The following is a 57,376-nucleotide window of genomic DNA, read 5'->3' as shown; positions in this document are numbered from 1 at the left end:
CGCTGGTCGCCGCCCCCGCCCTGGCCGGCCCCCAGGAAGACGCGCGCGCGATCAACGCGGTGCGCGTGCTCGCCGAGATCCAGGAGATCCCCGAGTCGGCGATTCCCGAGAAGCTCTTCGACGAGGGCCGCGCGATCGTGGTCGTACCCGACACCATCAAGGCCGGCCTGATCATCGGCGGCCGCCGCGGCCACGGCCTGATGTCGGTGAAGAATCCGGATGGCACCTGGTCCAACCCGGTCTTCATCAAGCTCACCGGCGGCAGCATCGGCTTCCAGGCCGGCGTGCAGTCGGCCGACGTGGTGCTGGTGTTCCGCAGCGAGCGCGGCCTGGAGTCGATCGTCAACGGCAAGTTCACGCTCGGCGCCGACGCCTCCGTGGCCGCCGGGCCGCTGGGCCGCAACGCCTCCACCGCCACCGATGGCGAACTGAAGGCCGAGATCTGGTCGTGGTCGCGGGCGCGCGGGCTGTTCGCCGGCGTCGCGCTCGACGGCGCGGTGCTGTCGATCGACGACGACGCCAACGAGGCCGTCTATGGCCGCGACACCACGCCGCGGATGATCTTCGAAGGCCGCGCGCAGGGGCAGCCGTCGACCGCCGTGGTGGACTTCCGCGACACCATCGAAGAGGCCACCGCGCTGGCGCGCGCGAACCGCGGCACCGGCGCGTCGGCACCGGCCGTCGCCGCCGCGACGGGTACCGGTACGGGCGCCCCGGACGCGACGCGGTCGCCCCTGGTCGAGACCGCGCCGATCGGCACCGCCCCGGCCACGCAGGCGCCAGGCGGCTTCCAGCCGGTCGACGAATCACCGGTGACGTCCGAGCCGCTTCCCGCCGACGACCTCCCGGCGCCGCTCCCGGACCCGATCGACTGAGGCCAGGCCTCCACGCCCGCGGCTATGGCCTGGGGCGACTTGGTATCCTGAGCCCCCGAACACTTGCAGGACTCGCGGCATGGGCAGTTTCAGCATCTGGCATTGGATCATCGTCCTGGTGGTCGTGCTGCTGATCTTCGGCACCAAGCGCCTCCGCGGCGCGGGCCGCGACCTCGGCGAGGCGGTGAAGGGCTTCAAGAAGGGCATGGCCGACGAGGACAAGCCGGCCGGCCAGCTCGGCGACCAGACCCGCGAAGGCGAGCGCAAGGCCGAGCGCGACGACGACTCCGTGCAGCGCTGATCGCGGCGCGGCGGGCGTCCAGCCATGTTTGATCTCGGCTTCGGCGAGCTGCTGATGATCGCGCTCGTGGCGCTGGTGGTGCTCGGTCCCGAGCGCCTGCCGAAGGCCGCGCGCTTCGCGGGGCTGTGGGTGCGCCGCGCACGCGCGCAGTGGTATTCGGTGAAGTCCGAACTCGAGCGCGAGCTCGCCGCCGACGAACTCAAGCGCAACCTCGACGCCGCGCGCACCGCGACCACGGATTTCGAACGCGAGGTGCGCACCGCGGTCACCGACCTCGACAGCGAGGTGCGCGAGAAGGGCGAGGCCGCCCGCGCTGAATTGAAGGCACTGCGTGACGAACTGGCCACCGGCGCCGCCCCGGACGACGACGCCACCGGCGACAAGCCACCTTTGCCCGGAGACGACGATGGCCGGCGCTGAGGGCGAGGGCCACATCTTCGACCATCTGCTGGAGCTGCGCAGCCGCATCCTGCGCGGGCTGGTGGGCTTCGCCGTGGTGCTGGCGGCGATGCTGCCCTTCGCCAACAAGATGTATTCCCTGCTGTCGCAGCCGCTGGTCGACAAGCTGCCCGAGGGCGCGCACCTGATCGCGGTCGAAGTCGCCTCGCCGTTCTTCGCCCCGCTGAAGCTCGCCTTCTTCGCCGCGATGGTGGTGAGCATGCCCTGGCTGCTGTACCAGGCCTGGGCCTTCGTGGCGCCGGGCCTGTACCGGCGCGAAAAGCGCCTCGCGGTGCCGCTGCTGGCGAGTTCACTAGTGCTGTTCTACACCGGCTGCGCCTTCGCCTTTTTCGTGGTGCTGCCTTCGGTCTTCAGTTTCCTCACCATGGTCACGCCCGAAGGCGTGGCGATGATGACCGACATCAACGCCTACCTCGACTTCGTGCTGGTGATCTTCCTCGCCTTCGGCATCAGCTTCGAGCTGCCGGTCGCGCTGGTGATCCTGGTGCTGCTGGGCTGGGTGACGCCGGCGCAGTTGCGCGAGGCGCGCGGCTACGCGATCGTCGGCATCTTCATCCTGGCGGCGATCATCACGCCCCCGGACGTGATCTCGCAGCTGATGCTGGCGATCCCGATGGTCCTGCTGTACGAAGCCGGCATCCTCGCCTCGCGCATGCTGGGTCCGCGCGAGGCCGCCGCCGGCGACCGCGGCACCGACTGATGCGCCCCGCCGGCTTCTGGCGACGCAGCGCGGCCTGGTCCATCGACGCGGCGCTGGTCGCACTGCCGGTGCTGGCGCTGTCCGCGGGCCGCCTGCGGGTCGCCACGACAACCCTGCTCGACGCGTGGAGCGCGTTGGTCGACGCCGTGGCGCAGCGCATGGCGACGGCCATCATCGCCACCGATGTCGCGTCCGCGCCCCACTTCGGTGCGCTGTTCGGCATGGTCCAGGGATCAATGCGCGACCCCGCCCTGCTGGCCGCGGCCGCGGAGCTGCAGTCGGCGATCCTGGCCCTGGCCGGTCCGCCGCTGGGTGCATTCATCGCGCTGTTCCTCGCCTGGTGCGTCGGCTTCGAGCGTTCACCGCTGCGGGCCACGCCCGGCAAGCGCGCGCTCGGCCTCCGCGTGGCCACGGCGAACGGCGGCGACCCCGGTACCGGCGCGGTGCTGCTGCGCTTCGTGTCCGGTGCGCTGTCCTGGCTGAGCCTCAATGTCGGCCACATGCTGGCTGCCGTCCCGCCCGGCCATGCCGCCCTGCACGACCGGCTCAGCCGCACCCGCGTGGTGCTGGGGCCGGGTGTGACGGAGCGGATGCCGCGATGGGCCGCGGCCTGGCTGGTGCTGTTGGGCGTGTTGCTGCTGCTCGCCACCGCCTGGGGCTCGGCGGCGATGGCGTTCGCGCTGCAGAGCGCACTGGACCGCGCGCTCTGGGGCTGAGGATCACGCCTCAGGCGATGACGTGTCGATCATCCGCACCGCGATCGCCGTCGTCCCCGCACACATCGCGCCAGATCGAGTACATCACGCCACAGCTCACCACGATCATTGCCACGACCAGCAGCAGGTAGACCGGTACGCCGATCACGATGCCCAGCACCAGTCCGATGCCGTCGCCAAGCGCGGAGAACAGCAGCACCATCACGCCCAGCACCAGCACCACGACCACCATGGCGGCCATGGCGATCAGGAGCAGCAGCGCCAGTGGCAGTGCATTGCGCAGCGCACCGGCGACGCCGTCGGCCAGCGCCGCGCCCGCGGCCTTGCCGCGAAGCGCGACTTGGCCCAGTCCGATCGCCTGCGCGGCATAGACCAGCACGCCCACCACCATCGTCACCGCGAACGCGCGGCCGAAACCGGGCGGCACCGCCGCCTGCGCGGTCGGGTCCGGGGCCGTGGCCATGTTGTCGAGGTACCAGCGCCCGGCCTCGGGTGCGACCAGCGCCACCGCGCCACCGATCAGCGCGTACTGCAGCAGCGCCAGCGCCAGCAGGATCACGATCGCGCGCAGCCACGCGTCCTTGTCGGCGAAACCGTGGAAGATCTGCGTCGCCGTCGTGGGGCGACCGTGCTCCACTGCGTCGATCACGCGCAGGTAGCCCACCAGCAGGGCGCCCATCAGCACCAGCAGCGGCAGCGACACCAGCATGCTCAGCACCACCTGGGCGGACCCACCCTCGGGCGCGACCAGGCCAAGCGCGAGGCTCATCACCACCGCGACCACGAACACGACCACCGCGAGCAGCGCCGCGCCGCCGAAGATCGCCTTCGGATTGCCTGCACCGAGGTTCACCGCGTTCTTGAACCAGCGCCAGCCCGAAGCCGGGCCCATCGTGCGAGTCGTCATCCAGTCATGTCCGGGTAGTGGTGTCAGTCGGTGGCCAGGCCACGCGGCGCCATCGTAACTGATGCGCCCCGCCGCACCGTTTCAGGCGTGGCGGCGCGCGCGGCGCACGAAGCGGCGCAGCACCCGGCGCGCGTCCGGCGCGGCGCGCACCGCGGCGTGGATGGCCACGGGATCCTGGCCGTGGATCGCCAGGCGCTCCGCACGCCCCACGATGTAGCCGCGCATGTGGTCGGCGCTGAACTCCGGATGGAACTGCACGCCCCAGGCCGCGTCGCCCCAGCGGAAGGCGTGGCAGTCGTCCATGGCCGAGCTGGCCAGCGCGACGGCACCATCGGGCGAACGCAGCACGCTTTGCACATGGGTGGCCTGGGCCTGGAAGCGCTCGGGCAGCCCCGAGAACAGCGGATCCTCCGCGGCGTGCGCGGAGAGGTCGAGGGCGACGGTGCCCATCTCGAGCCCGCGCGGATTGTCGCCGACCTCGCCGCCCAGCGCGTGCGCCAGCAGCTGGTGGCCATAGCAGATGCCGAACACCGCGGCGCCCCCGTGGACGGTGTCGCGCAGCCAGTCGGCGCTGCGCTCGCTCCAGGGCTCGCGGTCGCTGACCATCGCGCCCGAGCCCGTGACGAGCACGCCCGCATAGCCGCGGTGCGACGGCAGTGCCTCGCCCGACTGCACGTCGACCACCTCGACCTCGCCGCGCGACAGTCCCGCGGCGGTGCGGATCCAGTGCGGGAAGCGCCCGTGGCGACGCATCGAAGGAATGGGACGGCCGGTCTCCACGACCAGGAAAGGGCGCGCGTTTCGACTCATGCAGGACACCGGAAAGTCACCGCCCACGCGCGGGTTGCGCGGAGGGGGCCGGTATACTAGCGCGTCCCCTTTCAACGCGCCGCTGCTCCCTGGCGGGCCGGAACACGCATGACCGCACCGACCTTCCAGCAGCTCATCCAACGGCTCAACGACTTCTGGGCCGCGCAGGGCTGCGTGCTGATCCAGCCGCTCGACCTCGAGGTCGGCGCAGGCACCTTCCATCCCGCGACCTTCCTGCGCTCGATCGGGCCGGAGCCGTGGAATGCGGCCTATGTGCAGCCCTGTCGCCGCCCGACCGATGGCCGCTACGGCGAGAACCCCAACCGCCTGCAGCGCTACTACCAGTACCAGGTGGTGATGAAGCCCTCGCCCGACAACATCGTCGAGCTGTACTTCGAGTCGCTGAAGAGCATGGGCGTCGACCCGCTGGTGCACGACCTGCGCCTGGTCGAGGACAACTGGGAGTCGCCGACGCTCGGTGCCTGGGGCCTGGGCTGGGAGGTCTGGCTCAACGGCATGGAGGTGACCCAGTTCACCTGGTTCCAGCAGGCCGGCGGCATCGAGTGCCGCCCGGTGCTGGGCGAGATCACCTACGGTCTCGAGCGGCTGTGCATGTACCTGCAAAACGTCGACGACGTCTTCGACCTGGTGTGGACCCACGGCCCCGACGGCACGCCGGTGACCTACCGCGACGTCTACCACCAGAACGAGGTCGAGCAGAGCACGTACAACTTCGAGCATGCCGACGTGGCGGAGCTGTTCCACCGCTTCGATGCCTGCGAGGCCGAGGCGATGAAGCTCGTCGAACTCGACCTGCCGCTGCCGGCCTACGAGCAGGTGATGAAGGCCAGCCACAGCTTCAACATGCTCGACGCGCGGCGCGCCATCAGCGTCACCGAGCGCCAGCGCTACATCCTGCGCGTGCGCAAGCTGTCGCAGGCGGTGGCCGAGGCCTACCGCGCACAGCGGGAGAAGCTCGGCTTCCCCGGACTCAAATCCGTCCCGCACAAGGCCGCCTGACAGGGAGTCACAGCGCATGATCGAAATCTTCTCCGCAGTATTCGCATTCGGCTGGTCCGCACCGGTGGCATTCGGGTTCTTCGCCGCGTACTGGGCGCAGCAGACGGGGCGCAATCCCTGGCTGTGGCTGCTGTTCGGCATGCTGCTGATGCCGCTGGCCGGCATCGTCCTGCTGATGCTCAACGGCGACCGCAAGCCCGCCAGTCCGGGCAACGACCTGGGCCACCTCATCGCGGTCAACAAGGACCTGCCGTGACCGATACCGCACCGCTCCTGATCGAACTCGGCACCGACGAGCTTCCCGTCGCCGCCCTGCCCGGCCTGGCACGCGCGTTCCTCGATGGCGTTCGCGACGCACTCACCAGCCGCGGCATCGGCTTCGCCGAGGGCGCACGGCCGCTCTATGGCCCGCGCCGGCTCGCCGTGCTGCTGGATGGCGTGGCCACCGTCCAGCCCGACCGCGCGTCCGAGGTCCTGGGCCCCTACGTCAACATCGCCCTGGACGCCGACGGCCAGCCGACGCGCGCGCTGCAGGGCTTCGCCCAGAAGGCGGGCGTGGATTGGAGCGCGCTGGAGCGCACCACCGACCAGAAGGGCGAGCGCTTCGTGCACCGCTCGGTGACGCCCGGCGCCGCCACCCGCGACCTGCTGCCCGCGGTGCTGGAGGACGCCATCGCGGCGATCCCGATTCCCAAGGCGATGCGCTGGGGCGCGCACGCGCACGCCTTCGCGCGACCGGTGCACTGGCTGGTCGTACTGCTGGGCGATGCGGTCGTGCCGGCCACCGCGTTCGGCATCGCGTCCGACCGCATGAGCCGCGGCCACCGCTTCATGCACGACAAGCCGGTGTGGATCGGCAATCCCCGCGACTACGTCGACGCGCTGCGCGCGGCGAAGGTGCTGGTGGATCCCGAGGAGCGCCGCGACGCCATCGTCTCCGGCGTGCAGGCCGCCGCCACGGCCGTGGGCGGTGTCGCGCGCATGGACCCCGGCAACCTCGCGGAGGTCGAGTGCCTGGTGGAATGGCCCTCGGCCGTCGCCTGTTCGTTCGAGGCCGAGTTCCTCGCCGTGCCGCAGGAAGCGCTGGTGGCGACGATGGAGGCCAACCAGAAGTTCTTCCCGGTGCTCGACGCCGAAGGCCGCCTGACCGAGCACTTCATCGGCGTGGCCAATATCGCGTCGCGCGACGAGGCCGAGGTGCGCAAGGGCTACGAGCGCGTGATCCGCCCGCGCTTCGCCGACGCCAAGTTCTTCTTCGTGGAAGACATGAAGCAGGGCCTGTCGGCGATGAACGAAGGCCTGGCCGGCGTGACCTTCCAGGCGAAGCTGGGCAGCGTGGCCGACAAGACCGCGCGCGTGGCCGGGCTGGCCGCCACGCTGGCGCCCGCCGCCGGCGTCGATGCGGCGCTGGCGCGCCAGGCGGCGCTGCTGTCCAAGGCCGACCTGCAATCGCGCATGGTCAACGAATTCCCCGAACTGCAAGGCATCGCCGGCCGCTACTACGCCGCGCAGGATCCCGCCCTGGCCGATCTCGCGCACGACGACCGCCTGGCCTTGGCGGCGGCGCTGGACGAAGCCTGGCAACCGCGCGGTGCCGGCGATGCCATCGCGCCCTCACCGCTGGGCCGGGTGCTGGCGATCGCGGAGCGCATCGACACCCTGGCGGGCGGATTCGCCGCCGGACTCAAGCCCACCGGCAACAAGGATCCCTTCGCGCTGCGTCGCGCCGCGCTGGGCCTGGCGCGCACGGTCATCGAAGGCGGGCTCGAGCTCGACCTGCCGGCGACGCTGGCCGCCGCCATCGCCGCCCTCCCGGACGCCGCGCGCCCCCCGGACGCCGCCACGCTCGCCGCCGACCTTTACGACTTCATCCTCGACCGCCTGCGCGGCTACTACGCTGACCGCGGCGTGCCGACGCAGCACTTCAGCGCCGTCGCCGCGCTGCGTCCGGCGTCGCTGGCCGATTTCGACCAGCGCATCGCGGCCATCGCCAGCTTCGCGAAACTGCCCGAAGCCGAGGCCCTGGCCGCCGCCGACAAGCGCATCCGCAACATCCTGCGCAAGGCCGAAGGCGCGGTGGCGGACACCGTCGACGCCTCCCTGCTCGACGAACCCGCCGAACAGGCGCTGTCGGCAGCGATGGAAGCGGCCTGGGCCGAAGCCGGCCCCGCGCTCGAGGGTGGCGACTATGTATCCGCACTGGCACGCCTGGCGCGCCTTCGGCCCGAGGTCGACGCCTTCTTCGACGCGGTGATGGTGAATGCCGAGGATCCGGCGCTGCGCGACAACCGCTTGGCATTGCTGCAGCGGCTGGCGCGTCGCCTGGGTGCCGTCGCGGAGCTCGGGCAGCTGTCGGCCTGAAACCTCCGCCCCCCTCGCATCGCAGAACCTTCCCCGTGGGAGCCGCTATAGCGGCTCCCACAAGGTCGGCGAGGCCCGGGCGACGTGAGCGGGGTGCACCGGAAGGATCCTGCGTTAATGGACCGTCGACACCCCATCGGTATCCTCCCCTGATGCCCTCACCCCACCGCGCCACCGTCGCCGCCGTCGTGTTCGCCATTGCCGGCAGCGCCTTCTCCGGAAACGCCCACGCCGCCAGCGTCGCCTCGGTCGAGATCCGCGGCCTGGACCAGGCGATGGAGCAGAACGTGCGCACCTCGCTGTCGCTGGTCGGGGCCATGGACGACGAGGTCTCGTGGCGCCGCCTGGCCTACATGCTGCGCGCCGCCGGTGACGAGACCCGCGAGGCGCTCGAGCCCTTCGGCTATTACTCGCCGCGGATCGTGGTCGAGCGCGTGCGCGGCGACGACCGCCGCGTGGTGCTCGATACGGCCGCCGAAGACGATGCCGCGCGCGGCGACAGCGCAGCCGCCACCGCCGAAGTGGTGCGCGAAGCCGGCAGCGCGCGCGAACGCGGCGCGGCACAGCTGCCGGTGTCGGTGGTGATCACGGTGGAACCCGGCGAACCGGTGCGCGTGCGTCGCGCCGACATCGCCATCATCGGCGACGGCCATGACGATCCCTACCTCAGCGACGAAGTGGACGACTTCATCCCGCGCCAGGGCTCGATCCTCGACCACGCCGCCTACGAGGGCAGCAAAACGCGCATCAGCCGCCGCCTGGCCGAGCGTGGCTACTTCGACGCCGACTTCAGCGCGCGCCGGGTCGCGGTGACCCGCGCCGAACAGGCCGCCGACATCGAGCTGGTGTGGACCAGCGGCGAGCGCTACGACATGGGCGCCACGCGCTTCGTGCAGGCGCCCAAAGAAGTGGTCGACAACAGCCTGCTCGAGCGCCTGGTGTACTGGGAAGAAGGCCAGTACTACCACCAGGGCCGCCTCGACCGCCTGCGCACCTCGCTCAACAGCCTCGACTACTTCAGCCGCGTCGACATCACGCCGCACCCGGAAGAGGCCGTGGACGGGCGCGTGCCTGTCGAGGTGACCCTCACACCGGCCAAGCGCGACGTCTATACCGCCGGCCTCAGCTACGGCACCGACAGCGGTCCAGGCATCCGGCTGGGCCTGGAGCGCCGCTACGTCAACCGGCGCGGCCACAAGGCGCTGTCGCAGCTCGACTACGCCCGCAACCGCAAGACACTGACCCTGCAGTACAGGATCCCCGCCTTTCGCTGGCTCGACGGCTGGTACACGGCCAGCCTGCAGGCCGCCGACGAGCAGACCGACTACATCGACACCCGCCGGGTGGAGTTCGCGGCCAGCCGCAGCGGGCAGTACAACCGCCACCTCAACCTCGTGGCCTCGATGCATGCGCTGCGCGAACGCTGGGCCTACGAGTACGAGGACGACGGCGATCCGTCGACCGCGCCGGTCTACCGCTATTCCACCTTCACCTACCCCTCGCTGCGTGCGACCTACATCGACCTCGACGACACGCTCTTTCCGCGTGGCGGCTACAGCGGCAGCCTGCTGCTGCGCGGCGGCGTCGAGGGCGCCGGCTCGGAGGCGAACTTCCTCCAGTTCCACGCCCGCGCGCACTGGTACCTGGGCATCGGCGTGAGCGACCGCATCATCCTGCGCGGCGAGTACGGCCGCACCGAGACCAGTGCCCTGGTCGACATGCCGCCCAGCCTGCGCTTCTACGCCGGCGGCGACGGCAGCATCCGCGGCTACGAGTGGCGCGAAGTGGGCCCACGCGTGCTCGATGACGACCTGGAGAGCTTCGCGCTCGGCGCGCGCCACGTGTTCACCGCCAGCGCTGAATACGAGCACTATTTCCGCGGCGGGCCCTGGGGTATCGGCGCCTTCGTCGACACCGGCAGCGCCTTCGACAGCTCGCCCGACCTGCGCACCGGCATCGGCGTCGGCCTGCGCTGGCAGACGCCGGTCGGTCCGCTGCGCCTGGACATCGCCCGCGGCCTGGACGATCCGGATTCGCCCTTCACCCTGCACCTCAACATCGGCACCAGTCTCTGACCATGGCGCACGCATCCGACATCAGCCCGGAAGAGCGCGAAGCGCGGATTGCCGAACTGCGCGCACGGCGCAGGACGCGCGTGCGCAAGCTCGCGCTGCGCAGCGCGATCGGCATCGCGGCGCTGGTGGTGCTCGTGCTGGTGGTGGCCTGGTGGCTGTTGTCCACGTTGGGCGGCCGCGACTTCCTGCTGTCACAGGTGGTCACGCGGCTGCCCGCGGGCACGACGCTGGAATGGCGCGACGCCGATGGGCCCGCGTCGGGTCCGCTGACGCTGCACGACGTCGCGTTCCAGCAGCTGGTCTGCCCCGAAGTCGACGACGAGCCGGTGCCTTACGGCCAGTGTGCGATGCCCAATGCCCTGCGCTTCAGCGCGAGGCGCATCACCCTCGACCCGGCGATCCGGCCGCTGCTGGGCCGCCTGCTGCGCCTGGACGCGGCGCAGGTGGAAGGCGCGGTGCTGGAACTGCCGCCGTCCGACGACGGCGAGCCCTTCTCGCTGCCGCGATGGCCCGAAGTGCTGCCGCAGATCGAACCACCGCTGGGCCTGCAGGCGGACGTGGTCGAGATCGACGGCTTCCGCGTGCTGCGCGGCGGCGAGACGATGATCGACATCGCCAGCGTGCGCGGCGGCTTCGATGCGCGCAGCGGCCTGCTGCGGCTGCACGACGTCGTGGTCGACAGCGACCGCGGCCTGTTCAAGGCCCATGGCGAATACGCGCCGGCCGAGGACTACCGCATGGACCTCACCGCGTCGGCGCTGCTGCCGGCGCCCGCGGGCACGACGCGGCCACGCCTGGGCCTGGTCGCGCGCGGCGACGTGGCGGCGCTGGACGTGGCGCTGTCCGGGCACGCGCCGGCGCCGCTGCGCGCGCGCCTCGGGCTGCGCGGCGCCGACGCGCCGCGATGGACATTCACGGCGACGAGTGAAGCGCTGGATCCCGCGCTGCTCGCCGGCACGGGCGAGCCCGGCACGCCGCTGGCCTTCGACCTCGACGCCAGCGGCACCGGCGGCCACGCCGAGCTGCGCGGCGACCTCGCCTACGGCGAGCTGCGCGCGACCGTGCAGCCTTCGGTGGTCAGCCTCGACGAACAGGTGCTCGCATTCGACCCGCTGGTCGTCGACGTCTTCGACGGCCGCATCACCGTGACCGGCCACGGCGACTTCAAGGACCTGCAGGCCGCCGACGTCCGCTACGCCGTGGTCGCCCGCGGCCTGACCTGGGCGCCGGCTCCGGCGGATGGCGCCGCGCCCGATCCCGCCGACACCGTCCGTGCCGACGCCGACGTCGGCATCGCCGGCACGGCCGACAACTGGGCGGTGGTCGGCGCGGCCACGCTGGCGCGCAACGGCGAGAACGCCGAGGTGGAACTCCGCGGCCGCGGCGACCAGGAGCGGCTGGAGCTGCGCACCCTGGCCGCGCGCACGCCGACCGGCTGGCTGGACGGCAGCGGCCACGTCGCCTGGGCGCCCACGCTGGGCTGGGCGCTGGATGCCGGGCTGGCCGGTTTCGACCCGGGTTACTTCGGGCCCGACTTCAAGGGCGCGATCGACGGACGGATCGTGAGCACGGGCAGCACGCGCGACGACGGCGGGCTTGAAGTCACCGTCGACGCCAGCGACCTCGGCGGCCAGCTCCGCGGGCGCCGCATCACCGGCAACGCGAGCTTCGCCATGCATGGCGCGGCGACCGGCAGCACCGCATCCGCCGGCTACGAGGGCGAGGCCGCGCTCGGCATCGGCGACAGCCGGATCGACGCACGCGGCCGCGTCGACGAACGCATCGATATCCAGGCCGCGCTGTCGCCGCTGCGGCTTGAAGACCTGCTGCCAGGCGCCGCGGGCCAGCTGGACGGCACGCTCCGGATCGACGGCGGCCGCGACAGCCCCGACCTGCGCGCCGACCTCGACGGCCGCGGACTGCGCTATGGCGACTACACCGCCGATGCCCTGCACCTGCGCGGGCAGCTGCCCTGGCGCGGCGGCGGCGGCGAACTCGACATCGACGCCAGCGGCATCCAGGCCGGCCTCGCGCTGGACACCCTGACGCTGCGCGCGCGCGGCGCCGTCGAGAACCTGCGCCTGGACGCCAGCGCCCAGGGCGAGCTCGGCCGGGCGGCCCTGTCGGGCAGCGCACAGCGCGGCAGCAACGGCCTCTGGCGCGGCGCGCTCGACACCCTCGAGGCCGCGCCGTCGGTGGGCGCCAGCTGGCGGCTGCAGTCACCCGCCGCCTTTGCCCAGGCGTCCGGCGGGCGTTGGACGCTGTCAGCGGCCTGTCTTGCCGCCGACGTCGGTGGCCACCTGTGCGCGAACGCCGACTGGCCGCGCCAGGGCCTGTCGGTCGACGGCCAAGGCTTGCCGCTGGCCCTGGTCGTGCCCTACCTGCCGGAGCAGGACAGCGGACGGCCGTGGTTCCTCGACGGCAGCATCGACGTCGACGGCCAGCTGCGTCCCGCCGGCAACGCTTGGCAGGGCCACTTCAATGTCGCCTCGGCCAGCGGTGCACTGCGCACCGGCGCGCGCTCGCGCCGCAACGTGCTGTCGTACAGCGACCTTGCGCTCGAAGCCACGTTCGACGCCAACCGCATCGACGCCACGCTGGGCCTGGGCTTCAACGGCAACGGCCGCATCGACGCAAGGCTGCGCACCGGCTGGGACGCCTATGCGCCGCTGGATGGCCAGGTCACCGCCGCCACCAGCGAGCTGACCTGGCTGGAGCTGTTCTCCCCCGACATCGTCTCGCCCACCGGCCGCCTGGATGCCGACGTCAGCCTCGCCGGCACGCGCGCCGAACCGCTGCTGGGCGGCAACGCCACGCTCAGCGACTTCGGCGCCGAAATCCCGTCGCTTGCGATCGCCATCATCGACGGCCAGGCACGCCTGGATGCGCTGCCCGATGGCAATGCGCGCATCAGCGGCAGCCTCGGCACCGGTGGCGCGGGTCGGCTCGCCATCGATGGCAGCCTGGGCTGGGCCAGCGCGGGCGCACCGCTGCAGCTGCGCATCAGCGGCACCGACGTATTGGTGTCCGACACCCGCGACCTGCGCGCGGTGGCCAGCCCCGACATCGAGGTGCGCTACGCCGCCGGGCGTCCGCTGGAAGTGAGCGGGCGCGTGCACGTGCCCAGCGCGCGGATGGACCTGGAGCGTCTCAGCGACGGCGTTTCGGCGTCGCCGGACGTGGTGGTGCTCGACCCCGTCGATCCGGACGCGGGCCCGCCCATGCTGATGGAGCTCGACCTCACCCTGGCCATGGGCGACGACGTCCACCTCAACGGCTTCGGCCTGGAAGGCGAGCTGACCGGCGAGCTGCGGGTCCGCTCGCGCGCCGGCCGCGAGATGACCGGACAGGGGATGCTCGAGGTCGGGGGCCGCTACGAGGCCTACGGCCAGGAGCTCGAAATCACGCGCGGCCGCCTGGTGTGGTCGAACACGCCGGTGTCCGATCCGGTGCTCGACATCCGCGCCGAGCGCAGGATCGGCGACATCACCGCCGGCATCGACGTCAGCGGGCGGGCATCGGCGCCGCGCGCGCAGGTGTGGACCAATCCGGCCAGCGACGAGTCCGAGGCCCTGGCCTACCTCGCCCTGGGCCGACCGCTGTCGAGCCTGAGCGGACGCCAGGCCAGCGACCTCGATGCCGCCTCGGCCGCGCTCAACGCCGGCGGCAGCCTGCTGGCCGGGCAGCTGGGCAAGCAGATCGGCCTCGACGACGCCGGCGTGATGGATTCGCGCGCGCTCGGCGGCAGCGTGTTCGGCATCGGCAAGCAGCTGTCGCCACGGCTCTACGTCGGCTTCGGCGTGTCGCTGCTGGGCACCGGCCAGGTGCTGACCTTGAAGTACCTGCTGCGCAGGGGCTTCGACGTCGAGATCGAATCAAGCACGCTGGAGAGCCGCGGCTCGGTGAACTACCGCCACGAACGCTAGCGGCTATGTGGGAGCCGCAGTGCAGGAGCGGTTATGAGTGGGAGCCGCTAGCGCGCGATGACGCGCGCGCCGCGCAGGCCCGGCACGCCGTCGACCACGTCCGTCCACACCACGTGCGCGATGCCGCCGGCCACCGCCAGCTGCGGGAAGCCGGTGCCACGGCCGCGGCCGGCGAGCGTGGCCACCTGCAGGCGCTGGTGCTCGGTGGCGAGGTCGGGCGAACGCCGCGACAGCCAGAGCGTCTGTCCATCCTGTTCCTCGCGCAGCCACAGCAGCCAGGCCTGGCCGTCGGCCAGCGCCACGGTCACGCGGCCCTGCACGGCGTCACCGGCGTCGATCGACACCGGGGCCGCAAAGCTGTCGCCGGCGTCCGCGCTGTATGCGGCACGCACTTCGGGTTCGCCGCCGGCGGCGGTGTACCAGGCGACCACGGCGGCCTCGCCTTCGGCGGCGACCGCGGGTCCGTTGACCGGGCAGGCGGTCATCAGCCAGCCATCGGCATGCACCGGCCGCGGCGTGGTCCAGGCCTCGCCATCCAGGCGGGTGGCGAGGATGTCGCGCACTTCGCCTGCCGTACGCCCGCGGTAGACCAGCAGTGGACCGCGTGCGGTGACCGCGGCGCTGGTCTGGCAGCAGTCGCAGACACTGGCGTCGATCTCGACGTCGGCGCCGCGGCGCAGGGCCCCATCGAAGCGCGCCGCGCGCAGGGTCATGGTGCCTGCCGTGTCGTGTCCGGCATGTCCCGCATCGTGCTGCGCACCGCCGGTGTTGCGGCCATCGAGCCAGGCAAGGCCGAGGCCGCCCTCCAGGGCCGGCCACATCGACACGAAGCCGTGCTCGGTCTGCGTGCCGTCGTCATGCGGACTGACCGGCGCGCTCCAGCGCCGGCCACCGTCGCGCGACATCGCCAGCTTCACGTCGTAGGCATAGGGCGCGTCGCCGTTCTTCTGCAGCCAGTGCGCCCACAGCGCGCCGTCCGGCGTGGCCAGGATGTGCGGCGTGTCGGCCCAGTTCACGAACATGCTGTTGCCGACCGCGATCGTGATCGGCGCCGTCTCCCAGCGCATGCCGGCCACGTCGTAGCTGGAGAACTGCAGCACGTGGCGGCGCCCGGCCTGCGAGTTGGTCCAGGCCAGCAGCAGCTTGCGGCCATCGGCGCCGACGAGATCGGGCAGCGCGGAGCCGGGAAGCATGGCCGGCAGCGGCCAGTCCTCGACCACGCGCTCCGCCGCGGGGTCGGTGCTGGCGGTCCCGGCGGGGACGGGCGCCGGCGCCTCGCCACCGCAGCCGGTGGCAAGGCCCAGCACGGCAAGGGCGAGGATGGCGGTGCGCATGGGCGCAGCGTACCGTAGGCCCTGCCCATGTTCACCACCGTCGCCGCCTATACCGATCCGATCGAAGCCCAGCTCGCGGCCGGCCTGCTGCAGGCCGAAGGCATCCCCGCGCGCCTGGACGACACCGGTACCGCGATCGCCAACTGGGAGTGGCGGCTCGCGATCGGCGGCATGCGCCTGCGCGTGCCCGACGCACAGGCGGTGCATGCGCGCCGCGTGCTGGCGGCGCTCGAGGCGGGTGAATACGCGCTCGATGACGATGCGCTGTACGAAGAGGGATGCGATGGCGCTGGGAGCACCGCACAGGACGCCGGTGAGCTCCAGCCGCCGGATCGCGAGAGCCTCTCCAGCCGCATCGCCTGGGCGGCGTTGATGTTGCTGGGCCTGCCGCTGCCCTGGCGACGCGCGCGAAACAAGAACTCGGTCGTGCGTCGCGCCTGACCCGCGCGCGCCGCGCTGTCAACGGGTACCGCGCATCGCGGCGCGGGGCGACAATCGACGGTCCCGCGGCTTGCGCCGCACGATGCAAGACCACTGATGCCTGACGCCACGCCCGCGCTCGCGCGCAAGATCGCCCAGACCATCGCCGACGAGATCGGCGCACGACGCAGCCAGGTGGAGTCCGCCGTCGGCCTGCTCGACGAAGGCGCGACCGTGCCCTTCATCGCGCGCTACCGCAAGGAAGTCACCGAGGGCCTGGACGACACCCAGCTGCGCAACCTCGAAGTGCGCCTGGCCTACCTGCGCGAACTCGAGGACCGGCGCGCCGCGATCCTCGCCAGCATCGAAGAGCAGGGCAAGCTGACCGATGAACTGCGCGGCGACATCGAAGCCGCCGACAGCAAGGCGCGGCTGGAAGACCTCTATCTGCCCTACAAGACCAAGCGCCGCACCCGCGCGCAGATCGCTCGTGAGGCCGGGCTGGAGCCGCTGGCCGACGCCCTGCTGGCCGATCCTTCGCACGTGCCCGAAGAATTCGCCGCGCAGTTCGTCGATGCCGACAAAGGCGTGGCCGACGCCAAGGCCGCGCTGGAAGGCGCACGCGCGATCCTGCTCGAGCGCTGGGGCGAGGACGCTGCGTTGGTCGGCGAGCTGCGCGACTGGCTGTCCGCGCAGGGCGTGATCCGCTCGAAGGTCGCCGAAGGCAAGGAAGCGGCCGGCGAGAAGTTCCGCGATTACTTCGACCACGCCGAACCGCTGGCGAAGATCCCTTCGCACCGCCTGCTGGCGCTGTTCCGTGGCCGCCGCGAAGAGTTCCTGCAGCTCGAGCTCGATCCGGGCAGCGACGCCGAGGCCGGCAACGCCTACGCCGAGGGCCGCATTGCGCTGCACGTCGGCATCCGCGCCGCCGGCCGCCCCGCCGACGCCTGGCTGCTCAACGCCTGCCGCCTGGCCTGGCGCGCCAAGCTGCAGCTGCACCTGATGCTGGATCTCTTCGCGCAGGCGCGCGAGAAGGCCGAGGCCGAGGCGATCACCGTGTTCGGCGACAACCTCGTGGACCTGATGCTGGCCGCGCCCGCGGGTCCCAAGGCCGTGCTCGGCCTCGATCCCGGCCTGCGCACCGGCGTGAAGGTCGCCGTGGTCGACGCCACCGGCAAGCTGGTCGCCACCGACACGATCTTCCCGCACGAGCCGCGCCGGCAGTGGGACCAGTCGCTGGCCGCGCTGAAGAAGCTGTGCACCGCGCATGGCGTGCAGCTGATCGCGATCGGCAACGGCACCGCGTCACGCGAGACCGATCGCCTGGCCGGCGACCTGCTCAAGCTCGTGCCGGAACTTCCGATGCAGAAGATCGTGGTCAGCGAGGCCGGCGCGTCGGTGTACTCGGCCTCCGAGCTTGCGGCGAAGGAGTTCCCCGGACTCGACGTGTCGCTGCGCGGCGCGGTGTCGATCGCGCGCCGGCTGCAGGATCCGCTGGCGGAGCTTGTGAAGATCGAGCCCAAGGCGATCGGCGTCGGCCAGTACCAGCACGACGTCGACCAGTACCGTCTCGCGCGCGCGCTCGATGCGCGCGTCGAGGACTGCGTGAACGCCGTCGGCGTGCACGTGAATACCGCATCGAGTGCACTGCTGGCGCGCGTGTCCGGGCTGTCGTCGACGGTGGCCGAGAACATCGTGATGCACCGCGACGCCAACGGCCCGTTCAAGCGCCGCAAGGATCTGCTCAAGGTGCCGCGCCTGGGCGAGAAGACCTTCGAACAGTGCGCCGGCTTCCTGCGCATCGCCGATGGCGACCAGCCGCTGGACGCGTCCGCCGTGCATCCCGAGGCCTATCCGGTGGTTGAACGCATCGTCGCCGCCACCGGCAGGCCGATCCAGGCGCTGGTCGGCGACGGCGGCTTCGTGCGCACGCTCAAGGCCCGCGACTACGTCGACGAACGCTTCGGCGAGCCCACCGTGCGCGACATCCTGGCCGAGCTCGAGAAGCCCGGTCGCGACCCGCGCCCCGAGTTCAAGGCCGCGAAGTTCGCCGACGGCGTCGAGGACATCAAGGACCTGCGCGAAGGCATGGTCCTGGAGGGGGTGGTCAGCAACGTCGCCGCCTTCGGCGCCTTCGTCGACATCGGCGTGCACCAGGACGGCCTGGTCCACATCTCCGCGCTGTCGGATCGCTACGTCAAGGATCCGCGCGAGGTGGTGAAGGCCGGCGACATCGTCAAGGTGAAGGTGATGGAGGTCGATGTCGCGCGCAAGCGCATCGCGCTGACCTGCCGCCTGGACGACACGCCCGCGCCGCGCGAGGAACGCGAGCAGGCGCGCCGCGATGCCGGCCCCCGTGACGCGCGCGGCCCGCGGCGCGACCGTCCCGGTGGCGGCAACGCTCCGCAGGGTGGCCGCCCAGGCGGTGGTGCGCCGAAGCCATCGGCCGCGCCCGCCAACAACGCCCTTGCCGAGGCCTTCGCCCGCGCCAAGCGCAGCTAGTCGGCCCACTCCGGGTCGGCGGTGAATTCGAACGGTGGTCGAGGAAACCATGGCGCTGCACGATGCCCATGCGCCGGTTGGCCCGCAGCTCGAAGCGCCACATCGCGATGCACACGACCAGCGTGATCGCCGCATACACGAGCGCCTGGCCGAAATGCAGATCGCGCCCTCCGGTCATGAAGGAATCGATGGCGTTGATCAGCGCGTAGATCGCCGCGCCGGTCAGCAACAGGCCTTCGGCCCCGAGCACGATCGGCTCCAGGTGCCAGAAGCCCATGGTGAAGCGCTCGGCCAGCCGCCTGCTGCGCAGGTCCCCGGCGGCGGAGCTGGCGATCAGGTTCGCCACCAGCAGGGCCGAAGCCGATGCCCACCGCGGCCCAGAGCACGATCAGGGTGACCGAGATGCGCAGAACGCCCTGCTCGGTATCGGCGCGCAGGTTCCAGCGGGATCCAGGCGCGGTGGCCATCATGTCCCTCCCCTTCGACATTCCCTTTCACAGGTCCGATGCTGCCAGGCGTCTGCCAGCCCCATCGCCGGCACGCGCTGTTCAGCCCGGCAGGGCGTTCGCCCGGATGCCGCGTGGGACAATACCCGGATCCATGAACCAGCCGCATTCCATCCACGACAACGACCCGCGTCCGGCCCCGCCCGAGCCGCCCCTGCCCAGCGACTGCTGCGACAGCGGCTGCGATCCCTGCGTGAACGACAGCTACAGCGACGAACTGCAGCTTTATCGCGAGCGGCTGGCCAAGTGGCTTGAACGGCACCCGGACCAGGCCTGAAGCCCGACCCGGATGAGCTCGCTGGGTCCCTTCCCGATGCGCACGGTCATCGTCGCGCTGGCGGCACTGCTGGCATGGCTGGCCGTTCGCGCGTGGGCCAGGCGCCTGCCGGATTCGCCACATGGCCCCGACCTGCCACACAAGGTGGCGGGCGCCTGGTTCATCGATGCGCTGTTCATCGGCCTGCTGGCGGCGCGCATCGGCTACGTGCTGCGCTGGTGGCCGGACTACGCCGCAGCGCCGAAATCGATCATCGCCATCGGCGACGGCGGCTTCCTGTGGTGGACCGGGCTGCCGGCCGCGATCGCCTTCGCATGGTGGCGCAGCGCCGGCGCGAAGCCCCTGCGGCCGCCGCTTCTGGCCGGCATCGCCGCGGGCATGTTGGCCTGGCTGGCCTTCAGCGGCACGCTGGCGCTGCTTCGGAACTCGGCGCCGTCCCTGCCGGTCTTCGAACTGGCCATGCTGGACGGCACGCCCACGACGCTGGGCGTCCACTCCGGGCAACCGGTGGTGCTCAACATGTGGGCCACCTGGTGCCCGCCCTGCCGGCGCGAGATGCCGGTGCTGGCGGAGGCGCAAGCGAAGTATCCAAGTGTGGCCTTCGTGCTGGTGAACCAGGGCGAGGACCGCGGCACCATCGGCGAATTCCTCGACGGGCAGGGGCTGGCGTTCGAACACATGCTGCTCGACCCGCACTCGCGCACGATGCTCGAGACCGGCACCCGCGGCCTGCCCACCACCCTGTTCTTCGATGCCCAAGGGCGGCTGGTGGACACGCACATGGGCGAACTCACCCGCGCCAGCCTGGCCGACACCCTGCGCCGGCGCTTCGACGCGTCCCCAGCACCGCCGCCGGAGGACGCCGCGGGGCACTAGCGCGGGACCTTCGTCGGGGTTGATGCGGGTCAAGGCACCGCGGCGAGCGCCTGCGGATACTCCGTCCACGATCCGGTGCCGACCGGTCCACCTGCCCGGCGCCCGCATTGCCAGGAGGTCGACGACATGCACGCAATCGAGGGCCGGCTCGCCCGGCGATCCGCGACACTTCCCGCCGGACGCATCGCGCTTGCACTCACCCTGGCACTCGCCGCCGCCGGCGCGCAGGCCAACGACGCCTGGCAGACCAGCGGCGACATCCGCTTCGGCTACGTCGCCTCCGAAACCCGCGCCCGCGACGGCGCCACCACCGACGCCGACAGCGTCCGCGCCCGCGTGCGCTTCCGCGTGCGCGGCGAACTCGGCGGCGGCTGGCACGCCAGCGGTCGCGTGGCCGCGCGCCTGGACACGGAACAGGGCAACGACGAATTCTGGCTGCGAACCTACGCGCCCGGGCCCGCCGGACTCGAGGACGGCCAGGCGACCATCGACGAGGCCTACCTGGAGTACCGCCCGGCGGAGTCGCCCTGGAGCCTGCGCCTGGGCCGCTTCCAGGCCGCGTTCGGTATCGACGACATCATGAAGAAGTCGCTCGACCAGAACGACAGCACCAACTTCGACATCACCTGGACCGACGGCATCTGGTGGCAGTGGCGTGGCACCGACTGGACCACGCATGTGATCGCGCGCCACAACGATCGTCGCGGTCCCACCGGCACGCTGCGCCGCCCGCTGGACTTCGCCGAGGGCGGCTCGCGCGCCGGCCTGTTCGTCGCGGCGGAATCGAAGACCGCCATCGGCCCCGTAGTGCAGCGCATGGTCACGATGACCTGGCTGCCGTCGGCGCTGCGCTCGAACGGCCTCGCCGATCCGGCGCTGGAGGACCATCTCGCGGTCACCGCCAAGGCCGCCGCCGAATGGCCGCTGGGCCAGGGCGGTACCAAGTTACGGCTTGGCGGCGAGATCGGCTGGGCGCCCGACACCCCGCGCCGCGAGGCGATGAACACCGGCACCGGCGACGCCGACGCGCTGTCCTGGCAGGCCTCCTTCAGCTTCATCGACGTGCTGCCCGACCACGACATCGGGATCGTCTATGGCCGTGTTGCCGACGGCTGGCTGCTGTCGAGCGACTTCCGGCCCAATGACGAGCTGCTCGAGGCGCGATGGGTGTGGCAGGCCACGCAGGCCTGGCAGATCGACGCACGCATCCGCCGCCGTGAGGAAATCGACCTGCCCGCCAGCGCCGCCGGCCCACGCCGGGATGACGACCTGTACGTCCGCGCGACGTGGAAGTTCTGAGCGGACCGCGGTCAGGCTGCGCTTGCGCGCCGCACCCGCTCCAGGTGCACCAGCAGCAGCGAAATCGCCGCCGGGGTCATCCCCGGGATGCGCTGCGCCTGGCCGATGGTCTCCGGCCGCACCTGCTCGAGCTTCTGCCGCAGTTCGGCCGAGAGGCCGCGCACGACTGCGTAGTCGAAACCCTCGCCGATAGCCGCATCCTCGCTGCTCCGCTGGCGCGCGATCTCTTCGCGCTGGCGCTCCAGGTAGCCGGAATACTTCGCTTCGATCTCGACCTGCTCGGCCACCGCGGGATCGTCCACCGCCGGGCCGAACGACGCCACGGCCGCAAGCTTCGCGTAATCCAGCTCCGGGCGGCGCAGCAGGTCCAGGCCGCTGCATTCGCGATTGATGTCGATACCCAGCGCCGCCGACGCGTCGCGGCCGATAGCGTTGTTCGGTGACGCCCACAGCGCGCCGAGACGTCCGGCTTCCGCGGCCACGGCGTCACGCTTGCGCGCGAAGGCGTGCCAGCGCGCGTCATCGACGATGCCGAGATCACGACCCACCGGCGTCAGCCGCAGGTCGGCGTTGTCCTCGCGCAGCTGCAGGCGGTACTCGGCGCGCGAAGTGAACATGCGGTAGGGCTCGACGGTGCCCTGGGTGACGAGATCGTCGACCAGCACGCCGATATAGGCCTGGTCGCGGCGCGGCGCCCAGCCTTCGTGCCCGCGCACCAGGCGCGCCGCGTTGGCGCCCGCGAGCAGGCCCTGCGCCGCGGCCTCTTCATAGCCGGTGGTGCCGTTGATCTGGCCGGCGAAGAACAGCCCCGCCACGGCCTTGGTTTCCAGCGTGGCCTTCAGGCCGCGCGGGTCGAAGAAGTCGTATTCGATGGCATAGCCCGGGCGGGTGATGTGCGCGCGCTCGAAGCCCTGCACCGACCGCACCAGTTCCAGCTGCACGTCGAAGGGCAACGAGGTGGAGATGCCGTTGGGGTAGATTTCGGCCACGCCGAGGCCTTCGGGCTCCACGAACACCTGGTGGCTGGCCTTCTCGGCGAAACGCACCACCTTGTCTTCGATGGACGGGCAGTAGCGCGGGCCGGTGCCTTCGATCTGCCCGGAGTACAGCGGCGAGCGGTGCAGCGCGCCGCGGATGATGTCGTGCGTGCGCTGCGTGGTCTGGGTGATCCAGCACGACACCTGCCGTGGATGATCGGCGTGCGAGCCCATGAACGAGAACACCGGGCGCGGGTCGTCGCCGGGCTGCTCGACCATCACCGAGTAGTCGAGGCTGCGGCCATCGATGCGCGGCGGCGTGCCGGTCTTCAGGCGATCGACCACGAACGGTCCGTCACGCAGGCGCTCGGCCAGGCGCACCGACGGCGGGTCGCCCATGCGGCCGCCCGCCGACTGCGTTTCACCGACGTGGATGCGGCCAGCCAGGAACGTGCCCGCGGTCAGCACCACCGTCGGGGCGTCGAAGCGCAATCCGGTATTGGTGACCGCGCCCCGCACGACACCGCCCTCGATCACCAGGTCGTCGACCGCGGCCTGGAAGACGGTGAGGTTCGGCTGTGCCTCGACGGCACTGCGGACGAACGCGCGGTACAGCGCGCGGTCGGCTTGGCAACGCGTCGCTCGCACGGCAGGACCCTTCGACGCGTTGAGCCTGCGCCACTGGATGCCGGCCGCATCCGCGGCGCGCGCCATGACACCGCCCAGCGCATCGATCTCGCGCACGAGGTGGCCTTTGCCGATGCCGCCGATCGCGGGATTGCAGCTCATCGCCCCGATGGTTTCGATGTTGTGCGTGAGCAGCAGCGTGCGCGCACCGGCGCGCGCAGACGCGAGCGCCGCCTCGGTGCCGGCGTGGCCGCCGCCGATCACGATGACGTCGTGGCGATGGAAGTCGTGATGCATGTCGCGATTATCGCGCCTGGACGCGTGTCTGCGGTGAGCGGAGGGAAGTTGGCACGCAACCTGCATCCGATACATGCGCACCCGGGATGGCAATCGCCTAGGGGGGCGTGGCCGGAGATTGGAACAGGGCTGGCCAAGCGCATCCCGGGGAAGCGAAGGGGCCGAACGTCGGGGGACGTTCGGCCCCGTTTTTTTTTCGCGGGCTGCATGGGCCCTGCGCTGCGGGATATGGCGCCGACCCCCGGCGGGAGCGGAACAGGGGGGATCCGGGCTCCCCCGCCGGGTGTCGACATTGGTCACTCCGGTTTACGTCGTAAAGCGACGCAACCGGTCAGTCGACCCAAGCTTGCGACGACAGCGCCCCGGACGCAAGCACCAGCGCGTCCATAACGAGACGGCGTTCCCCGAACTACTCCTCCCGGGTCCGCGCCCGGGAGGCAGGCGCGGGCCGGCTGGCCCTGGGCGCCGGAGCGGCACGTGGGGCCGTCGCAGCCCGTGGCGCTGGAGCAGTACGCGGGGGCGGGGCAGCCCGCGGAGCAGGCGCGTGACGCTGCCCCGGTCCCGCCGTGCGCGACTGCGACACCGGCATCGCACGCGACGGCGCCGGCCGCGACGGGGCGACCCGTGAGGGCGCCTGCGGGCGCACTGCAGGCCTGGGGCCGATCGCTCGCGGCGCGTTTCCGCCGGGCGCCGACACGCCGGCGCTTCCACCACCTGCGCGCGGCGGACTGCTGCGCATCCTGTTGTCAGGCGGGGCCGACCGTGGCGCGGGTCGGGCCGGCGTGCTGCGGCTGCGCGGGTCAGGCGCGGGCGCCCGCGTCGGCGCCGGCTGGCGCATCCGCGGCCTGGGGCCGCTGTTGCCGCCGGCCTCGGGCCTTGGCGACAGCACACGCGTGCGGTTGTCTGGGGCGGTGCCGCGGGTCCTGAGCCGCTCCTCCATCTGGTCGCGATCCCAGCGGGTCCGCTGGACGCGATCCGGATCCGTCGGCCGGCCATCGTTCGGCGGGCGGTGCGGACGGTGCGGACGGTGATAGGGCGGGCGATAGACGTAGCCCGGCCGGCCATACCATCCGCCATACCACGGATAGCCGTAGTACCCGGACAGGCCGCCGTAGTACCCCAGCCCCCGGTAAAAACCGAGCCCGCCGTATCCGTAACCGCCATAGCCATGGTCGGCATAGCCGTAGGGCGAATAGTAGTCGCCATAGGCCCCGTAGGAGGACCCGCTGCCGTAGTAGTAGTCGCCGTAGCCCTGGCGATCATGGCTGCTGTAACCGTAGCCCGTCGCGCAGCCTCCCAGGAAAAGGGAAGCGGCGAGGATGATCAAGATCTTGCGCATAGCGCGTCCCCCTGTTTGGGTTGCAGTCACAGGGTCCTTCACGGCCATTGAATTGGGGCTTAACCCTTTCGATGCACCCGTATCGCTGCTGAACCCTGCCCACAAGTCCGTTAGTCTGGGGCCATGTCCTGCGCCGTGGCCAATTTCGACGACATCCTCGGAGCCGCGGCCCGCATCGCCCCGCATGCGCGCACCACGCCGGTGCTGCGCTCGTCCGGGCTGGATGCCATCGCGGGCTGCAGCCTGGCGTTCAAGGCCGAGCACCTGCAGCGCGCCGGCGCATTCAAGTTCCGCGGCGCCTGCAACGCGGTCTGGCGACTGCCTGGGGCCGACGCCGCGCGCGGCGTGGTCACGCACTCCTCCGGCAACCACGGCGCGGCGCTGGCGCTGGCAGCGACCACGCGCGGGATTCCCTGCCATGTGGTGGTCCCGGCCGATGCCGTGCGTGCCAAGCTCGCTGCGATCGCCGGCTATGGCGCCGTCATGCACTGTTGCGCGCCCGGAATCAAGGCGCGCGAGACCGTCTGCTCACAGGTACTCGCGGCCACCGGGGCAACCCTCGTACACCCATATGCCGATGCCGCGGTGATCGCGGGCCAGGGCACCGCGGCGCTCGAACTGCTGGCTGCGGCGGGTCCCCTCGATGCGCTGGTGGTGCCGGTGGGCGGCGGCGGCCTGGCCGCGGGCACGGCACTGGCGCTGGCCGCCTGCGCGCCGGAATGCCGCCTGTACCTGGCCGAGCCCACGGGTGCAGCCGAGACCCGGGATTCGCTGGCGCGCGGCGAACGGGTCACGGAGTTCACCCCCGACACGCTCTGCGACGGCCTGCGCGGCACGCTGGGCCAGCCCGGCTTCGACATCCTGCGCGCCCACGGCGCCGAGGTGCTGGTGGTCGACGATGCCGACACCGTGGCCGCGATGCGCCTGCTCTGGCAGCGGATGAAGCAGGTGGTCGAACCGTCTTCGGCGATCGCCCTGGCCGCCGTGCTCGGCAACCGCGATCGTTTTGCCGGACAGCGCGTGGGCCTGGTGCTGTCGGGTGGCAACGTCGACCTCGACGCGCTGCCGTGGGCCGCATGAGGCGCCGGCGGCGCCACTCCGGTGCCCGTCCGCGCCGGCGACTGCGCTGGCTGCTGTGGCTGGTGCTGCTGGTCACGGCATGGCTGGCCGGCGTAGCGGCGTGGATCGTGCACGTCGGCAACCGTGACGAGGCCGGCCCCGCCGACGCGATCGTGGTGCTGGGCGCGGCCGCCTACGACACCCGCCCCTCGCCGGTGTTCACCGAGCGCATCCGCCACGGCATCGACCTTTACGAGGCCGGCCACGCCCCGACCCTGGTGTTCACCGGCGGCTACGGCGACGGCGCGCGCTTCGCGGAGTCGCAGGTGGCACGCAGCTTCGCGCTGCGCGAAGGCGTCCCCACCGAGGCGATCCTGATCGAGACCCTGTCGCGCACCACCCACCAGAACCTGCTGCGTGCCCGCGACCTGCTGTCCGACCACAACCTGCAGCGGGTGATCGTGGTCAGCGATCCGCTGCACATGGCGCGGGCGCTGCGCCTGTGCCGCCATCTGGGCATCGACGCCATCGGCTCACCGACGCCGAGTTCGCGCTTCCGCAGCTTCCGCACACAGTGGCGCTTCCTGGCGCGCGAGGTCTACTTCTTCCACCGCGACCTGGTGGTCACGCCCGAATAGTGCGCGCTCAGCCGCCGCTACCGACCAGGGTCAGGCCTTCGCGCAACAACCAGCGCGTGGCCGCGGCCCGATCGGATTGCGGCAGGGCGTCGAGCACGCCGACCAGCCAGCGAAAGGAGCGGCAACGCGCCTCGCGGCTGGCGTCATCGCTGCCTTCGGATGCCAGGCCAAGCATGAAGCCCTCATGCAGGAAGGTGGCGCTCACCGCCGCCGACTTCAACACCTGGCGCGCGTGCACCGGATCGTAGTGCTGCGGCTGGCCCTGCAGGCCGGCGACGGCGATGTCGGTGAAGGCCAGGGCGAAGCGTTCGCGGCTGGCATCGCCAAGCCGATCGACCGTGCGCTGGAAGGCGGAGACATCGCGCGCGGCATCGGGTTCGAACAGCGTGCACAGGGCCGCGGACTCCGTGTCCGAGCGTGAGCTGGCGTGCACGGCTTTGAACAGGCGGTCGATGGCCTGGTCCGGAGCGCGCAGCAGGACTTCATCGCCCAGCGAGAGCACCGCGGCAGGATCGAGCTGCGACAGGTCGATCGCATGGCGCTGCGCCGATGCGGGCTGGGCCAGGACGCAGGCAAACAGGAGCGCGAAGGCGCTGGACAGTGCAGGCATGTTGGGCTTCGACATGCGGCGAGTGTAGGCAGCGATGGGCGCGGCATGATGAACCGCGCCCCTGTTGCGCGGCGGCCGAAGGTCGATGGCGCGCCCTCACGCGGCATCCCGTCGCGGGCCTCCCGCCCCGGCACCCGCGCCGGCGCGCTTCAGCTCCTGCGCCGCCGTACCGGAATGCCCGCGGCCGGGAAGCGCGCCACGTCTTCGCCGCCCTCGCGGATCGGCTGGCCGTGCGCCGGGGCCCAGGCCATGGCGGTGATGGTTTCCCAGGTCGCGGGCAGCAGGCCGTCGTCGCCGCGCCACGGCTCGTACGCGGCCTGCGCGGCGGCGAAGCGGCCGCGCCCGGTGAGCGCGCGACGGCGCGCGGACAACGCGTTGGTGGCACCGAGCTGGCGCAGGCCGCGCATCAGCCCGGCCATGTCGGCGTGGCCATGGACGTCAACCTCGCGGTCGAGCACCGGATCGCGGAAGCCGGCACGCATCAGCGCATCACCGAACTCGGCGATGCCGCCGAAGGGCGAGACATGCGCCCGGTCGTCCGCGGCGGAAAAGGCGGCGCGCAGCTCATGCAGCGTGTCGGGACCGAAGGTCGAACACAGCAGCAGGCCGCCGGGCCGCAGCACGCGGCGGAAGCCGGCGAACAACGCGTCGAGATCGTCGACCCACTGCAGGCACAGGTTGCTGAAAATGAGATCGACGCTGTCGTCAGACAGCGGCAGCGCGCGCGCGTCGGCGCAGACGCGGTCGATCGGGCGCTGCAGCGGGTTCCAGCCGCGCTTTGGCGCGACCTGGCGCAGCATCGGCAGGGCGAGGTCGATCGCGACCACGCGCGCCTTCGGCCAGCGTCGACGCAGCTCGACCGCTGCGGTTCCGGGGCCGCTGCCGAGGTCGACGATGTCGGCGGGCACCTGTTCACCGAGGTATTCCAAGGATTCGAACAGGCGCGACTCGACCTCGCGCTGCAGGTCGGCAGCGGCGGAGTAGCTGCCGGCGGCGCGCGAGAAGGCGCGGCGAACCTGGCGGCGGTCGAAGATGTCGTTCATGCCGTTCCCGCCTGCGTGCCGGCCTCGTTGTCGGCCTGCGTGCCGGCATGCGTCTTCAGGAGGAAGCCGGCGACCGCGTCGGCCACCTCGTCGGCGTAGGTGAGGAACGGCGCGTGGCCACCGTGCTCGATCTGGACGAAACCGGCATCGCGCGCGCGCGCGGCGGCGGCACGCATCGCGCGCGGATCGACCACGCGGTCGCGGCGGCCGGCGATCCAGAGGCTGGGGACTTCGAGCGCCGGCAGCAGCGAGCGCTGGTCGACCGACTGCAGCATGTCCAGGCCCTGTGCCAGCGCCTCCGCCGGCGGCTCGCCGCGCGCGAACACCTCGTTGCGCAGCGCCCGGAGCTCGCCGCGGGCATCGTCGGAGCCGAAGGCCTCGAGCGCGATGAAGCGCTCCAGGGTGCCGTGATAGTCCTCGCGCAGGCCGCGGGCGAAGCCGGCGAAGATCTCGGGCGACATGCCGTAGCGCGCGTCGTCACCCATCGTCGCCGCCGTGACCGCGGCGGCTGTGGAGTCGGCGGCCATGGGAGCGGCTACAGCCGCGATGGGGACCGGGGCCGCAGCCAGAGCGGCTCCTGCAATGGAGGACTCGCGGACGAACCGCGGCGCCGAGCACATCATCACCAGCGCCGGCACCTGCGCAGGCCGCGTGGCCGCGGCGCGCAGCGCGAACATGCCGCCCAGCGACCACCCCAGCCAGGGCGCCACCGGTACCTGCGCGGCAACCGCTTCGACCACGGCGTCGGGCTCCAGCGCCACCGCGCTGTCGCGGCTGCGGCCGTGGCCCGGCAGATCGACCAGGTGCAGTTCGAAACGGTCGGCCAGCCGCTCCACCAGCGGCGCGAACACGCCGCCGTGCATCGCCCAGCCGTGCAGCAGCACCAGCGGCGCGCCGGCGCCGTGGATCTCGATGTGCAGGTCGGTGCTCACCCGGCGGCCGCTGTCTCGTGGCGCGGCCGGGAGGCCGGGGTGGCAGATGGCATGGCGGATATCCGGGAGCGATGCGGGGAACAGGGAAGTCTGGAAACCGCGCCGCGCACTGTCAACCGCGCGTAGCCGGCAGCGGTTGACGACGGCGGAATCGACCCGGTGATCGACCAGCTGCGGCACTGGACCCATCAACCGGATCATACTGGCCCTATGATCGCCCCGGCGTCCCTCGCAATCTGGCCCCAAAGCCAAGGAGTCCAGACCGTGACCGATCGCCAGACGCTGCTGCAGCGCCGCGCAGCCGCCATTCCACGCGGCGTGGCCACCGCCATGCCCAACTTCGCCGACCGCGCCGAAAACGCCGAAATCTGGGACACCGATGGCCGCCGCCTGGTCGATTTCGCCGGCGGCATCGCCGTGCTCAACGTCGGGCATCGCCATCCGAAGGTGATGGCCGCGGTGCGCGACCAGCTCGACCGCTACACCCACACCGCCTTCCAGGTGATGGCCTACGAATCCTATGTGACGCTGGCCGAGCGCCTGAACGCGCTGGCACCGATCGAGGGCCCGGCCAAGACCATCCTGTTCTCCACCGGCGCCGAAGCGGTGGAGAACGCGGTCAAGATCGCCCGCGTCGCGACCGGCCGCCGCGCGGTGATCGCCTTCTCCGGCGGCTTCCACGGCCGCAGCTTCATGGCGATGGCGATGACCGGCAAGACCGTGCCCTACAAGCGCGGCTTCGGCCCCCTGCCGGGTGACGTCCACCACGTCCCGTTCCCGGCCGCGCATCGCGCCGGCACGGTGGAGGAGAGCCTGGAGGCCCTGGAGAACCTGTTCCGCACCGACGTGTCGCCCGAAGACGTGGCGGCCATCGTCATCGAGCCGGTGCAGGGCGAGGGCGGCTTCCTGCCGGCGCCGACCGAGCTGATGCAAGCGCTGCGCCGGATCGCCGACGAACACGGCATCGTCCTGGTCGCCGACGAGGTCCAGACCGGCTTCGGCCGCACCGGGCGCATGTTCGGCATCGAACACAGCGGCGTCCGCCCCGACCTGATGGTCGTGGCCAAGTCGCTCGCCGGAGGCTTCCCGCTGTCGGGCGTGATCGGCCGCGCGGCGCTGATGGACGCGGCCGAGCCCGGCGGGCTGGGCGGCACCTATGCCGGCTCGCCGATCGCCTGCGCGGCCGCGCTCGCGGTGCTGGACGTCATCGAGGAAGAGGCGCTGCTGGAGCGCGCATGCGCCCTGGGCGCGCGCGTGGAAACGCGATTGGCGTCCTTCGCGCAGCGCACGGACCTGCGCCCGATCGGCAACGTCCGCGGCCAGGGCTCGATGCTGGCCTTCGACCTGCTCGCCCGGCGCGGCGAGTCCGCGCCCGACCCGGCGGCCACGCGCGCGGTGCTGCAGCGCGCCCACGCCCTGGGCCTGGTGCTGCTGGGCTGCGGCGGCCTGGGCGAGGCGATCCGCCTGCTCTACCCGCTCACGATCACCGACGCCGTGTTCGACGAAGGCATGGCGTTGCTGGAAGAGGCACTGAAGGCCGACTAGGGATGCGATGACCAGCGAGTCCTGCACCGCCGAGCTGCTGTCGATCACCCTGGATCCGGGCAGCCCCCTGAGCTTGCAGCAGCAGCTGCGGCAGCAGGTGATCGATGCCATCCACCGCGGCGCGCTGCGGCCCGGGCGCAGGCTGCCGTCGTCGCGCCTGCTGGCCGAGCGCATCGGCGTCTCGCGCAACACCGTCAGCCTGGCCTACGACGCGCTGGTCGCCGAAGGCCACCTGGCCGCCCGGCCGCGCAGCGGGCTGTTCGTGTCCGCCGGCACGACCGGGGCCGCGGTCGGCCGCACCGCGCGCGGCGTCGCGCCGGTGTCGCCGCTGTCGCTGCGCCTGCGCCCGGCCGCCGACGAAGCCGGCTTCCGCTGCCCGCAGCACTGGCACCGCTATCCCTTTCCCTTCATCGACGGCCGCGTGGATCCTGAGCTGGCACCGGTGGCGGAATGGAGCGAGGCGATCCGGCTGGCCGGCTCGCGCCACGAAGTCGTGCAGTGGCCGCTGGAAGCCGGCAGCCGCGACGACTCCATGCTGATCGAGGAGATGCGCGGCAAGGTGCTGCCGATGCGCGGCATCGAAGCCGGCGCCGACGAGGTGCTGGTGACGGTCTCGGGCCGCCAGGCGCTGCAGATCGCCGGCGAGATCCTGGTCCGGCGCGGCACGCCGGTGGTGCTCGAGCGGCCCTTCGACCCCGAGCTGGAACGCCGCCTGCGCCGGCGCAACGTCGAGGTCTCGATCCTCGACCCTGCCCTGCGCGGGCCGCTGCCGCAGGGCGCGGTGGTGGTCACCAGCGCGCGCCACGGCATCGCCGCCGGCTCGGACTGGCCGCAGCGGCTGCTCGCGCGCGTGGCCGCGGCCGACGGCCTGGTGATCGAGCAGGACGTGCCGGCCGGCGTCCAGGATGGCGGGCGCATCGCACCCGCATTGCGCGCGCTCGACCACGAGGGACGCGTGGTCTACGTCGGCAGCCTGGCGCCCTCGGCCTCCTGCGGCGAGCCGCCCGGCGTGCTGGTGGCACCGGCGGTCTTCATCGAACGCGCGCGCCGGCTGCGCCGCAACCAGGGCGCCGTGCCGCCGCGCGTGCTGCAGCGGGCCTGGGCCTACTTCATCGGCCTCGGACACTACTCGGCGTCGCTGGTGCGCGCCGGCCGCATCCTGGCCGAGCGCCGCACCGCGCTGCGCGACGCGCTCAACCACTACCTGCACGAACTGGTCAGCATCGACACCGATCCCGGCGCCAGCGCCTACCGCGTCAGCCTGGGCGTGGACATGGACGCGCACGAACTGGCGCGGCAGGCAGCCCTCATCGGCGTGCTGGTCGAACCCTTGCGCTATGCCGATGGCCGCGAGGCGCTGTGCATGGGCGTGACCGGCATCGCCGCCAACCGCATCCGCGAGGGCGTGCGCAACCTGGCGCGCCTGGTGCGCGGCGACCTGGCGCCGGCCTCGCGGCGCCTGCAGGACGAGAGCATCGCGCCACTCGACGGCAAGTCGCTGCGGCGGGTCATGGCCGGTGGCACGCTGCTCTACAGCACGGTCTACGGCGAACCCTGCACGCTGGAAATCCAGGCCGATGGCGCCCTGGCGGGCACCGCCGGCTACACCGACGAGGACCGCGACACCGGCCACTGGTGGGTCGAGGACGGCCGCTGGTACCGCCAGTGGCGCAGCTGGGCCTATGGCGAGGCCTCCGGATTCACCGTGGTGCTGGATGGCGACCAGGTGCGCTTCCACGGCGAGGACGGCCTGCTGGTCGATACCGCGCTGCTCACCCGCAAGGCGCGCACGCGGGCGCGCAAGTGAGCCCGCTGGCACCATCGCTTGACCCCGTCTGGATCTAAGCGCGGGCGCAATGCCGGGCCTACCGTCGGCCACGTGCACATCGAACAGGATCGCGCCTTGCAGAACAGCGACACCCCCGCCGGCTTCGGGATTGCCGGGCTCCAGCTCGACCTCGCGCCGGGCGACAACCTGGAACGGATCGCGAGCGAAGTCGCGCAGGTCGCCAGGCGCTTCCCGTGGGTGCGGATGGTGCTGCTGGGCGAACTGGGCTGCTTTGGCGCCAGCACCGGCCACGCGCAGTGCCTGCCCGGCGACGCCGAGGAGGTCCTGCGCGGCATCGCGCGCGACCACGGGATCTGGCTGGTACCGGGCTCGCTGTACGAGCGCGACGGCGACCGGGTCTACAACACCACGCCGGTGATCGACCCCAAGGGGGAGGTCATCGCGCGCTACCGCAAGATGTATCCATTCGCGCCCTACGAGCGCGACGTGTCGCCGGGCAGCGAGTTCGTGGTCTTCGACGTGCCCGGCGCCGGCCGCTTCGGCGTCTCGATCTGCTACGACATGTGGTTCCCCGAAACCACGCGCTCGCTGGTTGCGCTGGGTGCGGAGGTGATCCTGCACCCGACGCTGACCAACACCATCGACCGCGACGCCGAAGTCGCGATCGCCCGCGCCAGCGCGATCACCAACCAGTGCTATTTCGTCGACATCAACGTCGCCGGCCAGCTCGGCGTCGGCCGTTCGGTGGTCTGCGGCCCGGGCGGTGAAGTCATCCACGAAGCCGGCAGCGGGCGCGAAGTGATCGCGTTCGAGGTCGACTTCGCCTACCTGCGCCGCTGCCGCGCCCGCGGCTGGAACGGCCTGGGACAGCCGCTGAAGAGCTTCCGCGACGGACGCGTCGTGTTTCCCGCCTATGGCGCGCCCAGCGCGCCTTCGTCCGCGCTGGACGCACTCGGCCCCCTGGAGCTGCCGGGAGCCGAGTAAGTCCAGCCACACATCCAATCACGCTTTTTCGATTCTTGCCTGGGGAGGCCGAGATGAACAACGCCATGCACGCCAGCCACATCAAACCTGGCCACCGCCAACCCTGCCGCTCGCTGCTCGCCGCGGCGATCGTCGCCGGCCTCATCGTGCAGGCGCCCGCGCTCGCCCAGGACACCGCAACCGACGACGCGGCGCGCGTCCAGCCCACCGAGCTCGACACCATCGTGGTGACCGCGCAGGGCCGCGAGCAGGACATCATCGCCGTGCCCTACAACATCAGCGTGGTCTCGGGCGAGGCGATCGAGGCGCAGAACATCCTCGACACCGCCGAACTCATGCGCGGCGTCGCAGGCGTGGCCGTGGTCGACCGCGGCGCGCGCAACTCCAGCGTCGTCAGCGGCATCCGCATCCGCGGCCTCAACGTCGACAGCTCCGCGCTGGGCGACTACGCGGTCTCGGCGATGTCGCCGGTGGCGACCTACATCGACAAGACGCCGCTGTTCGCCAACTTCCTGCTCTCCGACATCGACCGCGTGGAAGTGCTGCGCGGGCCGCAGGGCACGCTGTACGGCTCCGGCGCGCTGGGCGGCGCGGTGCGCTTCCTGCTGCGCCAGCCCGAACTCGACGTCTGGAGCGCGCGCGCGAGCCTCAGCGCATCGAGCGTCGACGGCTCCGGCGGCATCGGCTGGTCCGGCTCGGGCACGCTGAACCTGCCGCTGGCCGAGACCCTCGCCCTGCGCCTCAACGTCACCAGCAACGACTATGCCGGCGTCACCGACTACCGCAACGTCTACCGCCTGGACGCCGAAGGCATCCCGACCGCGCCCGACGGCATCTTCGCGCCCACGGCCGAGTACGAGAACGCCCGCGACGCCGACACCGTGCGCCAGAACTACGGCCGCGCCTCGCTCTTGTGGAAGCCCAGCGACACCTTCGACCTGACGCTGAGCTACATGGCCCAGGCCGACCGCTTCGGCGGCCGCCGCGGCACCAGCCTCGGCAACGACGGCTGGGGCGTGCCTTACGACGACCTCGAAGTCGGCTCGGTGCAGCGCGAACCCGCGGCGCGCCACGTCAACCTGTCCAGCCTCGAGGCCAACGTCGACCTCGGCTTCGCCACGCTGACCTCCAGCACCTCGTACTACAACCACGAGGGCGACATCACCAGCGAGAACACCGGCTTCTACGCCCAGAACGGCTGGCTGGGCTTCTACTACAACTACCCGCGGCCGCTGGCCACGGCGGTGCGCAGCCACGGCGAGAAGGCCTTCACCCAGGAGCTGCGCCTGATCTCGCAGACCGAAGGGCCGTTCGACTACGTGCTCGGCGCGTACTACCAGGAGCAGGACCGCTACGCGACCCAGGTCAGCTACCTGCGCGGCTTCAAGCGCTGGTGGGACGCCGCCTTCCCGGGCATCGAGGACGCGGTGATCAGCGACGTCGACTTCGACTACCGCCAGGACGAGACCTTCAAGGAAACCGCGGTCTACGGCGAGCTGACCTGGCACGCCAGCGACAGCCTGGCGTTCACCGGCGGCTTCCGCCATTTCCGCCACGAGGCGGAGACCGATGTCGCGCAGACCACCAGCAACTGGGCCTCGCTCGTCGACAGCTCGCAGTCGCACGGCGAGGAAAGCGATACCCGCACCCTGTTCAAGGGCAACGTGTCCTGGTTCTTCGCGCCGCACAGCCAGCTGTACGCCACGGTCTCCGAGGGCTACCGCCGCGGCGGCACCAACGGCACGCCGACCACCGGCAACTTCGCCGAGGACCCGGCGTGGACCAGCTACAAGTCCGACACCGTGCGCAACCACGAGCTGGGCATCAAGGGCCGCATCGGCAGGGCCAGCTACAACGCCAACGTGTTCTACGTCGACTGGGAGGACCCGCAGGTCAACAGCTCGACCACGTGGTGGGGCTTCTTCGCGGTGCAGAACGCCGAGAAGGCGAGCACCCGCGGCGTGGAGCTGGAACTGGCCGGCGGCATCGGCGAGGGCTTCAACTACAACCTGGGCTACACCTACACGAAGGCGGAACTCGAGGCCGACGCCGTGGCCGTCGACGGCGCCTATATCTACGGTTTCAAGGGCGACGCGCTGCCCGGCGTGCCCGAGCACCGCTTCAACGCGGGCGGCAGCTACGGCATCCCCGTGGGCCGTGGCCTGCTGACCATCCGCGGCGACGCCTACTACCAGTCGGAGTCGGAAAACGCGCTCAGCCTCAACCCGAAGTTCCAGCGCACGCTGGACGGCTTCCCGCTGTTCAACGCCTCGGCCACCTGGAGCGTCGACAGCTGGGACCTGACGCTGTGGATGAAAAACCTCGCCAACGAACAGGGCGTCAGCGGCGTCTACACCGAGGAATACATGGGCACGGCGCCCGCCGAGGGCTACTTCGGCAACGGCTCCAAGGCGCTGGTGACGCTGCCGCGCACCGTGGGCGTGACGATCGGCTACCGTTTCTGACATGGATGCAGGTCAGCCGGTCGGGGCGATGACGGACGCCGCCGGCGATGCGCTGCGGCGGATCGACGCCTTGCATCGCAGCGGCGAGGCCGCGGCCTGCATCGACGCGATGCACGCACTGGTGGTCGACGCCGACCGGCAGCCCGACCTGCTGCAGGAGCTGGGCCTGCGCTACACCCTGCTCGGCCTGTTCCGTGAGGCCGAGCGCTGCTACCTGCGTGCGCTCGCGCTGCATCCCGACGACCCGTCCTGCCTGTACAACCACGCCACGACGCTGATCGCGCTGGGCCGGATGGACGAGGCGGAGGCCGCGCTTGACCGCGTGGTCGCGCAGGCGCCCGGCGACGGCGATGCCTGGTACAACCGCTCGACGCTGCGCCGGCAGCTGCCAACGCGCAACCACGTGGCCGAGATCGAAGCGCGGCTCTGGCAGCTGCCCGACTCCGACCCTGCTCGGGTGCCGCTGTGCCACGCGCTGGCCAAGGAGCGCGAGGACCTGGGCGAACACGCCGCCTCGTTCGCGGCGCTCAAGCGTGGCGCCGATGCGCGCCGGCGCCGGCTGCAGTACCGGGTCGAGGACGACCTCGACACCATGCGCCTGATCGCCGACACCTTCGATGCCGACTTCTTCGCGCGGCAGCACGCCGGGCGCGACGACGCCCGGCCGCTGTTCGTGGTCGGCCTGCCGCGCAGCGGCACCACCCTGGTCGACCGCATCCTGTCCTCGCATCGCGCAGTGACCAGCCGCGGCGAAAGCGCCGCTCTGGCACAGGCAGTGGTGCGCTTGGCGGGCGCGGCCAGCGGCAAGGCCGACCTGGTGCAGCGCACGGCGCGGATGGATTTCGCCGCCCTGGGCCGCGCCTACTGCGACACCCTGCCCAGCGGCACGCTACCCGGCGGCAGCCCGTCCAACGGCCGCCGGCCGGCCGGCGACCCCGCGCGCGTGATCGACAAGACGCCGGGCAATGCCCTGTACCTCGGACTGGTGGCCGCGGCGCTGCCGCAGGCGCGCATCGTCCACCTGCGGCGGCATCCGATGGACGCCTGCTACGCCATGTACAAGACCCTGTTCCGCATGGCCTATCCCTTCTCCTACGACCTCGACGACCTCGGCCGCTACTGGCTGGGACACAGCGAACTGATGGCGCACTGGCGGCGCGTGCTGCCCGCCGACCGCTTCCTGGAAGTGGACTACGAGGCGCTCGTGGACGAGCCCGAGGCGGTGAGCCGCCGCCTGGTCGCCCACGCCGGCCTGGACTGGGACCCGGCCTGCCTGGCCTTCGACCGCAATCCGCAGCCGACGCTTACCGCCAGCGCGGCGCAGGTGCGGCAGCCGGTCTATCGCAGTTCGGTCGGGCTGTGGCGCAACTACGAACACGAACTGGCGCCGCTGCGGCGGCGCCTTGAAGAGGCCGGCGTACCGATCGGCGACCCTGTGCCCGGTGACCGCGGGTTCGACCACCACCGGGATCCCGCCGCATGAATGCCACCACCAACCCGCCCGCCAACGGGATCCCGGTCGCGCAGGCACCGGACCGGCTGTGGCTGTACGCGCTGCTGGCGCTGATCGCCACCGCCGGCTTCTTCTACGTCAACATCATGGCCGCGATCGTCGACGGCCTGGTCATGGGCCTGGGTTTCACCAACCCGCAGGCCGGCACGGTCGGCGCGGCCAACATCTATGGCGCCAGCGTCGGCAGCTTCCTTGCCGTGCTGCTGGTGCGGCGGCTGCGCTGGCGGCCGGCGCTGTTCGCGCTGCTGTCGGTGCTGCTGCTGCTCGACCTGGGCTCGCTGGCGATCCGCGAACCGGGACTGCTGACTGCGATGCGCGCGCTGCACGGCCTGGTCGGCGGCCTGGCGGTGGGCATCAGCTATTCGGTGATGGCGCGCACGCACTCGCCCGACCGCGCCTTCGGCATGCTGCTGCTGGTGCAGTTCGGCCTGGGCGGCCTGGGGGTGATGTTCCTGCCCGGGCTGGTGCCCGAGTACGGCGCCGGGATCCTGTTCCTGACCCTGGCTGCGCTGACTGCGTGCTCGATGGTGGCGCTGGCCGTGATCCCGCGCTTCGACGGCGAGGCCGGCGCGTCCGGGACCACGAACGTGAAGACGCGGATGCCCGGCGCGCTGCGCACGACGGCGGTGCTGGCACTGCTGGCGCTGTTCCTGTTCCAGGCCGGCAACATGGCGCTGTCGGCCTTCATCATCCGCCTGGGCGAACACTTCGAACTCGGCCGCGACTTCATCGGCCAGGCGCTGGGCTGGGCGACCTGGATCGGCGCCGCCGGTGCGGGCCTGGTGATCTTCATGGGCACGCGCTTCGGCCGCATGCGTCCGATCCTCATTGCGATGCTGCTCACGCTCGCCGGCACCGCCGGCTTCTTCTGGAGCGGCATGCAGCCGGTGTTCTTCCTCGCCAACATCGGCACCGCGATCACCTGGTCGTTCGTGGTGCCCTACCTCTTCGGCATGCTGTCGCGGCTGGACCCTTCCGGACGGCTGGCCACCCTGGGCGGCTTCATGTCCAAGCTGGGCCTGGCCTCGGGCCCGCTGGTCGCGGGCAAGGTGCTGCACGCGGACGACTTTCACCTTCTGATCAGCATGGCCGTGGTCACGCTGTTTCTCTCCGGCGTGGTGGCCATGGCCGCCGCACGCCGGGTGGACCACATGGAGCCTGCGTCATGAGCGAAACGACATCCCCCGCATCGCTGTCCCTGTCCGACCCGGGGCTGCTGCGCACGCGCGGCCTGATCGATGGGCAGTGGCTGGACGCCGACGACGGCGGCACCTGCGACGTCACCAATCCCGCCACCGGCACGGTGCTGGGCACGATCCCCGACATGGGTGCCGGCGAGACCGGGCGCGCCATCGATGCCGCGCACGCCGCCTTCCCCGCCTGGTCGCGCACCACGGCGAAGGAGCGCGCCGACGTGCTCAAGCGCATGCACCGGCTGATGCTCGAGCACCAGGACGACCTGGCGCGCCTGATGACCGCGGAGCAGGGCAAACCGCTGGCCGAGTCGAAGGGCGAGATCGCGTACTCCGCGGCCTATCTGGAATGGTTCGCCGAAGAGGCGCGGCGCATGTACGGCGACACCATCCCCGGCCACGCCGCCGACAAACGCATCATGACCCTGCGCCAGCCGGTCGGCGTGGTCGCCGCGATCACGCCGTGGAATTTCCCTTCGGCCATGCTCGGCCGCAAGATCGCACCGGCGCTGGCCGCCGGCTGCACCGTGGTCGCCAAGCCCGCGACGCAGACGCCGTACTCGGCGCTCGCGCTGGGCGTGCTGGCCGAGCGTGCCGGCCTGCCGCCGGGCGTGCTGAACATCGTCACCGGCCGCGACGCCGCCGCGATCGGCGGCGAGATGACCGGCAATCCCAAGGTGCGCAAGCTCAGCTTCACCGGCTCCACCGGCGTGGGCAAGAAGCTCATGGCGCAGTGCGCCGAGGGCATGAAGCGCGTGTCGATGGAACTGGGCGGCAACGCGCCCTTCATCGTCTTCGACGACGCCGACCTCGACGCCGCGGTCGAGGGCGCGATGGCCAGCAAGTTCCGCAACACCGGGCAGACCTGCGTCTGCGCCAACCGCCTGTTCGTGCAGGAGGCGGTGTACGACGCCTTCGCGGAAAAGCTGGGCGCAGCGATCGCGAAGCTGCGCGTCGGCGACGGCCTGGCCGGCGCCACCGAGCAGGGCCCGCTGATCGACGCCAAGGCGCTGGAGAAGGTGGAAGAGCACGTGGCCGACGCGTTGGCCAAGGGTGCGCGCGCCGCCATGGGCGGCAGGCCGCATGCGCTGGGCGGCACCTTCTACGAACCCACGCTGCTGCTGGATGCGACGCCCGGGATGCTGCTCGCCCGCGAGGAAACCTTCGGCCCGGTGGCGCCGCTGTTCCGGTTCGCGAGCGAAGACGAGGTGCTCGCGCTCGCCAACGACACCGAGGTCGGCCTGGCCGGCTACTTCTACACCCGCGACCTGGCGCGCGCGTACCGCGTGGCCGAGGCGCTGGAGTGCGGCATTGTCGGCATCAATACCGGGCTGGTCTCGACCGAGGTCGCGCCGTTCGGCGGCGTCAAGGAGTCGGGCATCGGCCGCGAGGGCTCGAAGTACGGCCTCGATGACTACACCGAGCTGAAGTACGTGTGCATCGGCGGGATCTGATGCCGGTGCGGCGCGCGGTGATCGGCACGCTTGCCGCGCTGATGTTGCTGGTCACGGGCAACGCTGCGGCGACCGATGCAGCCAGCACCGGTACGCGCGCACTGCTGGACCGCGACACCCTGCTGTCGGGCACCTACCGCCGCAGCGTCGACCTGTCCGCCTACGCGCCGCTGCCCGACGCGCTGCCGCCGACGCAGCGCTTCGAAGGCCGGCTGCGCCTGTCCGGCCAGCCGTCCACACGCCCCCTCGTGGCGCTGGACGGCTTCCTGGAACCAGGCGACGTCGCGGCCGCCCGCACGCTGCCGCAGGACATCGACATCGCCTTCGTGCAGGACGGCGACGTCCTGGTCCCCGCACGGCGCGGGCCCATCCCCGGGACGCATCCCTGGTGGGAGCTGGTGTTCGAAGCCGGGCGCGCCTGGGACGAGCCCGGCGACGCCGGCTGGACGCGCGCGGCGATTCCCTTCGCCCTGGTGCAGAGGAACGCCAACTGCACCCACAACGGCGTGCTGATGCTGCTGTTCAAGTCCGACGGCCAGGTCTCGCGGGCGGCGATGCAGGTGTCGTCCGAGACCTGTCATTACCTGCAACTCGATATGTGGGGCCTGCTGGAGGCCGCTTACGTGCCGGGGCCGGTTGCAGGTAGCGATGCACTCGTCGCCGCCCACGCGCGCGAAGTCGCCGCGCGCCTGCCGGTGCGGCCGATGTCGGCACTCGCCGTCGACCACCCCGGCATCGATCCCGACCGCTTCGCCATCGGCGCGCCGCGCGGGCGCAGCGTGCACGGCGTGGTGTTCGAAGGTGTCCACTACCGCTCGGGCTGCGATACCCGCCACGGCGCATACCCGTATTGCGACGCGATGGACCTCCCCTCGTACTCGATCGCGAAGTCGGCGGTCGCCGGCATCGCGCTGATGCGGATGGAGCGGCTGCATCCCGGCGTCGCCGATCTGCCGGTGAGCGACTTCGCGCGCGCAAGCGGCTGCATGACGGAGACATGGGACGGCGTGCGCTTCCGCCACCTGCTCGACATGGCCACCGGCCAGCACGACGCGCCCGCCTACATGGCCGACGAGGACGATGCCAAGCTGCGCGGCTTCCTCGCGCCCGACACGCACGCGCAGCGCCTCGCCTTCGCCTGCGAGGCCTACCCCCGGCGGGAGGCGTCGGGCACGCGCTGGGTCTACCACACCTCCGACACCTACCTGCTGGGTACCGTGCTGCAGGAGGCGCTGCGGCGCCTGCCGGACCGCGAAGGCGACGACATCTTCGACGACGTGGTCTGGGCCGGCGTGCTCGGCCCCATCGGCCTGAGCCCCACCGCGCGCGTCACGCGACGCAGCCACGATGCCGCGCGCCGGCCGCTGTTCGGCTTCGGTCTGACCCTGCTCGGTGATGACATCGCCAAGCTGGCGCGTTTCCTTGGCGAAGGGCAGGGCCGCATCGATGGCCGACCGCTGCTGGACCCCGCGATGTTCGACGCCGCGATGCAGCGCGATCCGCAGCGGCGCGGGCTGCAGGTGGCGACGCTTGAGCGCTACCGCTACCAGCACGGCTTCTGGGCGCGCGACCTGCAGCCGGAGCTCGGCTGCGCAGCGCCGACGTGGGTGCCTTTCATGTCCGGCTTCGGCGGCATCACCGTGGCGATGCTTCCCAATGGCGTGACCTGGTACAACGTCGCCGACGACGGCCTGCTGGCCTCGATCGACTTCGCGGCGCCGGCGGTGGAAGCGGCGAAGCTGGGGCCGATCTGCAGCGACGACGCACAAGCCCGATAGCGGCGCCCACCGGGACAACGATGTTCCCCGGGACGGCGGCGCTCAGGCGCCCTTGTCGGTCCGCAACACCCGCGTCGCGCGGTCGCTGCCCGCGGCAGGACGCGCCACCACCCAGGCGAAGGCGACGATGCCCAGCACCACCAGCGCGGCGCCGCCCAGCGCCATGTCGCGTGGCCAGTCCTCGCCCAGCAGGAGCGCGCCCAGCAGCATCGCGAACACCACCTCGGACCCCTGCATCGCCTCGGCCGCGCCCAGCGCCAGCGGGTGGTTGCGCACCATGCCGGTGGCCTGGAAGAACAGCACCATCGCGATCACGCCCGCGAACAGCGCCACGGCCGCACCCAGTAGCAGCTGAGACGCGGTCGGCAGGCCCTGCGTGGCGCCAGCGTAGATCGCCAGCACGACCCAAAGCGGCTGGCTCGCCAGGGTCATGCCGAACACGCGCTGGGTCGCATTGAGCGGCTCGTGCGTCTGTTCCAGGTGCAGCAGCAACAGCCGGTTGCCGAGCGGGAAGGCGAACGCCGCGACCAGCAGGCACACCAGCGCCACCCATCCCGCGGCAGCAAGCGCACCGTCGGCGTGACCGAACTGCATCAACAGCACGCCGGCGAAGATCAGCGCCGCGATCGCCAAGCCGGCACGCGGGATCCGGCGGCGCGCATCGCGGTACACGAAGGGTGCGCACAGCATTCCCGCGATCACCGTGAACTGGAACGTCCCGGCCACCAGCCAGGACGGGCCACTGGCGGCGGCGAAGCTGAGCATGCAGTAGAACAGCCCGAAGCCGATCAGCGAGCAGCGCACCCAGGGCCAGGGGTGCGCGGCGATCGCGCGCAGCACCGGCTTCATGCCGCCCTGGAAGGGCATCAGCACCAGCATCAGCGGCAGGGTGAACAGGTAGCGCAGCGAGGCGATCCAGGTCCAGTGCGTGGCCTGGTCCGCGGCGACGCGGTTGAGCACGTAGGTGAAGGTGAAGAACAGCGCCGCGCACAGGGCGATGCCGACGGCGGCCAGCGCGCGGCCGGGTGCGATGACGTCCTTGGACATGGCGGCTGCGGCGTCGGCGACGATCAGGCGGCGCGGGCGGCGTCGACGTGGTCGCGCGCGCGGGCGAGCGCGGCGACCAGCGCATCCACCTGGTCTTCGTCGTGCGCCGCGCACAGGGTCACGCGCAGGCGCGCGCGGCCTTCGGGCACGGTCGGCGGCCGGATCGCGGCCACGCGGAAGCCATCGGCGTCCAGGCGTGCGGCCATGTCCAGCGCGCGGGCGTTGTCGCCGCAGGGCACGGGCTGGATCGGCGTTTCGGACTCGGGCAGCTCGAAGCCCCGCGCCTGCATGCCCTCGCGGAAGCGCTGCACCAGCGCGCCCAGCTTCTCGCGCCGCCAGTGCTCGCGCCGCGCAAGCTTCACCGACGCCAGCGCGGCCGCGGCCTGCGGCGCCGGCAGCGCGGTGGTGTAGAGATAGGGACGCGCCGTGCCGGCGAGATGGTCGATGAGATCGACATCGCCGGCCACCACCGCACCGTAGCTGCCCAGCGCCTTGCCCAGGGTGATCAGCTGCAGCGGCACATCGTCCACGCCCAGGCGCGCCTCGGCCACGCTGCCGCGACCGCCGGGGCCGAGCACACCGATACCGTGGGCGTCGTCGACGTAGAGCAGTGCCGACTGCATGCGCGCGGCGAGCGCCAGCTGGCGCAGCGGCGCGACGTCGCCGTCCATGCTGAAGACGCCGTCGGTGACGAGCATCGCGGCGCCTTCGGGCACGGTGCGCAGCTGGCGTAGCGCGCCCTCGGCGTCGGCATGCGGATAGCGGCGCAGGCGGCAGCCGGCCAGGCGCGCGCCGTCGATCAGGCTGGCGTGGTTGAGGCGGTCCTGGACGCTGGTGTCGCCGTCACCGAGCAGCGCCTGCTGCACGGCGAGGTTGGCCATGTACCCGCTGCCGAACACCAGCGCGCGCGGCACCTCCAGCCAGTCCGCGACCTCGCGCTCGAGCGCCTCGTGGGCGACGTGGTGGCCACAGACCAGGTGCGAACCGATGCCGCCCACGCCGTCGCGGGCGGCGGCATTCTGCATCGCATCGACCACCTGGAACTGCTGCGAGAGACCGAGATAGTCGTTGCCGCAGAAGTTGATCAGCCAGCGGCCATCGAGCTCCATGCGCACGCCGTCGCGGCGGCCGACCGTGCGACGGCTGCGCACGAGGTCGTGCGCCATCGCCTCGGCGCGTTGGGCCTGTGCACGGCGGCGGAGGTCGGGGCGCTTGGTCGCCATGACCCGGATCCTACGCGACGCAGCTGCGTGGCTGGTCGACGATGTCGGCGTGCACGGTGCCGCCGTGATCGTGCCCTTCGGCATCGACCGTGACCGCCATCACACGCAGGCCCAGCCGATCGAACAGCGCCTGGTCGTGGGCGACGTCGGGGTTGCCGGTGGTGAGCAGCTTCTCGCCATGGAAGATCGAGTTGGCGCCGGCGCTGAAACACAGGGCCTGCAGTTCGTCGGACATCTGCTCGCGCCCGGCCGACAACCGCACCATCGACTTCGGCATCAGGATGCGCGCGGCCGCGATCGTGCGCACGAACTCGAAGGGATCGAGCTCGGCGGTGCCGTGCAGCGGCGTGCCTTCCACCTGCACCAGGCGGTTGATCGGCACCGAATCCGGATGCGCCGGCATCGTCGCCAGCGTCTGCAGGAAGCCGGCGCGCTGGCGACGGGTCTCGCCCATGCCGACGATGCCGCCGCAGCAGGTCTTGAGGCCGGCGTCGCGCACGTGCTCGAGCGTGTCGAAGCGGTCCTGCAGCTCGCGGGTGCGGATGATGCTGCCGTAGTGCTCGGGATCGGTGTCGATGTTGTGGTTGTAGTAGTCGAGGCCGGCGTCCTTGAGCGCCTGGGCCTGGTCGCCCGAGAGCATGCCCAGCGTGGCGCAGGTCTCCAGGCCCAGCGACTTCACCCCGGCGATCATCGCGGCGACTTTCGGGATGTCGCGGTCCTTCGGCGAGCGCCAGGCGGCGCCCATGCAGAAGCGCGAGGCGCCGGCGGCCTTGGCCTGGCGGGCCTTCTCCATCACCGCCTCCGTCTCCATCAGCTTCTGGGCGTCGACGCCGGTGTCGTAGCGCTGGGCCTGGGGGCAATAGGCGCAGTCCTCGGGGCAGCCGCCGGTCTTCACCGACAGCAGGGTGCTGACCTGGACCTCGGCCGGGTCGAAGGCCTGGCGATGGACGCTGGCGGCGCGGAACAGCAGCTCGGGGAATGGAAGGTCGAGCAGCGCCTCCACCTCGGTACGGGTCCAGTCGTGGCGCGGCGTGGCGGCGTCACCGACGCGGAATTCACTGACGGCGGGCATGGCGTGATCCTGAAGGTGCTTGCGGAGCTGACCGGGCAGTCTGGAAAGCATGCCTGCCCCTGTCAACCTTGCGCAGGCCGCTCCGGTTGACGGCTGGCTGGCCCGGCTGGGCCGCAGCATCTGGGCCCCGCGCTGCCTGGTCTGCCGGGAACCGGCGTCGGGCCGCTTCGATCTCTGCGCCCGCTGCGAGGCCGGCCTGCCATGGATGCCGCCCGCCTGCCTGAGCTGTGCGATGCCGCTGGCGGCGCGCATGCCGGGATCGGGCGCAAGCGTTGCCCTCGCGGCGGATGCTGCGGGCGGGCTGGTCTCGCATCCACCGTTGCTATGCAGCGCCTGCCGGCACGCGCCGCCGCCGCTGGGCGAAGTCCACGCCGCCTTTCTTTACGGCTTCCCGCTGGACCGCCTGCTGCCACGCTTCAAGTTCCACCGGGACCTTGCCGGTGGCCGCCTGCTCGCGCAGGCCATGGCCGCCAGCCTCTGCATGCAGGCCCGCCCCGATGCCCTGGTGCCGATTCCCCTGCATCGTGCCCGCCTGCGCCAGCGCGGTTTCAACCAGGCGCTGGAGCTCGCGCGCCCGCTGGGGCGAATGCTCGGCGTGCCGGTGCGCGCCGACCTGCTGCTGCGCGCCCGCAACACCAGTCCGCAGTCGCGGCTGGACGCGGACGCCCGCGCGGGCAACCTGCGCGATGCCTTCGATGTCCCCGGCCACGCCGCGCCGCCGCCCCACATCGCCCTCGTCGACGACGTCATGACCACCGGCGCCACCCTGCATGCCGCCGCTGACGCACTGTTCGATGCCGGTGCCGACCGCGTCGACGCCTGGATCTGCGCCCGCGCGCCCTAGGCGCCCTACGATGTCCGAATGGGCTCGGTCACCGGTTCGGTGAGGGCCTGCGGGCCGGACACGGGCACGGTGTGCAGGTCGCTGGTCTGGCGTTCGATCATCCGCCGCACCCGCGGCGCATCGGGACCGCGGTGCAGGGCACGCAGGTGCGCGGGAATGGTCGCGTCGTCGTGGGTAAGGCGGCTGTTGTGGCGGATGTACTCCAGCCACGTCGACGTCTCGTAGCGCTCGATCCAGACCTTGGGGTCGGCAAGATCACGGAGTACCCGCCAGTTGCGCGCGCCGTCGCGGCGACGGATGCGCCGCCGCTCCGCCATCGCGCCGAGGAACTCCAGCACATCCCCTTCGTCGATCATGTACTCGATCGTGATCACCACCGGCCCGGTCCGCGGCTGCACCGGGACCGCGGTGGCGGGCTCCTGCCAGCGCCTGAGCGGATCAAGGTTGAGTTCGGTCAGTTTCGCCAGCGGCAGCCAGAGGCCCAGCAGCGCGCACGCGACCATGACCAGCGCCGCGGCAAGCAGCGCCGTGCGCACGTCGCCATGGTCGGCGACGAAGCCCCACAGCCAGCTGCCCAGCGCCATGCCGCCGAACGCGGCCATCTGGTACAGCGACAGTGCGCGCGCCACGACCCAGCGCGGCGTCGACAGCTGCACGGTCACGTTGAACGTGGACAGCGCCAGCACCCACGCGGCGCCGCCGAGCATCAGCGCGGCCATCGTCAGCAGCAGCAGCGTGCTCATGGCGGTGCCCGCCGCGGCCACGGCGAACGCGATGCAGGCGCAGCGGACCAGGCCTTCGGTCGACAGCATCTCGCGCAGGCGTGCGCTGCCCATCGCACCCGCGATCGCGCCCATGCCGAAGGCACCGAGCAGCAGGCCATAGGTCAGCGGCCCGCCCGCGATCAGGTCCTTGGCGACCAGGGGCATCAGCGCCATGACCGCGCTCGCGCCAAGGCCGAAGACGGCGCTGCGCCCGAGGACGATGCGGATGGCGGGCGACATCGCCACGTAGCGCACGCCCGCGGCAATCGCACCGCCCAGCGCTTCCCGCGGCAGCTGCCGGGGGTTGGGCGCCGGGCGCCAGCGCGCCAGCACCACGATCAGGGCGATGTAGCTGACGGCATTGATCGCGAACGCCGCCGCGGCGCCGGCAGCAGCGACGATCGCGCCACCGATCGCGGGACCGACGCTGCGCGCGATGTTGAAGCCCATGCTGTTGATGGCCACAGCGCCCGGCAGCTCCGCGCGCGGCACCATGTCGCCCACCGACGCCTGCCACGCCGGTGCGTTGAACGCCGCACCGCAGCCGATCAGGAACGTGAAGAGCAGCAGCAGCCACGGCGTGATCAGTCCCGACCAGGCGCACAGCGCCAGCGCGACCGACACCAGCAGCATGAAGAGCTGCGCGCCGAGCATCATCTTGCGGCGGTCGAAGTTGTCGGCCATGGCGCCGGCCACCAGCGAGAACAGCATCACCGGCAGCGCGACCGATGCCTGCACCAGCGCGACCATGTCGGCCGACTGCGCGATCGAGAGCATCAGCCAGGACGCGCCGACCGACTGGATCATGCCGCCGAAATTCGAGGACGCGCTCGCGAACCAGACCCTGCGGAAGATCGGATAGCGCATCGCCGACAGCGCCGAGGGGCGCTGCGCTGGATCGGGTGGTGTCTGGGGGGCGGTCTGCGCCATCAGGAACCTGGCCGGAGGGGACGGCGGCAAGTAGGCCAGAGTCGCTGCGTCCGCCGCGTCACGATCGATCCCGCACGCTTGCCGCTGCAGCCGGTGCCGGTGCCATCGCGGTCAGGCCGGCACGCGCAGTGCGAGGTCGGCGGCGATTCCGGCGAACACCACCAGCCCGACCCAATGGTTGTGCAGGAAGGCCCGGAAGCAGGGCCCACGTTCCCGATGGCGGGCCATCCAGAACTCCCAGGCCACCAGCAGCACGGCGACACCGAGACCCGCCCAGTAGAACGGGCCCAGCCCCGCCTGCCGCCCGACCAGCGACAGGCCCAGGAACGTCAGCGCGTACAGCACGCCCTGCGCCACCAGGTCCATGTCGCCAAACAGCACCGCGGTGGATTTCGAGCCCACCTTCAGGTCATCGTCGCGGTCGACCATCGCGTACCAGGTGTCGTAGGCGGTCGACCACAGGATGTTGGCTGCATACAGCACCCACGCGACCGGCGGCACCTCGCCCTGCACCGCGGCGAACGCCATCGGGATGCCCCAGCCGAAGGCCATGCCCAGGTAAACCTGCGGCAGGTGCGTGTAGCGCTTGAGGTAGGGATAGGTCGCGGCCAGGAACACGCCCACGAAGCTCATCAATATGGTGAGCCGGTCGAGCGTGAGCACCAGCGCGAACGCCGCCAGCATCAGCACCGCGAACAGCAGCAGGGCCTCGCGGCCGGACACGGCACCGGTGGCGAGCGGGCGTTCGCGGGTGCGCTCGACGTGGGGATCCAGCCAGCGGTCGGCGTAGTCGTTGATCACGCAGCCGGCGGCGCGCGTCAGCCACACCCCGGCACTGAAGACGAACAGGATCCACGGCGGCGGCACGCCTTCGGCCGCGATCCAGAGCGCCCACCAGGTCGGCCACAGCAGCAGCAGCCAGCCGATCGGCCGGTCGGCGCGCATCAGTTTCCAGTAGAGACCCAGGCGCTGGCGCCAGGCGGGCGCGGTGGGAGGCCGGGTCTCGAAACGTTCGTAGGACATGGCGCCATGGTACCGCCGGGTGCGCGATGCCAGCGCCGCCGCGCATCTGCCCCCGGCGCATGCTGCCGCTCGCATCATCCCGCCGGATAGTGGAAAATGGCGGTCTGCGCGCCTGTAGCTCAGCCGGATAGAGTAGTGGCTTCCGAAGCCATTGGTCGGGGGTTCGAATCCCTCCAGGCGCGCCATTCCATCCCCAGCGCATCGACGAACGCTTCGTCCAGCCCCGTCGTTCCGAACAGTCCGCGCCGCGTGCCGGTCAGCACTCGCAGCATCTGCCCGCGCCCGCCGGGCATGCGGCCGAGCGGCAGGAACGCGGCGTCCCGCACCTTGGCGACCGTGTCGTAATCGGACTGGAACAGCGGCGTCAGCCAGCGGCTCCACAGCTGGTAGATCCAGACGTGGGCGCGGCGCTCACGCTGGTAGATGGCAAGCGCCGCCTCCGTTGACGGCGCGGTCCGCAGCGCGCCCGCCAAGGCCTCCGCGCCCATCAGCGCCATGTTCACGCCCTGCCCCAGCTGCGGGCTCATCGCGTGCGCGGAGTCGCCCACCAGCACCACGCGGCCGCGATGCCAACGACGCATGGTGGTGTCGCGATAGCGCGCCCGTGCGAGCTGCGCGGGGTCGGCGATGGCCGAGAACACCTCGCCGGCATCAGGCCACAGCGTGTGCAGTTCTTCGAGCCACGTCGCCAGGCCGCCCTGCTCCCAGTCGGAGAAGGCGTCCGCCTGCAGGCTCCAGAAGAAGCTCAGCCGCCGCGTCGGATCGCCCGGGCGGCCACCCACCGGCAGCAGGCCCACCATCTTTCGCGCGGCCACGTAGCGCTGGCGCAGCTCGTCCACCCAGGGCCAATTGCCGGCGGGCAGCAGGCACCACAGCGCGCCCCAGGGATAGGGCCGGTCGACGCGCGGCTCGGCCACGCCGCCGCGCAGGCGCGACGCTGCTCCGTCGGCCACCACGACCAGGTCGAATGCGCCGTGGGTCTGGCCGTCGGCATCGCGCAGCACGCCGCGGTCCGCATCCACGCCGACGATGTCGCAGCCGGCGCGAAGCGCGTGTTCGCGTGCCGTCCATTCGGAATCGAGGATCGAGAACAGCGCGCCACGCTGCAGTCCGACGCCGTACAGGCGCGACTCCAGGCCGGCATAGCGCATGTCCATCACTGCGCGCCCGCAGGGCGTGTCGCCGAACAGCCGATCGACGCGCGCCCCATGCTGGAGCACGGATCCGAGCAGCCCCATGCGCCACAGCACCTGCAGGCCGCTGGGCTGGAGCAGGAAGCCCGCGCCCACCGGCCCGGGCCGGGCGACGCGCTCGAACACGGTGACATCGTGGCCGTCGCGCGTCAGCAGCACGGCGGCGGCCTGGCCGGCGGTGCCATAGCCGACAACGGCAATGCGGAGCGGAATCATCGGCAGGCGAGTCCTTGCGGCCAGGTGCGCTGCCGTCCGGCGCGCGCCGGGATTCTGCCCGACGCGCGCAGTGGCGGCCAGTCGCGCGCAGGCCCGATGCCGCGCGCGCCGGCCGTCACCGGGTCAGACCAGCTCCTCGCCCGTGCGTTTCGCGCGGCGCACGTCGCGCCATACGCCGCGGCCCATGATGAACATCATCACCAGCACGATCACCGGCCAGACCAGCACGTAGGCCAACATCATCAGGTCCTTCATGGCGTCGCCTCCCGGGCAAGCACCGGCAGCGGGCCGGCATCCTCGGCCGGCTCGGCCTGGGCGCAGTCGTCGAAGTTGCGCACGCGCCTGGCGATCAGGTCGAAGTCGAAATCCTCGTCGCTGCGGAAGCTGAGCAGCGAGCACACCACGGTGCTGACGCCATAGGCGTTGAGCGAACTCAGCAGCACCGGGTAGTCGCGCAGGAAGCCGAGGGTGAAGGGCGCCATCGCAATGATCGCCAGCGCGCCCACGGTCAACCCGGCACGCTTGCCGAAGAAGCCGAACGTCATCAGCCCCAGCACCACGCCGATGCCGATGGTCCCGAACAGCTCCAGCACCACCGCGTACACGCCGACGATTGGCAGCAGCTCGAAGCGCGCCACGGTGAACGCCACCAGCGATACCAGTACCGCGGTGGTGAAGGCGCGGTTGTTGACCTTCTTCCAGTAGAAGCTGGCGATCACCGGGAACACGATCGAACCCCACAGCGCGCCCACGAACACCAGCAGCGCCAGGATGTCGATCCTGAAGCTGGCGAAGATCAGCCCCGCGGTGGTGGCGACGATCATCGTGATCCGCCCGACCCACAGCATCGTCGCCGGATTCACGCGTCCCTTCGCGAGGTTCTTGCCATAGATGTCGGTCATCATGATCGACGACAGGGCGGCAAGATCCGAGTCGGCGGTGGACGACAGCGAGCCGATCACCATGATGAAGAACACGCCGATCATCACCGGACCCAGGTAGCTGGAGGCCATCTGTGGAATCAGGTTGTTGTGGTCGCCGCCGGCCGGCTCGATGCCGACCATCAGCGCCACCACGCCCAGCATGCCCAGGCCGATCACCGTCGCGCCGTAGCTGATGGTGGCCGAGATGAAGGTCGGCTTGATCAGGTCCTCGCGCACCGCGAACAGGCGCTGGGCGATGGTCTGGTTGCCGATCGCATAGGCCAGCACGGCGACGAAGTACGGCGCGCCCTGCTCGAGGAAGGCGGTCTTGGAGAACATCGACGCCTGTTCGGCGCTGAGCCGTTCCCAGCCCTGCGACACCGCTTCCATTCCGCCGGCGTTGAAGAACACCAGCGGGATGATCAGCGCAGCCGCGCCCAGCATCGCCGCCACCTGCACGACGTCGGTCATGATCGATGCGCGGAAGCCCGACCACAGCGTGTACGACAGCGTGCCGATGCCGGCGATCATCACGCCGTGCACGAAGTCCAGCGGCGACAGCATCGCCACCAGCGCACCGGCGGCGGTGAAGTTGGCCATCAGGCTGATCACGCTGCCTGCGATGTTGGAGCCGGCAAGGATCAGCTGGCTGGAGCGGCCATGGCGGGCGTGCATGATCTCGGCCAGCGTATGCGCCTCGGGTGCGACCTCGCGGAAGCGGCGGCCGAAGGGATAGATGAAGAGGATCATCAGCGCACCCCACAGCCCGTAGTGGATGGGCCCGGAGATGCCGTACTTGTAGCCGGAAGTGGCGGCGGCGTAGAAGGAGGCCGCCCAGATCCAGGTGGCGGTCATGCTGGCGGCGGAGATACCGAAGCCGACGGCGCCGTTGGAGGTCATGTAACCGTCGACGTTCTCGCTCTTGCGGGCGATGCGCGTGGACATGAGGAAGGTGCCGCCATAGAAGGCGAGCATCAGCAGGAGGACGGTCGGTGTCTGGAGTTGGTAGAACGTCTGGTCGGCCACTGGCAGGCGGAAGCTCCCTGGTCGAAGCCACTCGGGCTTGATGGGACGCAGCACGCGGAAGTCCACGCGGACGACGGACGTCCGCAAAGGAGGCAAAGAGCGCGGAATTGGACCAGCTGCGCCATGGGGCGACCCCGGAACCGTCGTGGAACGACGCATGACATCGGGGGCGCGGCGAAGGCGGCATCCTAGCATCCAGGCGTAAAACCGCCTTGAAACACGCTGTTGCACCAAGACGGGAGCGGCCGCCCGATGGCCGTGTCGCAGTTCCGGCGCGTGTTCTATAATCCAGCGCAGCTGTGGCCGCCGGCCACGCACGCCAAGGTGTTCCGTGCGCAATTACGACCTCGACTTCCTCAAGCGGTTCTCCCTGATCATCGGTTTCCTGACCGTGGTGACCTTCGGGTTGATCGTCCTGTCCTACTTCGTGCACAAGTCGCTGCCGGACGAGGTCGATCCGGGCGTCGCCACGCGCACCGCCCACCGCATCGCGCCGGTCGGCGCCGTGTACGCCGGCGATACCGGAGCCGCCGCCCAGGCCGTGGCCGCTGCCGCGGCGGCTGCCTCCGCCTCCGCCCAGGTCGCCTACGGCGGTACGCTGGACGGCTCGGTGGTCTACAACAATCTCTGCGCCGGCTGCCATACCGCCGGCGTCGCCGGTGCGCCGAAGATGGAGCGCGCGGACTGGACGGCGCGCATCGCCCAGGGCGCCGACACCCTGCACCGCCACGCCATCGAGGGCTTCACCGGCGCGACCGGCATGATGCCGGCCAAGGGCGGCAACCCGGCGCTGACCGATGAGCAGGTGATCGCCACGGTCGACTGGATGGTCGACAACCTCCAGTAAGCTGGCTGGCCGCCGGTTGCCGACGCCGCCCACCGGGCGGCGTCTTTGTTTTCGCCCTGCAATCCACGAGGCCGACATGATCCGCAAAGCGTCCGTCCTGACCGTGCTATCGCTGTCGCTTGCCATGGGCGGCTGCGCGGGCACCGCCCTGCGCAGTGTGCCCGCCGACGCCAAAGCACCGGTCGCGATCGCCGCGCCGCCGGCCGACTGGAGCCTCCACGACGGCCAGCGGGTGCGCATCACCGCGCCGCTGGTGGTGTCCGGCAACCACCGCCTCGGCCGCGAGGGCAGCCTGGTGGCCAGCTTCGGCGGGCGCCTGCAGACACCAACCGAAATCGTGATGCCGGGCACCGAGGCCTCGGCCGTGGCCGCCGCCAACCGTGCGCGCAGCCTCACCCTGGTCCTGCCGGCGAAGGCCGCCGCACATCCCCGGACGTGGCGCGCCGGCGGCGTGCTGGAAGCCGCCGAGGGCGACCTGGTTGTCGACGAACACGGCCCGCGCCTGCACCTGCAGGACGTCGAGACGCTGCAGCCCGCGGCGCGGCCCGCGGCGCCCACGGTGGCCGGCGAAGTCCGCCTGGCCAGCCTCAACCTGCAGAACCTGTTCAACGGCGATGGCCGTGGCGGCGGCTTCCCGACTGAACGCGGCGCGCACAGCATGGCCGAATACCAGGCCCAACTCTCGCGCCTGGTCGCCACCCTGTCCTCGCTCGACGCCGACGTGGTCGCCGTGCTGGAGCTGGAAAACGACGGCTACGACGCCGACTCCAGCCTCGCCCAGCTGGTCGCAGCGCTCGATCCCGAAGGCTTGCGCTGGCGCTTCGTCGACGCCGGGCAAGGTCCCGGCGACAACCCGATCCGGGTCGGCATCATCTACCGCGCCGATCGCGTCACGCCGCTGGGCCGCGCGGCCACGCTCGAGGACGACACCTTCGGCCCGCTCAGCCGCGCGCCGCTGGCGCAGGCTTTCCGCGCCGGTACCGGACCGGCGTTCGTGGTGGTGGCCAACCACCTCAAGTCCAAGGGCTGCCGCGACGCCGCCGGCGCCGACCTCGACCAGGGCGACGGCCAAGCCTGCTTCAACGCCACCCGCCGCGCATCGGGCGAGGCCCTGCGCACGTGGCTGGCCGGCGACCCCACCGGCAGCGGCAGCGACCTGGTCGCGGTACTGGGTGACCTCAATGCCTACGCGATGGAGGCGCCGGTGCGGGGCTTCATCGACGCCGGCTGGCACGACGCGCTGGCCGCCGCCGACGGCGGCCGACCCTACACCTATATCTACGATGCCCAGGCCGGTCGCCTGGACCACGTGCTGCTCAGCCCCGCGCTGGGCGGGCGGCTGCAAGATGCGGCCATCTGGCACAGCAATGCCGATGAAGCCGCGAACGTCGTCGATCCAGCAGTCAACAGCGGCGAAGTTCCGCGCGGGCCGTGGCGCGCGTCCGACCATGACCCGGCGATCGTCGGGCTGCGCTTGCGCAGTCGCTGAGCGCGCCCCATTGCCGCTGCCACGGCGGCGGCGCGCCGGGCGGCACGCGCACCGTGGGCACGGCCCGCTTCCCGCCTCGACCGCCGCTGAATGCCGCGGCGATTATCATGGGCGCATGACCAGCCACCCGCCTTTCCCGGAAGCCTCCGGCGGCCTCGTCCTGCCCGGCCCTGCTGGCGCGCTCGAGGTCGCCGTCGACCTGCCCGAAGACGACGTCGCCCGCCAGCCGGTGGTGGCGATCGTCTGCCATCCGCTGCCCACCGAGGGCGGCACCATGCACAACAAGGTCGTGACCATGGCCTCGCGCGCGCTGCGCGAACTGGGCGTGGCCACGGTGCGCTTCAACTTCCGCGGCACCGGCGGCTCGGACGGCCAATTCGACCACGGCGACGGTGAGCGCGACGACCTGCGCGCAGTCGCCGAATGGGTGCGCGCGGCGCGTCCCGACGATCAGCTCTGGCTGGCTGGCTTCAGCTTCGGTGCCTACGTCAGCCTGGCGATGGCCGCCGAGCTGCAGCCGTCGATGCTGATCTCGATCGCGCCGCCGGCCGGGCGCTGGGACTTCGCGTCCATCACCACGCCGACGATGCCCTGGCTGGTGGTGCAGGGCGACGCCGACGAGATCGTGGACCCGCAGGCGGTCTACCACTGGCTCGACGGGCTCAAGGCGGAGCACGAACTGGTGCGCATGCCCGACTGCAGCCATTTCTTCCACCGCAAGCTCATCGACCTGCGCGGCGCGATCAAGAGCGGCACCCGGCGCCACCTGCCGATCGCCCATGGCTGAAGCGCCAGGGGTGCCCCGCCCGTCGCAGGCCTATCGCGAGGGCGTCGCTCGTGGCGACTGGGACGACGATCCGGCGCAGCACGCGCCGCTTGCCGCCCTCGACCGCGTGCATCGTGAGCTGTTGGACACGCCGCGCCGCGGCTGGCTATCGCGCACCTTCGGCCGCGACGCGCCGGCGCCGCAGGGCCTGTACCTCTGGGGCGGCGTCGGCCGCGGCAAGACCTTCATGGTCGACCTGTTCTATGCCGGCCTGCCCCTGCCCGAGGCCAAGCTCGATGCCGGCCATGGCGACGGCAACGGCAAGCGCCGCACCCATTTCCACCGCTTCATGCGCGTGGTCCACGCGCGCTTGCGCGAACATTCGGGCGAGCGTGATCCGCTGGCCACCATCGTGGCCGAGTGGCGGCGCTCGCTGCGGGTGCTGGTGCTGGACGAGTTCTTCGTCAGCGACATCGGCGACGCCATGCTGCTGGCGCGGGTGCTGGAGCGGATGTTCGCCGAAGGCATCGTGCTCGTCACGACGTCCAACATCGCGCCGGCCGGGCTGTACGCCGACGGCCTGCAGCGCGCACGCTTCCTGCCGGCGATCGCACTGCTGGAACAGCACTGCCAGGTGCTCGAGATCATCAGCGACACCGACTACCGGTTGCGCGAGCTCACCCGGTCACCCGTGTACCGCACGCCGCTGGACGCGGAGTCCGACCGCTGGCTCGAATCACGCTGGCATGCGCTTGGCGGCGACGACGCACACCGCGACGGCAGCATCGAGCTCGAAGGCCGCCGCATCGCCACCCGCGCACGCTGCCCCGGCATGGCCTGGCTCGACTTCGATGCGCTGTGCGAAGGGCCGCGCGCGGCCTCGGACTACATCGAGATCGCCAGCGAGTTCCACACCGTGCTGCTCGGTGGCATCCCGATGATGGACGCGCTGCGCGACGACGCCGCGCGGCGCTTCGTCACCTTCATCGACGAGGCCTACGACCGCAACGTCAAGCTGGTCTGCACCGCGGCTGCGCCGCCGCACGCGCTGTACGGCGGCGAGCGCCTGACGGGTGCCTTCGAGCGCACCGCGTCGCGCCTGATCGAGATGCAGTCCAGCGACTACCTCGCAAGGCATCACCTGTAAGCCGGGCGGCGGCCGTCCTCAGCGCGCCGCGTTGCTGCTCATGGTCGCGTTCCGTCCCGCATCCCGGTACTGCGCCGGATCGCGCATTCCCGTGGTGTGGCACTGGCCGCTGACGTGGCCGCGGTTCGTAGCACCCGGCAGCTGGGCATAGGCGCGCTCGACGGTGCCGTCTTCGGGATCGCCAAGCACCAGGTCGCTGGCCATGTTGCAGTAGTCGTTGGTCCACCAGTTCGTGGTGCGGAAGGCGGTGGTGTAGTAGTTCACCTTCGCGCGCGCCGAGTTCGGGATGCCGGCAAGCCACGCCGAGGCACCGCTGTAGGTCATGTTGCTGTTGGAGCCGCAGGCCACGCCGAACCAGTTGCCGATGGTTGCGATGATTCCCGACAGGTTGGTGCCCTGGTAGGGCGTGCCGACCGACTGCATCAGCCGCGCACCGCTGGCGTTGTCCAGGCCGCTCCAGTAATAGGCATACAGGTGCAGCGATGCCGCACCGCCCTGGCTGTGGGCCACGGTGCCGAACGAATTCCACTGCGCGCCGAACGTGCGGATGCGCTGCGCGAACTGGTCGTGGCTGCGGTTCTGATGGGCATCAAGGAAGGTCGCGGAGTTGGCGAACTGCGCCTGCGGCCAGACGCCGGCGGAACAGTAGCCGTGCACCAGCACCAGCTTGCGGCCGGTCGCCATCGCGTCGACACCGAACGACGCCGGGCGCGGACCCATGGTCATCGCCTCGTCGATGGCGATGCGGCTGGCACGCGGGATGCCCAGCGGCGGCGCCGACAGCGGCAACCGCCCGGCCGTGGCCAAGGGGATGAAGTGGTCGGGATCCTCGATTCGCAGCGCGCGCAGCTCGAAGGGCGCGCCCACGCCGGCATGCGCGATCCAGCGCTCGTCGAGCCCCAGCTGCAGGCGTCCGTCCACGACCTCGGCCATGCCGCCGATCCAGGCCACGGGTGCCGCCGCGCGCTTGCCGTCGCGACCCCAGACCTCGGCCAGGACGCGGTAGTGGCGGCCCGGCTCCGCGTCGGCCAGGGGCAGGGCAACCGACAGCCGCCCGGGCGCGGCGCGGACCGCGGTGGCGTCGCCGGCCAGGCGCGGGCCAGGCGCGATCACCGGCAGCGCATGCTCGACCGTGCGCACGAAGGGCGTGCCCATGCGGTCGTGGCCGCGCACCACGACCTGGGCGATCCAGGTCCCGGTGGTGGTGGGTACGAAGGACCCGGCGAGGCGGCCATCGTTCGCGGCACCGTCGCCGTGGC

General features: G+C 71.4%; 45 protein-coding genes, 1 tRNA gene and 2 pseudogenes (2 of these 48 running past the window's edge). 31 read left to right on the top strand and 17 right to left on the bottom strand.

The features are described 5' to 3' along the window. The 5 genes from ACW5F0_RS05205 to ACW5F0_RS05185 all read left to right on the top strand — a co-directional run. Positions 1-875: the 3' portion of a lipid-binding SYLF domain-containing protein gene (locus tag ACW5F0_RS05205; RefSeq protein ID WP_456999214.1), read on the top strand. The gene continues 58 nt to the left of window position 1, outside the view; only the last 875 of its 933 coding nucleotides appear in the window; its start codon lies beyond the left edge, outside the window; its stop codon occupies positions 873-875. A gap of 79 nt (positions 876-954) precedes the next feature. After that, a complete protein-coding gene (tatA, locus tag ACW5F0_RS05200) occupies positions 955-1,176 on the top strand; it encodes a Sec-independent protein translocase subunit TatA (RefSeq protein ID WP_456999213.1) in 222 nt (73 codons plus the stop codon). Between the two features lie 24 nt (positions 1,177-1,200). Beyond that, positions 1,201-1,596, top strand: coding sequence for a Sec-independent protein translocase protein TatB (tatB, locus tag ACW5F0_RS05195; RefSeq protein ID WP_456965386.1), 396 nt, complete (start codon positions 1,201-1,203; stop codon positions 1,594-1,596). Next, positions 1,583-2,335 (top strand): twin-arginine translocase subunit TatC, encoded by a 753-nt coding sequence (gene tatC, locus ACW5F0_RS05190; protein ID WP_456965385.1) that lies wholly within the window; start codon positions 1,583-1,585, stop codon positions 2,333-2,335. Before tatB ends, tatC begins: the two co-directional genes overlap by 14 nt. Continuing rightward, on the top strand, positions 2,335-3,051 hold the full coding sequence (locus tag ACW5F0_RS05185) for an RDD family protein (RefSeq protein WP_456965384.1): 717 nt from the start codon (positions 2,335-2,337) through the stop codon (positions 3,049-3,051). The genes tatC and ACW5F0_RS05185 overlap by 1 nt, the downstream gene beginning before the upstream one ends. A 10-nt stretch (positions 3,052-3,061) precedes the next feature. On the opposite strand, the gene ACW5F0_RS05180 is transcribed toward ACW5F0_RS05185, so the two are convergent. Continuing rightward, positions 3,062-3,958 (bottom strand): hypothetical protein, encoded by an 897-nt coding sequence (locus tag ACW5F0_RS05180; RefSeq protein ID WP_456965383.1) that lies wholly within the window; start codon positions 3,956-3,958, stop codon positions 3,062-3,064. Positions 3,959-4,039: 81 nt separating this feature from the next. Further along, positions 4,040-4,768: a glutamine amidotransferase gene (locus ACW5F0_RS05175; RefSeq protein WP_456999212.1), complete on the bottom strand. Its 729-nt coding sequence runs from the start codon at positions 4,766-4,768 to the stop codon at positions 4,040-4,042. A gap of 108 nt (positions 4,769-4,876) precedes the next feature. Between ACW5F0_RS05175 and glyQ the strand changes: the two genes are divergently transcribed. The 5 genes from glyQ to ACW5F0_RS05150 all read left to right on the top strand — a co-directional run bounded on the left by glyQ (position 4,877) and on the right by ACW5F0_RS05150 (position 14,150). Continuing rightward, positions 4,877-5,788 (top strand): glycine--tRNA ligase subunit alpha, encoded by a 912-nt coding sequence (gene glyQ, locus ACW5F0_RS05170; RefSeq protein WP_456999211.1) that lies wholly within the window; start codon positions 4,877-4,879, stop codon positions 5,786-5,788. A gap of 16 nt (positions 5,789-5,804) precedes the next feature. Then, a complete protein-coding gene (locus ACW5F0_RS05165; RefSeq protein WP_456965380.1) occupies positions 5,805-6,044 on the top strand; it encodes a hypothetical protein in 240 nt (79 codons plus the stop codon). Then, positions 6,041-8,149, top strand: a complete 2,109-nt coding sequence (glyS, locus tag ACW5F0_RS05160; RefSeq protein ID WP_456965379.1) for a glycine--tRNA ligase subunit beta — start codon at positions 6,041-6,043, stop codon at positions 8,147-8,149. The genes ACW5F0_RS05165 and glyS overlap by 4 nt, the downstream gene beginning before the upstream one ends. 152 nt (positions 8,150-8,301) lie before the next feature. Beyond that, positions 8,302-10,224, top strand: coding sequence for an autotransporter assembly complex protein TamA (locus ACW5F0_RS05155; RefSeq protein ID WP_456999210.1), 1,923 nt, complete (start codon positions 8,302-8,304; stop codon positions 10,222-10,224). Between the two features lie 2 nt (positions 10,225-10,226). After that, positions 10,227-14,150: a translocation/assembly module TamB domain-containing protein gene (locus ACW5F0_RS05150; RefSeq protein WP_456999209.1), complete on the top strand. Its 3,924-nt coding sequence runs from the start codon at positions 10,227-10,229 to the stop codon at positions 14,148-14,150. 47 nt (positions 14,151-14,197) lie between these two features. On the opposite strand, the gene ACW5F0_RS05145 is transcribed toward ACW5F0_RS05150, so the two are convergent. Further along, on the bottom strand, positions 14,198-15,484 hold the full coding sequence (locus ACW5F0_RS05145; protein ID WP_456965376.1) for a sialidase family protein: 1,287 nt from the start codon (positions 15,482-15,484) through the stop codon (positions 14,198-14,200). A gap of 27 nt (positions 15,485-15,511) precedes the next feature. On the opposite strand from ACW5F0_RS05145, the gene ACW5F0_RS05140 reads away from it, so the two are divergent. Both ACW5F0_RS05140 and ACW5F0_RS05135 read left to right on the top strand, forming a co-directional pair. Continuing rightward, a complete protein-coding gene (locus ACW5F0_RS05140) occupies positions 15,512-15,925 on the top strand; it encodes a putative signal transducing protein (protein WP_456999208.1) in 414 nt (137 codons plus the stop codon). A 96-nt stretch (positions 15,926-16,021) separates the two neighbouring features. Then, positions 16,022-18,406, top strand: coding sequence for a Tex family protein (locus ACW5F0_RS05135; RefSeq protein WP_456965374.1), 2,385 nt, complete (start codon positions 16,022-16,024; stop codon positions 18,404-18,406). Between the two features lie 127 nt (positions 18,407-18,533). Here ACW5F0_RS05135 and ACW5F0_RS05130 read toward each other — a convergent pair. Further along, a pseudogene (locus ACW5F0_RS05130) lies at positions 18,534-18,752 on the bottom strand (cation transporter); the annotation flags it as partial. A gap of 254 nt (positions 18,753-19,006) precedes the next feature. Between ACW5F0_RS05130 and ACW5F0_RS05125 the strand changes: the two are divergent. From ACW5F0_RS05125 to ACW5F0_RS05115, 3 genes are all read left to right on the top strand, one after another. Next, a complete protein-coding gene (locus tag ACW5F0_RS05125; RefSeq protein ID WP_456965373.1) occupies positions 19,007-19,189 on the top strand; it encodes an oxidoreductase-like domain-containing protein in 183 nt (60 codons plus the stop codon). A gap of 12 nt (positions 19,190-19,201) precedes the next feature. Then, complete coding sequence (locus ACW5F0_RS05120) at positions 19,202-20,065, top strand: prolipoprotein diacylglyceryl transferase family protein (protein ID WP_456999207.1); 864 nt, start codon at positions 19,202-19,204, stop codon at positions 20,063-20,065. Positions 20,066-20,191: 126 nt separating this feature from the next. Further along, positions 20,192-21,364, top strand: coding sequence for a porin (locus tag ACW5F0_RS05115; RefSeq protein WP_456999206.1), 1,173 nt, complete (start codon positions 20,192-20,194; stop codon positions 21,362-21,364). Between the two features lie 11 nt (positions 21,365-21,375). Here ACW5F0_RS05115 and mnmG read toward each other — a convergent pair whose 3' ends face one another. Continuing rightward, on the bottom strand, positions 21,376-23,265 hold the full coding sequence (mnmG, locus tag ACW5F0_RS05110; RefSeq protein WP_456999205.1) for a tRNA uridine-5-carboxymethylaminomethyl(34) synthesis enzyme MnmG: 1,890 nt from the start codon (positions 23,263-23,265) through the stop codon (positions 21,376-21,378). Between the two features lie 1,462 nt (positions 23,266-24,727). Here mnmG and ACW5F0_RS05105 point away from each other — a divergent pair. Both ACW5F0_RS05105 and ACW5F0_RS05100 read left to right on the top strand, forming a co-directional pair. Further along, complete coding sequence (locus ACW5F0_RS05105; RefSeq protein WP_456965369.1) at positions 24,728-25,684, top strand: pyridoxal-phosphate dependent enzyme; 957 nt, start codon at positions 24,728-24,730, stop codon at positions 25,682-25,684. Next, positions 25,681-26,301 (top strand): YdcF family protein, encoded by a 621-nt coding sequence (locus tag ACW5F0_RS05100; RefSeq protein ID WP_456965368.1) that lies wholly within the window; start codon positions 25,681-25,683, stop codon positions 26,299-26,301. The genes ACW5F0_RS05105 and ACW5F0_RS05100 overlap by 4 nt, the downstream gene beginning before the upstream one ends. A gap of 7 nt (positions 26,302-26,308) precedes the next feature. Here ACW5F0_RS05100 and ACW5F0_RS05095 read toward each other — a convergent pair whose 3' ends face one another. The 3 genes from ACW5F0_RS05095 to ACW5F0_RS05085 form a co-directional block, all read right to left on the bottom strand. Then, positions 26,309-26,926 (bottom strand): hypothetical protein, encoded by a 618-nt coding sequence (locus ACW5F0_RS05095; protein WP_456999204.1) that lies wholly within the window; start codon positions 26,924-26,926, stop codon positions 26,309-26,311. A gap of 134 nt (positions 26,927-27,060) precedes the next feature. After that, positions 27,061-27,954, bottom strand: a complete 894-nt coding sequence (gene bioC, locus ACW5F0_RS05090; RefSeq protein ID WP_456999203.1) for a malonyl-ACP O-methyltransferase BioC — start codon at positions 27,952-27,954, stop codon at positions 27,061-27,063. Beyond that, entirely contained in the window at positions 27,951-28,874 is a 924-nt protein-coding gene (locus ACW5F0_RS05085) for an alpha/beta fold hydrolase (RefSeq protein WP_456999485.1), read from the bottom strand. The genes bioC and ACW5F0_RS05085 overlap by 4 nt, the downstream gene beginning before the upstream one ends. Positions 28,875-29,150: 276 nt before the next feature. Between ACW5F0_RS05085 and gabT the strand changes: the two genes are divergently transcribed. The 8 genes from gabT to ACW5F0_RS05045 all read left to right on the top strand — a co-directional run bounded on the left by gabT (position 29,151) and on the right by ACW5F0_RS05045 (position 41,607). Next, positions 29,151-30,431 carry a 4-aminobutyrate--2-oxoglutarate transaminase gene (gene gabT / locus ACW5F0_RS05080; protein ID WP_456999202.1) on the top strand — a complete coding sequence of 427 codons (1,281 nt, stop codon included), beginning with the start codon at positions 29,151-29,153 and terminating at the stop codon, positions 30,429-30,431. A gap of 7 nt (positions 30,432-30,438) precedes the next feature. Continuing rightward, positions 30,439-32,238: an aminotransferase-like domain-containing protein gene (locus tag ACW5F0_RS05075; protein WP_456999201.1), complete on the top strand. Its 1,800-nt coding sequence runs from the start codon at positions 30,439-30,441 to the stop codon at positions 32,236-32,238. Between the two features lie 72 nt (positions 32,239-32,310). Then, entirely contained in the window at positions 32,311-33,204 is an 894-nt protein-coding gene (locus ACW5F0_RS05070) for a carbon-nitrogen hydrolase family protein (protein ID WP_456999200.1), read from the top strand. 53 nt (positions 33,205-33,257) lie between these two features. Beyond that, the gene (locus ACW5F0_RS05065; RefSeq protein WP_456965362.1) at positions 33,258-35,669 is read left to right on the top strand and encodes a TonB-dependent receptor; all 2,412 of its coding nucleotides are present in this window, start codon (positions 33,258-33,260) and stop codon (positions 35,667-35,669) included. A 1-nt stretch (position 35,670) separates the two neighbouring features. Beyond that, positions 35,671-37,152 carry a sulfotransferase gene (locus ACW5F0_RS05060; protein ID WP_456999199.1) on the top strand — a complete coding sequence of 494 codons (1,482 nt, stop codon included), beginning with the start codon at positions 35,671-35,673 and terminating at the stop codon, positions 37,150-37,152. Then, positions 37,149-38,351, top strand: a complete 1,203-nt coding sequence (locus ACW5F0_RS05055) for an MFS transporter (RefSeq protein ID WP_456965360.1) — start codon at positions 37,149-37,151, stop codon at positions 38,349-38,351. The genes ACW5F0_RS05060 and ACW5F0_RS05055 overlap by 4 nt, the downstream gene beginning before the upstream one ends. Continuing rightward, entirely contained in the window at positions 38,348-39,829 is a 1,482-nt protein-coding gene (locus ACW5F0_RS05050) for an NAD-dependent succinate-semialdehyde dehydrogenase (RefSeq protein WP_456999198.1), read from the top strand. The genes ACW5F0_RS05055 and ACW5F0_RS05050 overlap by 4 nt, the downstream gene beginning before the upstream one ends. Beyond that, the gene (locus ACW5F0_RS05045; RefSeq protein WP_456999196.1) at positions 39,829-41,607 is read left to right on the top strand and encodes a hypothetical protein; all 1,779 of its coding nucleotides are present in this window, start codon (positions 39,829-39,831) and stop codon (positions 41,605-41,607) included. Before ACW5F0_RS05050 ends, ACW5F0_RS05045 begins: the two co-directional genes overlap by 1 nt. 42 nt (positions 41,608-41,649) lie before the next feature. Here ACW5F0_RS05045 and ACW5F0_RS05040 read toward each other — a convergent pair whose 3' ends face one another. From ACW5F0_RS05040 to bioB, 3 genes are read right to left on the bottom strand one after another with little or no spacing between them, the layout of a single operon-like run. Further along, positions 41,650-42,654, bottom strand: a complete 1,005-nt coding sequence (locus ACW5F0_RS05040; RefSeq protein WP_456999195.1) for a multidrug resistance efflux transporter family protein — start codon at positions 42,652-42,654, stop codon at positions 41,650-41,652. Positions 42,655-42,677: 23 nt separating this feature from the next. Then, a complete protein-coding gene (bioF, locus tag ACW5F0_RS05035; protein WP_456999194.1) occupies positions 42,678-43,877 on the bottom strand; it encodes an 8-amino-7-oxononanoate synthase in 1,200 nt (399 codons plus the stop codon). A gap of 10 nt (positions 43,878-43,887) precedes the next feature. After that, a complete protein-coding gene (gene bioB, locus ACW5F0_RS05030; RefSeq protein ID WP_456965355.1) occupies positions 43,888-44,949 on the bottom strand; it encodes a biotin synthase BioB in 1,062 nt (353 codons plus the stop codon). A 49-nt stretch (positions 44,950-44,998) separates the two neighbouring features. Here bioB and ACW5F0_RS05025 point away from each other — a divergent pair, with 49 nt between their 5' ends. Next, complete coding sequence (locus tag ACW5F0_RS05025; RefSeq protein WP_456965354.1) at positions 44,999-45,793, top strand: double zinc ribbon domain-containing protein; 795 nt, start codon at positions 44,999-45,001, stop codon at positions 45,791-45,793. 5 nt (positions 45,794-45,798) lie between these two features. Here the strand turns inward: ACW5F0_RS05025 and ACW5F0_RS05020 are convergent, their stop codons facing one another. Next, positions 45,799-47,487 carry an MFS transporter gene (locus ACW5F0_RS05020; protein ID WP_456999193.1) on the bottom strand — a complete coding sequence of 563 codons (1,689 nt, stop codon included), beginning with the start codon at positions 47,485-47,487 and terminating at the stop codon, positions 45,799-45,801. Between the two features lie 111 nt (positions 47,488-47,598). After that, entirely contained in the window at positions 47,599-48,510 is a 912-nt protein-coding gene (gene ubiA / locus ACW5F0_RS05015) for a 4-hydroxybenzoate octaprenyltransferase (RefSeq protein WP_456999192.1), read from the bottom strand. A gap of 108 nt (positions 48,511-48,618) precedes the next feature. On the opposite strand from ubiA, the gene ACW5F0_RS05010 reads away from it, so the two are divergent. Continuing rightward, a tRNA-Arg gene (locus ACW5F0_RS05010) sits at positions 48,619-48,695 on the top strand. A 9-nt stretch (positions 48,696-48,704) separates the two neighbouring features. Here ACW5F0_RS05010 and ACW5F0_RS05005 read toward each other — a convergent pair. From ACW5F0_RS05005 to ACW5F0_RS04995, 3 genes and pseudogenes are all read right to left on the bottom strand, one after another. Further along, positions 48,705-49,919: pseudogene (locus ACW5F0_RS05005) on the bottom strand (FAD-dependent oxidoreductase); the annotation flags it as partial. Positions 49,920-50,042: 123 nt separating this feature from the next. Then, entirely contained in the window at positions 50,043-50,174 is a 132-nt protein-coding gene (locus ACW5F0_RS05000; protein WP_456965351.1) for a putative transporter small subunit, read from the bottom strand. Continuing rightward, positions 50,171-51,922, bottom strand: a complete 1,752-nt coding sequence (locus ACW5F0_RS04995) for a sodium:solute symporter family protein (RefSeq protein WP_456999191.1) — start codon at positions 51,920-51,922, stop codon at positions 50,171-50,173. Before ACW5F0_RS04995 ends, ACW5F0_RS05000 begins: the two co-directional genes overlap by 4 nt. 277 nt (positions 51,923-52,199) lie before the next feature. Here ACW5F0_RS04995 and ACW5F0_RS04990 point away from each other — a divergent pair, with 277 nt between their 5' ends. From ACW5F0_RS04990 to zapE, 4 genes are all read left to right on the top strand, one after another. Next, positions 52,200-52,715, top strand: a complete 516-nt coding sequence (locus tag ACW5F0_RS04990) for a c-type cytochrome (RefSeq protein ID WP_456965349.1) — start codon at positions 52,200-52,202, stop codon at positions 52,713-52,715. 76 nt (positions 52,716-52,791) lie between these two features. After that, positions 52,792-54,204, top strand: a complete 1,413-nt coding sequence (locus ACW5F0_RS04985; RefSeq protein ID WP_456999189.1) for an ExeM/NucH family extracellular endonuclease — start codon at positions 52,792-52,794, stop codon at positions 54,202-54,204. Positions 54,205-54,319: 115 nt separating this feature from the next. Next, the gene (locus tag ACW5F0_RS04980) at positions 54,320-54,991 is read left to right on the top strand and encodes an alpha/beta hydrolase (protein WP_456965347.1); all 672 of its coding nucleotides are present in this window, start codon (positions 54,320-54,322) and stop codon (positions 54,989-54,991) included. Beyond that, positions 54,984-56,117 (top strand): cell division protein ZapE, encoded by a 1,134-nt coding sequence (gene zapE / locus ACW5F0_RS04975; protein ID WP_456965346.1) that lies wholly within the window; start codon positions 54,984-54,986, stop codon positions 56,115-56,117. Before ACW5F0_RS04980 ends, zapE begins: the two co-directional genes overlap by 8 nt. Positions 56,118-56,135: 18 nt before the next feature. Here the strand turns inward: zapE and ACW5F0_RS04970 are convergent, their stop codons facing one another. Next, positions 56,136-57,376, bottom strand: partial view of a choice-of-anchor X domain-containing protein gene (locus tag ACW5F0_RS04970; RefSeq protein ID WP_456999188.1) — the 3' portion only. It continues 700 nt past the right edge of the window; the window shows 1,241 of its 1,941 coding nt (coding positions 701-1,941); its start codon lies beyond the right edge, outside the window — the gene reads right to left on this strand; its stop codon occupies positions 56,136-56,138.

It is taken from the genome of Luteimonas sp. A534, from assembly GCF_054072805.1.
Note: the sequence above shows the minus strand (reverse complement) of the source record. Positions and strands in the feature narration are given on the sequence as shown.

Excerpts from the sequence above, each read along its gene's own strand:
- tatA (WP_456999213.1), top strand. The coding sequence starts at position 955 with ATGGGCAGTTTCAGCATCTGGCATTGGATCATCGTCCTGGTGGTCGTG.
- tatB (WP_456965386.1), top strand. The coding sequence starts at position 1,201 with ATGTTTGATCTCGGCTTCGGCGAGCTGCTGATGATCGCGCTCGTGGCG.
- tatC (WP_456965385.1), top strand. The coding sequence starts at position 1,583 with ATGGCCGGCGCTGAGGGCGAGGGCCACATCTTCGACCATCTGCTGGAG.
- ACW5F0_RS05185 (WP_456965384.1), top strand. The coding sequence starts at position 2,335 with ATGCGCCCCGCCGGCTTCTGGCGACGCAGCGCGGCCTGGTCCATCGAC.
- ACW5F0_RS05180 (WP_456965383.1), bottom strand. The coding sequence starts at position 3,958 with ATGACGACTCGCACGATGGGCCCGGCTTCGGGCTGGCGCTGGTTCAAG.
- ACW5F0_RS05175 (WP_456999212.1), bottom strand. The coding sequence starts at position 4,768 with ATGAGTCGAAACGCGCGCCCTTTCCTGGTCGTGGAGACCGGCCGTCCC.
- glyQ (WP_456999211.1), top strand. The coding sequence starts at position 4,877 with ATGACCGCACCGACCTTCCAGCAGCTCATCCAACGGCTCAACGACTTC.
- ACW5F0_RS05165 (WP_456965380.1), top strand. The coding sequence starts at position 5,805 with ATGATCGAAATCTTCTCCGCAGTATTCGCATTCGGCTGGTCCGCACCG.
- ACW5F0_RS05155 (WP_456999210.1), top strand. The coding sequence starts at position 8,302 with ATGCCCTCACCCCACCGCGCCACCGTCGCCGCCGTCGTGTTCGCCATT.
- ACW5F0_RS05150 (WP_456999209.1), top strand. The coding sequence starts at position 10,227 with ATGGCGCACGCATCCGACATCAGCCCGGAAGAGCGCGAAGCGCGGATT.
- ACW5F0_RS05145 (WP_456965376.1), bottom strand. The coding sequence starts at position 15,484 with ATGCGCACCGCCATCCTCGCCCTTGCCGTGCTGGGCCTTGCCACCGGC.
- ACW5F0_RS05140 (WP_456999208.1), top strand. The coding sequence starts at position 15,512 with ATGTTCACCACCGTCGCCGCCTATACCGATCCGATCGAAGCCCAGCTC.
- ACW5F0_RS05135 (WP_456965374.1), top strand. The coding sequence starts at position 16,022 with ATGCCTGACGCCACGCCCGCGCTCGCGCGCAAGATCGCCCAGACCATC.
- ACW5F0_RS05125 (WP_456965373.1), top strand. The coding sequence starts at position 19,007 with ATGAACCAGCCGCATTCCATCCACGACAACGACCCGCGTCCGGCCCCG.
- ACW5F0_RS05120 (WP_456999207.1), top strand. The coding sequence starts at position 19,202 with ATGAGCTCGCTGGGTCCCTTCCCGATGCGCACGGTCATCGTCGCGCTG.
- ACW5F0_RS05115 (WP_456999206.1), top strand. The coding sequence starts at position 20,192 with ATGCACGCAATCGAGGGCCGGCTCGCCCGGCGATCCGCGACACTTCCC.
- mnmG (WP_456999205.1), bottom strand. The coding sequence starts at position 23,265 with ATGCATCACGACTTCCATCGCCACGACGTCATCGTGATCGGCGGCGGC.
- ACW5F0_RS05105 (WP_456965369.1), top strand. The coding sequence starts at position 24,728 with ATGTCCTGCGCCGTGGCCAATTTCGACGACATCCTCGGAGCCGCGGCC.
- ACW5F0_RS05100 (WP_456965368.1), top strand. The coding sequence starts at position 25,681 with ATGAGGCGCCGGCGGCGCCACTCCGGTGCCCGTCCGCGCCGGCGACTG.
- ACW5F0_RS05095 (WP_456999204.1), bottom strand. The coding sequence starts at position 26,926 with ATGTCGAAGCCCAACATGCCTGCACTGTCCAGCGCCTTCGCGCTCCTG.
- bioC (WP_456999203.1), bottom strand. The coding sequence starts at position 27,954 with ATGAACGACATCTTCGACCGCCGCCAGGTTCGCCGCGCCTTCTCGCGC.
- ACW5F0_RS05075 (WP_456999201.1), top strand. The coding sequence starts at position 30,439 with ATGACCAGCGAGTCCTGCACCGCCGAGCTGCTGTCGATCACCCTGGAT.
- ACW5F0_RS05065 (WP_456965362.1), top strand. The coding sequence starts at position 33,258 with ATGAACAACGCCATGCACGCCAGCCACATCAAACCTGGCCACCGCCAA.
- ACW5F0_RS05060 (WP_456999199.1), top strand. The coding sequence starts at position 35,671 with ATGGATGCAGGTCAGCCGGTCGGGGCGATGACGGACGCCGCCGGCGAT.
- ACW5F0_RS05055 (WP_456965360.1), top strand. The coding sequence starts at position 37,149 with ATGAATGCCACCACCAACCCGCCCGCCAACGGGATCCCGGTCGCGCAG.
- ACW5F0_RS05050 (WP_456999198.1), top strand. The coding sequence starts at position 38,348 with ATGAGCGAAACGACATCCCCCGCATCGCTGTCCCTGTCCGACCCGGGG.
- ACW5F0_RS05045 (WP_456999196.1), top strand. The coding sequence starts at position 39,829 with ATGCCGGTGCGGCGCGCGGTGATCGGCACGCTTGCCGCGCTGATGTTG.
- ACW5F0_RS05040 (WP_456999195.1), bottom strand. The coding sequence starts at position 42,654 with ATGTCCAAGGACGTCATCGCACCCGGCCGCGCGCTGGCCGCCGTCGGC.
- bioF (WP_456999194.1), bottom strand. The coding sequence starts at position 43,877 with ATGGCGACCAAGCGCCCCGACCTCCGCCGCCGTGCACAGGCCCAACGC.
- bioB (WP_456965355.1), bottom strand. The coding sequence starts at position 44,949 with ATGCCCGCCGTCAGTGAATTCCGCGTCGGTGACGCCGCCACGCCGCGC.
- ACW5F0_RS05025 (WP_456965354.1), top strand. The coding sequence starts at position 44,999 with ATGCCTGCCCCTGTCAACCTTGCGCAGGCCGCTCCGGTTGACGGCTGG.
- ACW5F0_RS05020 (WP_456999193.1), bottom strand. The coding sequence starts at position 47,487 with ATGGCGCAGACCGCCCCCCAGACACCACCCGATCCAGCGCAGCGCCCC.
- ubiA (WP_456999192.1), bottom strand. The coding sequence starts at position 48,510 with ATGTCCTACGAACGTTTCGAGACCCGGCCTCCCACCGCGCCCGCCTGG.
- ACW5F0_RS05000 (WP_456965351.1), bottom strand. The coding sequence starts at position 50,174 with ATGAAGGACCTGATGATGTTGGCCTACGTGCTGGTCTGGCCGGTGATC.
- ACW5F0_RS04985 (WP_456999189.1), top strand. The coding sequence starts at position 52,792 with ATGATCCGCAAAGCGTCCGTCCTGACCGTGCTATCGCTGTCGCTTGCC.
- ACW5F0_RS04980 (WP_456965347.1), top strand. The coding sequence starts at position 54,320 with ATGACCAGCCACCCGCCTTTCCCGGAAGCCTCCGGCGGCCTCGTCCTG.
- zapE (WP_456965346.1), top strand. The coding sequence starts at position 54,984 with ATGGCTGAAGCGCCAGGGGTGCCCCGCCCGTCGCAGGCCTATCGCGAG.